The sequence below is a fragment of the Geodermatophilus sp. DSM 45219 genome, assembly GCF_900104025.1.
Taxonomy (GTDB): Bacteria; Actinomycetota; Actinomycetes; order Mycobacteriales; family Geodermatophilaceae; genus Geodermatophilus.
In genome coordinates this window covers 632631-690301 of record NZ_FNIQ01000003.1, presented here as the reverse complement: position 1 = coordinate 690301, position 57671 = coordinate 632631, and the positions used below count along the sequence as shown (strand labels likewise).

At 76.1% G+C, this 57671-nt stretch carries 52 protein-coding genes and 1 tRNA gene (1 of these 53 only partly in view); 20 read left to right on the top strand and 33 right to left on the bottom strand.

The features are described 5' to 3' along the window. On the top strand, window positions 1–64 hold the 3' portion of the coding sequence (locus BLR12_RS12315) for a nucleoside hydrolase (protein WP_091378117.1). Its footprint begins 884 nt before the window's first position; 64 of the gene's 948 nt are visible here — the last part of the coding sequence; its start codon lies beyond the left edge, outside the window; its stop codon occupies window positions 62–64. Here the strand turns inward: BLR12_RS12315 and BLR12_RS12310 are convergent. After that, window positions 61–750, bottom strand: coding sequence for a GAF and ANTAR domain-containing protein (locus BLR12_RS12310; RefSeq protein ID WP_255363454.1), 690 nt, complete (start codon window positions 748–750; stop codon window positions 61–63). The genes BLR12_RS12315 and BLR12_RS12310 overlap by 4 nt on opposite strands. Window positions 751–903: 153 nt before the next feature. Between BLR12_RS12310 and BLR12_RS12305 the strand changes: the two genes are divergently transcribed. Further along, window positions 904–1398 carry an ATP-binding protein gene (locus BLR12_RS12305; RefSeq protein ID WP_255363453.1) on the top strand — a complete coding sequence of 165 codons (495 nt, stop codon included), beginning with the start codon at window positions 904–906 and terminating at the stop codon, window positions 1396–1398. Window positions 1399–1543: 145 nt separating this feature from the next. Here BLR12_RS12305 and BLR12_RS12300 read toward each other — a convergent pair whose 3' ends face one another. The 11 genes from BLR12_RS12300 to BLR12_RS12250 form a co-directional block, all read right to left on the bottom strand. Then, window positions 1544–3121 (bottom strand): GTPase, encoded by a 1578-nt coding sequence (locus tag BLR12_RS12300; RefSeq protein WP_091378114.1) that lies wholly within the window; start codon window positions 3119–3121, stop codon window positions 1544–1546. Next, entirely contained in the window at window positions 3118–4809 is a 1692-nt protein-coding gene (locus tag BLR12_RS12295) for a GTPase family protein (RefSeq protein ID WP_091378111.1), read from the bottom strand. Before BLR12_RS12295 ends, BLR12_RS12300 begins: the two co-directional genes overlap by 4 nt. A gap of 43 nt (window positions 4810–4852) precedes the next feature. After that, window positions 4853–5500 carry a flagellar brake protein gene (locus BLR12_RS12290; protein WP_091378108.1) on the bottom strand — a complete coding sequence of 216 codons (648 nt, stop codon included), beginning with the start codon at window positions 5498–5500 and terminating at the stop codon, window positions 4853–4855. 125 nt (window positions 5501–5625) lie between these two features. Then, a complete protein-coding gene (locus BLR12_RS12285) occupies window positions 5626–7125 on the bottom strand; it encodes a phospholipase D-like domain-containing protein (protein WP_091378105.1) in 1500 nt (499 codons plus the stop codon). Window positions 7126–7130: 5 nt separating this feature from the next. Further along, window positions 7131–7817: an NYN domain-containing protein gene (locus BLR12_RS12280; RefSeq protein WP_255363452.1), complete on the bottom strand. Its 687-nt coding sequence runs from the start codon at window positions 7815–7817 to the stop codon at window positions 7131–7133. A gap of 125 nt (window positions 7818–7942) precedes the next feature. After that, complete coding sequence (locus BLR12_RS12275) at window positions 7943–10036, bottom strand: putative bifunctional diguanylate cyclase/phosphodiesterase (RefSeq protein ID WP_091378102.1); 2094 nt, start codon at window positions 10034–10036, stop codon at window positions 7943–7945. A gap of 209 nt (window positions 10037–10245) precedes the next feature. Then, complete coding sequence (locus BLR12_RS12270; protein ID WP_176832476.1) at window positions 10246–11493, bottom strand: MFS transporter; 1248 nt, start codon at window positions 11491–11493, stop codon at window positions 10246–10248. 116 nt (window positions 11494–11609) lie between these two features. After that, entirely contained in the window at window positions 11610–12863 is a 1254-nt protein-coding gene (locus BLR12_RS12265; protein WP_369803439.1) for an HNH endonuclease signature motif containing protein, read from the bottom strand. Window positions 12864–13286: 423 nt separating this feature from the next. Next, on the bottom strand, window positions 13287–13682 hold the full coding sequence (locus BLR12_RS12260; protein ID WP_091378096.1) for an SRPBCC family protein: 396 nt from the start codon (window positions 13680–13682) through the stop codon (window positions 13287–13289). After that, window positions 13679–14032 (bottom strand): hypothetical protein, encoded by a 354-nt coding sequence (locus tag BLR12_RS12255; RefSeq protein ID WP_091378094.1) that lies wholly within the window; start codon window positions 14030–14032, stop codon window positions 13679–13681. Before BLR12_RS12255 ends, BLR12_RS12260 begins: the two co-directional genes overlap by 4 nt. Then, window positions 14032–15306 (bottom strand): competence/damage-inducible protein A, encoded by a 1275-nt coding sequence (locus BLR12_RS12250; protein WP_091378091.1) that lies wholly within the window; start codon window positions 15304–15306, stop codon window positions 14032–14034. The genes BLR12_RS12255 and BLR12_RS12250 overlap by 1 nt, the downstream gene beginning before the upstream one ends. A gap of 122 nt (window positions 15307–15428) precedes the next feature. On the opposite strand from BLR12_RS12250, the gene BLR12_RS12245 reads away from it, so the two are divergent. Then, the gene (locus BLR12_RS12245; protein ID WP_091378088.1) at window positions 15429–16178 is read left to right on the top strand and encodes a hypothetical protein; all 750 of its coding nucleotides are present in this window, start codon (window positions 15429–15431) and stop codon (window positions 16176–16178) included. A gap of 7 nt (window positions 16179–16185) precedes the next feature. On the opposite strand, the gene BLR12_RS12240 is transcribed toward BLR12_RS12245, so the two are convergent. Then, a complete protein-coding gene (locus tag BLR12_RS12240; RefSeq protein WP_091378085.1) occupies window positions 16186–17652 on the bottom strand; it encodes a protein kinase domain-containing protein in 1467 nt (488 codons plus the stop codon). Between the two features lie 111 nt (window positions 17653–17763). Next, complete coding sequence (locus tag BLR12_RS12235) at window positions 17764–19425, bottom strand: serine/threonine-protein kinase (RefSeq protein WP_091378083.1); 1662 nt, start codon at window positions 19423–19425, stop codon at window positions 17764–17766. 380 nt (window positions 19426–19805) lie between these two features. Between BLR12_RS12235 and BLR12_RS12230 the strand changes: the two genes are divergently transcribed. The 3 genes from BLR12_RS12230 (at window position 19806) to BLR12_RS12220 (ending at window position 23426) form a co-directional block, all read left to right on the top strand. Next, window positions 19806–20780 carry a cyclase family protein gene (locus BLR12_RS12230; protein WP_091378080.1) on the top strand — a complete coding sequence of 325 codons (975 nt, stop codon included), beginning with the start codon at window positions 19806–19808 and terminating at the stop codon, window positions 20778–20780. Between the two features lie 2 nt (window positions 20781–20782). Next, window positions 20783–22441, top strand: coding sequence for an AMP-binding protein (locus BLR12_RS12225; RefSeq protein ID WP_091378077.1), 1659 nt, complete (start codon window positions 20783–20785; stop codon window positions 22439–22441). Between the two features lie 208 nt (window positions 22442–22649). Next, complete coding sequence (locus BLR12_RS12220; protein WP_091378075.1) at window positions 22650–23426, top strand: enoyl-CoA hydratase-related protein; 777 nt, start codon at window positions 22650–22652, stop codon at window positions 23424–23426. 536 nt (window positions 23427–23962) lie between these two features. Here BLR12_RS12220 and BLR12_RS12210 read toward each other — a convergent pair. From BLR12_RS12210 to BLR12_RS24520, 3 genes are all read right to left on the bottom strand, one after another. Then, complete coding sequence (locus BLR12_RS12210; RefSeq protein ID WP_091378070.1) at window positions 23963–25618, bottom strand: dynamin family protein; 1656 nt, start codon at window positions 25616–25618, stop codon at window positions 23963–23965. Between the two features lie 304 nt (window positions 25619–25922). Beyond that, window positions 25923–27728: a dynamin family protein gene (locus BLR12_RS12205; RefSeq protein ID WP_091378571.1), complete on the bottom strand. Its 1806-nt coding sequence runs from the start codon at window positions 27726–27728 to the stop codon at window positions 25923–25925. A gap of 113 nt (window positions 27729–27841) precedes the next feature. Next, complete coding sequence (locus BLR12_RS24520) at window positions 27842–29029, bottom strand: IniB N-terminal domain-containing protein (RefSeq protein ID WP_176832475.1); 1188 nt, start codon at window positions 29027–29029, stop codon at window positions 27842–27844. Window positions 29030–29314: 285 nt separating this feature from the next. Here BLR12_RS24520 and BLR12_RS12195 point away from each other — a divergent pair, with 285 nt between their 5' ends. Both BLR12_RS12195 and BLR12_RS12190 read left to right on the top strand, forming a co-directional pair. Then, a complete protein-coding gene (locus tag BLR12_RS12195) occupies window positions 29315–31285 on the top strand; it encodes an Hsp70 family protein (RefSeq protein WP_176832474.1) in 1971 nt (656 codons plus the stop codon). Then, window positions 31282–33822, top strand: coding sequence for a helix-turn-helix transcriptional regulator (locus BLR12_RS12190; protein ID WP_091378064.1), 2541 nt, complete (start codon window positions 31282–31284; stop codon window positions 33820–33822). The genes BLR12_RS12195 and BLR12_RS12190 overlap by 4 nt, the downstream gene beginning before the upstream one ends. Window positions 33823–33871: 49 nt before the next feature. On the opposite strand, the gene BLR12_RS12185 is transcribed toward BLR12_RS12190, so the two are convergent. Then, on the bottom strand, window positions 33872–34102 hold the full coding sequence (locus BLR12_RS12185; RefSeq protein ID WP_091378062.1) for a hypothetical protein: 231 nt from the start codon (window positions 34100–34102) through the stop codon (window positions 33872–33874). 128 nt (window positions 34103–34230) lie between these two features. Here BLR12_RS12185 and BLR12_RS12180 point away from each other — a divergent pair, with 128 nt between their 5' ends. Continuing rightward, a complete protein-coding gene (locus tag BLR12_RS12180; RefSeq protein ID WP_091378059.1) occupies window positions 34231–34869 on the top strand; it encodes an MBL fold metallo-hydrolase in 639 nt (212 codons plus the stop codon). 30 nt (window positions 34870–34899) lie between these two features. Here BLR12_RS12180 and BLR12_RS12175 read toward each other — a convergent pair whose 3' ends face one another. From BLR12_RS12175 to BLR12_RS12160, 4 genes are all read right to left on the bottom strand, one after another. Continuing rightward, a complete protein-coding gene (locus BLR12_RS12175; RefSeq protein ID WP_218120635.1) occupies window positions 34900–35172 on the bottom strand; it encodes a GlsB/YeaQ/YmgE family stress response membrane protein in 273 nt (90 codons plus the stop codon). A 92-nt stretch (window positions 35173–35264) separates the two neighbouring features. Continuing rightward, window positions 35265–35540 (bottom strand): GlsB/YeaQ/YmgE family stress response membrane protein, encoded by a 276-nt coding sequence (locus BLR12_RS12170; protein ID WP_255363451.1) that lies wholly within the window; start codon window positions 35538–35540, stop codon window positions 35265–35267. A gap of 106 nt (window positions 35541–35646) precedes the next feature. Then, entirely contained in the window at window positions 35647–36135 is a 489-nt protein-coding gene (locus BLR12_RS12165) for an SRPBCC family protein (RefSeq protein ID WP_091378055.1), read from the bottom strand. A gap of 99 nt (window positions 36136–36234) precedes the next feature. Further along, window positions 36235–36975, bottom strand: coding sequence for a GntR family transcriptional regulator (locus BLR12_RS12160; protein WP_255363450.1), 741 nt, complete (start codon window positions 36973–36975; stop codon window positions 36235–36237). Between the two features lie 205 nt (window positions 36976–37180). Here BLR12_RS12160 and BLR12_RS12155 point away from each other — a divergent pair, with 205 nt between their 5' ends. After that, a complete protein-coding gene (locus tag BLR12_RS12155; RefSeq protein WP_091378051.1) occupies window positions 37181–37750 on the top strand; it encodes a TetR/AcrR family transcriptional regulator in 570 nt (189 codons plus the stop codon). A 3-nt stretch (window positions 37751–37753) separates the two neighbouring features. Here the strand turns inward: BLR12_RS12155 and BLR12_RS12150 are convergent, their stop codons facing one another. Further along, the gene (locus tag BLR12_RS12150) at window positions 37754–39139 is read right to left on the bottom strand and encodes a metallophosphoesterase (protein WP_255363449.1); all 1386 of its coding nucleotides are present in this window, start codon (window positions 39137–39139) and stop codon (window positions 37754–37756) included. Between the two features lie 146 nt (window positions 39140–39285). Then, window positions 39286–40908, bottom strand: a complete 1623-nt coding sequence (locus BLR12_RS12140) for a CYTH and CHAD domain-containing protein (RefSeq protein ID WP_091378045.1) — start codon at window positions 40906–40908, stop codon at window positions 39286–39288. A gap of 108 nt (window positions 40909–41016) precedes the next feature. Between BLR12_RS12140 and BLR12_RS12135 the strand changes: the two genes are divergently transcribed. Next, window positions 41017–41877 carry a PRC and DUF2382 domain-containing protein gene (locus BLR12_RS12135; protein ID WP_255363448.1) on the top strand — a complete coding sequence of 287 codons (861 nt, stop codon included), beginning with the start codon at window positions 41017–41019 and terminating at the stop codon, window positions 41875–41877. Between the two features lie 26 nt (window positions 41878–41903). Here the strand turns inward: BLR12_RS12135 and BLR12_RS12130 are convergent, their stop codons facing one another. Genes BLR12_RS12130 through BLR12_RS12110 form a run of 5 tightly spaced genes read right to left on the bottom strand, consistent with a single transcriptional unit; the run spans window position 41904 to window position 45737 of the window. Next, window positions 41904–42662: a nitrilase-related carbon-nitrogen hydrolase gene (locus BLR12_RS12130; RefSeq protein WP_091378039.1), complete on the bottom strand. Its 759-nt coding sequence runs from the start codon at window positions 42660–42662 to the stop codon at window positions 41904–41906. Continuing rightward, window positions 42659–43849: a pyridoxal phosphate-dependent aminotransferase gene (locus tag BLR12_RS12125; RefSeq protein ID WP_091378036.1), complete on the bottom strand. Its 1191-nt coding sequence runs from the start codon at window positions 43847–43849 to the stop codon at window positions 42659–42661. The genes BLR12_RS12130 and BLR12_RS12125 overlap by 4 nt, the downstream gene beginning before the upstream one ends. A 34-nt stretch (window positions 43850–43883) precedes the next feature. Then, window positions 43884–44099, bottom strand: coding sequence for an RNA-binding S4 domain-containing protein (locus tag BLR12_RS12120; protein WP_176832473.1), 216 nt, complete (start codon window positions 44097–44099; stop codon window positions 43884–43886). 5 nt (window positions 44100–44104) lie between these two features. Continuing rightward, a complete protein-coding gene (locus BLR12_RS12115; RefSeq protein ID WP_091378032.1) occupies window positions 44105–44818 on the bottom strand; it encodes an MOSC domain-containing protein in 714 nt (237 codons plus the stop codon). A 1-nt stretch (window position 44819) separates the two neighbouring features. Then, a complete protein-coding gene (locus BLR12_RS12110) occupies window positions 44820–45737 on the bottom strand; it encodes an aldose 1-epimerase family protein (RefSeq protein ID WP_255363447.1) in 918 nt (305 codons plus the stop codon). Window positions 45738–45841: 104 nt separating this feature from the next. On the opposite strand from BLR12_RS12110, the gene BLR12_RS12105 reads away from it, so the two are divergent. Then, window positions 45842–46804 (top strand): HNH endonuclease signature motif containing protein, encoded by a 963-nt coding sequence (locus BLR12_RS12105; RefSeq protein ID WP_255363446.1) that lies wholly within the window; start codon window positions 45842–45844, stop codon window positions 46802–46804. Window positions 46805–46879: 75 nt separating this feature from the next. Here the strand turns inward: BLR12_RS12105 and BLR12_RS12100 are convergent, their stop codons facing one another. The 3 genes from BLR12_RS12100 to BLR12_RS24515 all read right to left on the bottom strand — a co-directional run bounded on the left by BLR12_RS12100 (window position 46880) and on the right by BLR12_RS24515 (window position 48924). Next, entirely contained in the window at window positions 46880–47908 is a 1029-nt protein-coding gene (locus BLR12_RS12100) for a hypothetical protein (protein WP_091378026.1), read from the bottom strand. Continuing rightward, window positions 47905–48540: an RNA polymerase sigma factor gene (locus tag BLR12_RS12095; protein ID WP_255363445.1), complete on the bottom strand. Its 636-nt coding sequence runs from the start codon at window positions 48538–48540 to the stop codon at window positions 47905–47907. Before BLR12_RS12095 ends, BLR12_RS12100 begins: the two co-directional genes overlap by 4 nt. 90 nt (window positions 48541–48630) lie before the next feature. Then, complete coding sequence (locus BLR12_RS24515) at window positions 48631–48924, bottom strand: GNAT family N-acetyltransferase (protein ID WP_369803438.1); 294 nt, start codon at window positions 48922–48924, stop codon at window positions 48631–48633. 80 nt (window positions 48925–49004) lie between these two features. Between BLR12_RS24515 and BLR12_RS12085 the strand changes: the two genes are divergently transcribed. Continuing rightward, window positions 49005–49457, top strand: a complete 453-nt coding sequence (locus BLR12_RS12085) for a DUF1707 SHOCT-like domain-containing protein (RefSeq protein WP_091378022.1) — start codon at window positions 49005–49007, stop codon at window positions 49455–49457. Window positions 49458–49526: 69 nt separating this feature from the next. Next, entirely contained in the window at window positions 49527–49913 is a 387-nt protein-coding gene (locus BLR12_RS12080; protein WP_091378019.1) for a nuclear transport factor 2 family protein, read from the top strand. Between the two features lie 74 nt (window positions 49914–49987). Here BLR12_RS12080 and BLR12_RS12075 read toward each other — a convergent pair. Then, window positions 49988–50070: transfer RNA gene (locus tag BLR12_RS12075), tRNA-Leu, on the bottom strand. A gap of 177 nt (window positions 50071–50247) precedes the next feature. Between BLR12_RS12075 and BLR12_RS12070 the strand changes: the two genes are divergently transcribed. From BLR12_RS12070 to BLR12_RS12045, 6 genes are read left to right on the top strand one after another with little or no spacing between them, the layout of a single operon-like run. Continuing rightward, the gene (locus BLR12_RS12070; protein ID WP_091378017.1) at window positions 50248–51045 is read left to right on the top strand and encodes an FhaA domain-containing protein; all 798 of its coding nucleotides are present in this window, start codon (window positions 50248–50250) and stop codon (window positions 51043–51045) included. 16 nt (window positions 51046–51061) lie between these two features. Next, a complete protein-coding gene (locus BLR12_RS12065; RefSeq protein WP_091378014.1) occupies window positions 51062–51520 on the top strand; it encodes an FHA domain-containing protein FhaB/FipA in 459 nt (152 codons plus the stop codon). Window positions 51521–51548: 28 nt separating this feature from the next. Continuing rightward, a complete protein-coding gene (locus tag BLR12_RS12060) occupies window positions 51549–52970 on the top strand; it encodes a PP2C family protein-serine/threonine phosphatase (protein ID WP_091378013.1) in 1422 nt (473 codons plus the stop codon). Then, a complete protein-coding gene (locus BLR12_RS12055) occupies window positions 52967–54388 on the top strand; it encodes an FtsW/RodA/SpoVE family cell cycle protein (RefSeq protein ID WP_218120634.1) in 1422 nt (473 codons plus the stop codon). Before BLR12_RS12060 ends, BLR12_RS12055 begins: the two co-directional genes overlap by 4 nt. Then, complete coding sequence (locus BLR12_RS12050; RefSeq protein ID WP_091378010.1) at window positions 54385–55827, top strand: peptidoglycan D,D-transpeptidase FtsI family protein; 1443 nt, start codon at window positions 54385–54387, stop codon at window positions 55825–55827. The genes BLR12_RS12055 and BLR12_RS12050 overlap by 4 nt, the downstream gene beginning before the upstream one ends. Further along, a complete protein-coding gene (locus tag BLR12_RS12045) occupies window positions 55827–57644 on the top strand; it encodes a protein kinase domain-containing protein (RefSeq protein WP_091378009.1) in 1818 nt (605 codons plus the stop codon). Before BLR12_RS12050 ends, BLR12_RS12045 begins: the two co-directional genes overlap by 1 nt. Window positions 57645–57671: the final 27 nt, after the last annotated feature.

Sequence of the window (57671 nt, the reverse complement as noted above, 5' to 3'; positions counted from 1 at the left end):
CAGCGCGGCCGCGGTGGAGTTCCTGGTGGCCCGGCTGGAGGCGCTGGCCCGCTCGCGGCTCTAGCGCTGGCCCGCGACGGACGCCACGACGCCGGCGGCGATGTCCCGCAGCTTGCGGTTGTAGCGCTGCGAGGCCTCGCGCAGGACCTCGAACGCCTGCTCCGGGCTCAGCTTCTGCTGGGCCATGAGCACGCCCTTGGCCTGCTCGATGACCGCGCGGGACTCCATCGCCAGCCGCAGGTTGCGGGCGTGCTCCACGACCCGGTCGTGCGCGTCGGCGTTCAGGACGGCGATCGCGACCGCCTCCGCCACGGCGGTCGCCACCTCCTCCGACTCCGCGGATGCGAACGCCGCCGGCCTGGTGGAGTAGACGTTGAGCGCACCGAGCGTGCTGCCCTGGTAGGGCAGGGGCACCGACAGCGAGCTGCGCACGCCGACCCCCTGCACCCGGGCGGTGTAGTCCGGCCAGCGCTCCTCGGTGCGCATGTCGTCGACCCGGAGGACCACGCCGGCCCGCCCGGCGTCCATGCAGGGCCCGTAGCCGCGCTCGTACTGCAACTCGTCGGCGGCCAGCGCCATCTCCCCCGTGTGCGCGGCCGTGAAGGCCCGGTCGCCGCGGACGAGGGTGATCGAGGTGGACTCCGCGCCGGGGATGCTGCGGGCCGCGATGTCGGTGACCTCGCCGAGGACGTCGTCGAGGCCCCGCTCGGCCAGCACCACCCGGCTCAGGTCACGCCACAGCTCCTGCACGCGGCCAGTGTGCCCGGTGACCACGAACTCCCGGCAGGTCGACGCCGTCCGGGGGCCGCCGCTGCGGGAAACGGCCCTTTCGGTCAGGATGGGGGCGGGCCGGCCGTGGATCCACGCCGGTCCCGACGCCCAGCGACGGCGGAGGAGGTTGCCTTGGGCCAGGAGCCGTGGCCGCACGTGCCCGTCCCCTCCATAGCCGGCGACGTGTGGCACTGGCAGCTCGAGGTCATGCACGTCGTCTCCCGGGTGCGGGCCGATCTCCGTGCCCGGATCGCGCACCCCTCGGTCTGCTCCACGTCGACCGACGACGCGCGCGACGGGCTGCTGCTGGTCTTCGAGGAACTGGCCTCCAACGCGCTGCGGCACGGCGGCGGCGCGGTGCGCGCGCTCGTCGTCGCGGGCACCGACGGCTGGCTGCTCGACCTCAGCGACGAGGCGCCCGACCGGCCCCCGGTGCCCGCCGTCGACCGCGACCCGGCCCTCGGCGGCATGGGGCTGCACCTGGTCGCCCAGCTGTCCGAGCGCTACGGCTGGGAGCAGCGTCCCGGCCGCAAGCACGTCTGGGCCCTGCTGCCCAACGGGCTCGCTCCCCTGGAGACGGGCCAGGTGCCGGAGCCGCGCGCCGGGGAGTGCCACCGGCACGACTGAGCGGTGACATCGCATCGGTGGTGAGCACTCTGGCGCTGTTGCGCCCTCTGTCGCGCCGCTGCACGAGCGCGAGGGCGCGGGGAACAGCGCGAGAGTGCTCGGCCGGTCTGCTGCGTCCCGGGGCCCACTCCTCGGCGGCAGAGCCCTACTTCCCCGCTCTGGTGACCGCGGCGCAGTAGCGGTCGTGGTCCTCGCGGACCTCGGCCATGGGACCGAGCACCTCCTCCTGGGCGACCACGTCCACCGCCGCGCGCAGCCGCTGCTCCGCCCGCCGCGCCCGCCGCCGGGCCCGCAGCCCGACCAGCGGCCGGGCCACCAGGGCGAGCAGCGCCCCGGCCAGCAACCCGCCGACCAGCAGCAGCGTGGGCAGCGGGATCCCCTCCACCCGGGGCAGCGGGACGACGTCGTCGAGCTGGACGAAACCGAGGACGACCAGCGCCAGCAGCCACAGCGCCCCGGCCAGCGCGACGAGGGTGAGCAGCCACTGCAACCCGCCCACCCCGCGCTGCCACAGCGGGGTGCGCTCGGTGCCGAGGTCGGTGCCGGCGACCGCCTGGTCGAGCCGGTCGGCCAGCCGCTCCTCCGAGACCTCCGCGGTGCGCCGCAGCTCGTCGCGCCAGGCCTGCGGCAGCCCGTCACCGGCGGCCTCGCGGGCCGAGCGCACCGCCCGGGTCACCCCGGCCCGCTGCACCGCCCCCGCCGACGGCAGCGACGTCCGCCCGCCCTCGTTCCCCAGGTGCAGCCGCTCCAGCGGGTCCGCGCGGAGCTTCCGCGTCCAGCGCACCACCGGCCAGCCGGTGGCCGCCGTCCCGCTGCGGCGCACCGACCGCTCGACGGCGGTGGTCACCGCGGGCACCCCGGCGGCGTCGGCCAGCGCCGCGGTCAGCTGCTCGCGCTCGGCACGGCCCACGCCGCCCCCACCGCCCGGGCTGCAGTGGGCGGCGAGCGCGGTGGCCGCACCCCGGACGTCGGCGGTCAGCCGGTCGGTCGCCGCGCGCCGCGCCGACACCCGCCGGGCCAGGTCGGCGCGGAGCTCGCCCAGGCCGTGCCCGGTGCGCGCCGAGACCGCCAGCAGCGGCGTGCCGGACAGCCCCTCCCGGTCCAGCAGGCCGCGCAGGTCGGCCAGGCAGGCGCGGACCGCCGCGGGGTCGAGCCGGTCGACCTGGTTGAGGACGACGAGCAGCACGCCCGCGTGCCCGGCCAGCGGCACCAGGTAGCGCTCGTGGACGGCGGCGTCGGCGTACTTCTCCGGGTCGAGCACCCACACCAGGACGTCGACCAGCTGCACCAGCCGGTCGACCTCCAGCCGGTGCTCGAGCCGGACGCTGTCGTGGTCGGGCAGGTCCAGCAGCACCAGCCCGTCCAGCGCCGGCTCGGGGGCGTGCCGGTGCCGGCGGGGCACCTGCAGCCAGTCGAGCAGCCGGTCGCTGGTCTCGTCGGCGCCCCACACGGTGGCGTGCGCGACGCCGGTCGTGGGCCGGCGGACGCCGGGACTGCTCACCTCGCTGCCCGACAGCGCGTTGAACAGCGTGGACTTGCCGCTTCCGGTGGCGCCGGCCAGGGCGACCACGGTCGCGTCGCCGAGCGCCTCGCGGGCACCGGCCTTGGCCAGCAGCGCCCGGGCCGTGCCCAGCTCGGGCAGCTCAAGGCGGCCGTCGGCGACCTCGACCGCCTCCCGGAGAGCCGCCAGCCGGTCGGCCAGCGGCGCGGTGCGTCCCCTCATGCCCGGGCCGCGGTCAGCCCGGCGGCGGCGGCCCGCAGCGCGGCGGCGTCCCCGGGGCCGGGCCCGGCCTCGTCGACGAGGTCGTCGAAGCGGCCCTGCTCGTACCGCAGCAGGGCGTCGGCCCGGGCCTGCAGGTCCTCCCGGGCGCGGGCGGCCAGCGAGCGGACGGCGGCGTCGCCGAACACCGCCTCCAGCAACCGCTGCCCCAGCGCCGTCGTCCCGCCGGCGACCGCCACCTCCCCGCCGGTGAGCCCGCCGGTGTGCGCGAAGACGGCGACCATCACGGCGGCGCCGGCACCGTTGACCCCCCAGGAGAGGACCCGGGCCTGGTTGCGCTTGCCCGCGCCCTCCTCCCGGACCAGGTCGAGCACGTACCCCTGCCAGTCCCGGACCTGCGCGGCGGCGGCCTCGGGGAAGTCGGGGGACACCCGGTCGAGGTCGGTGTCCGCCGCCGCCAGCAGCGGCTGCCCGCCCGGCAGCGCCCGCCAGGTGGTGACCGTCCGCTCGGCGGCACGGTCGGCCTCGGCCCGCAGCAGTGTCTCGACGCTGGTCTCCAGCGCGCCCTGCAGCTCGTCGGCGGGCGAGGTCCGGCCGGTGAGCGCGGCGGTGACCCGGTCGCGGACCCGGCCGATCGAGCTCTGCAGCGAGCGCATCCACTCGCCGGTGCCGACGAACTCCTGCCAACGGGCCAGCACCTCGCCGCGCAGCAGGCTGCCGCTGCGCACGCCCTCGTCGATGCCCTCGTAGGCGGCGGTGTAGGCCGCCGCGGCCGCCTGCCGCAGCGCGGTCGCGGCCTGCACCTGCTCCTCGACGGCGTCGGCGATGCCGGCCACCCGGTCGCCCAGGCTGGCCAGTGCGCCGGTGAGGGTCTGCCGGACGACGGCGGCGCGCTGCTCCTGGTCGGCGGCGAGCGCGTGCAGCCAGGCCCGCAGCGGGCCGACCTGGTCCTCGGGGAGGAACCCGTCGACCAGCGGCCGCTCCTCGACGACGAACAGCCGCACCCCCGACAGGCCGGCGCGCTCCAGCATCCCGGCCAGGTCGGGGGCGATCTCGGCGGCGGCCCCGGGCGGCACCCGGTCCAGGACGACGGCCAGCGCGGTGCCCCGTTCCTGCGCCGTCCGCAGCACGTCCCAGGGGACGGCGTCGGCGTAGCGGGCCGCGGTGGTGACGAAGACCCACAGGTCGGCGGCGGCCAGCAGCTGGGCGGCGAGCTCGCGGTTGGACTCGACGACCGAGTCGACGTCCGGCGCGTCGAGCAGCGCCAGGCCGGGCGGGACGTCGTCCCGCGGCACCAGCTGCAGCGTGCCGGGACCCCCGGCGCCGCCGGTGACCCGGGCCAGGCCGGGCAGCACGCGGTTCCCCTCGAAGGCGGCCACGTCGCTGCGGGCGCAGACCAGCACCGGCGCCCGGGTGGTCGGCCGGAGCACGCCGGCGGTGGTGACCGGTGCGCCGATCAGGCTGTTGACCAGCGTGGACTTGCCCGCGCCGGTCGAGCCGCCGACGACGGTGAGCAGTGGGGCGTCGAGGTCCCGCAGCCGGGGCAGCAGGTAGTCGTCGACCTGCTCGACCACTCCGCGGGCCGCGCGGCGGGCGGCCTCGCTGCCCGGGGTGGCCAGGCCCAGCGGGGCGGCGGCGACCGCGTCCCGGAGGGCGACCAGGGCCTCGGGCAGGGGAGCGGGCAGCGTCACCCCACGGGACTATCCCGCCGAGGACGTTCCTAGTCGGACCGCCCTACTCCGAGTGGCGGGCGCGCTCCTCGCGGATGGCCCGGAAGACCCGGCGCCGCAGCCGGTCCTGCTCCTTCTCGGGCAGGTCGGTGAAGCGCAGGGACAGCGCCCAGCGGGCGTCGACGGTCTGCTGGCGCACGACCTCGGCGGGGGCCGTGATCGGCCCCTCCTCGAGCTGCACGGTCAGCGACAGCGTGCTCCCCGCGATCGGGGTGACGCCGTAGGGCTCCACGACGGCGCGGACGCCGCCCTCGCTGATGTCGACGATGTCCCCCTCCAGGTCGATGCCGTTCACCACTGCGACCACCGGCAGGGCGACACGGGCGCGGACGGCCTGCCGGCGCTGGATGGCCTCGGCCGGGCCGACGACCTTCAGGTGCCAGCGGGGCACGGCCCCGCGCTCGACCGTCGCGACGTCGGCGGGGAGCGCCCGCGCGCCCTCGCTGCTGAGCCACAGCACGCTCACCCGCTCGCCGACGGCGACCACCGCCTCGTCGACGAAGCCGCTGACCCCCGGGCGCACGACCACGTCCGCGGGCCCGGCGTCCTCGACCCGGGCACTGACCGACAGGGTGCGACCCACCGGGGTGATCTCCACCTCGACGTCGATCTCCGGGCGCAGGTCGGCCACGCTCAGGTCGGCCACGCTCATGACCCTCCTCCGATCGCCGTCAGCCGTGGTTGGGTCCTCGAGTTCTCTTCGGCACCTGCGACGAGGACTTGAGCGGTACGGCTCCGGCAGCTACCCCGGTCGGGGCGGGACCCCGGTCCGAGCCGTCAGCGGCGGCTCAGGCGCGGCCGGAAGCTGCGCCGCACCCGCCGCCACCGGTTGGGCGTCCGCTCGGCGTCGAGCAGCTCGGTGTCGGCCAGCGTCTGCTCCACCGGCCCCAGGTCCGGCGGGGTGAAGGGCTCCAGCGAGCGCCCGACCGGCCGGCGCAGGGCCTCCACGGCCTGCAGCAGCGACCCGCCGGAGGCCTCGACCGCGTCGGCGACCGCGCCCGGCGGCACGCCGAGGTGCTCGCCCAGCAGCCGGTCGCGCAGCCCGGTCACGGTCGCGGCCAGCTCGTCGCGGCGTGGGTCGCCGGGGCGCACCTCGATGGAGACGTCGCACTCGGTGTCCAGCCCCATCGACCGGTTGTTGAGGTTCGACGAGCCGATCCGCAGCAGCCGGTCGTCCACCACCATGACCTTGGCGTGGACGTAGATCGGCCGCCGTCCCTCGGTGACCGGCACGTACAGCCGGAAGCGGCCGTGCACGTCGGCCTCCCCCAGGAGCGCCAGCAGCTTGGCCCGGGCGGTGCCCATCGCCTTCTCCTGCAGCCACCCCTCGGCGGTCTCGGGGTTGACGACGACGAACTCCGGGCCGTCGGGCTCCCGCAGCCGCTCGGCCATGGCCTCGGCGATCCGGCGGTTGGCGAAGTACTGGCTCTCGATGTAGACGGTGCGCCGGGCCCCGGCGATCGCGGCCAGCCAGAGCAGCTCGATCTCGTGCACCAGGCTGGTCCCGCCGTGCTCGGGGCGGGTCCGCGAGATCGCCACGTCCACGTCGGTGAGCAGCGGCTCGACGCCGTCGGGCCAGCAGGCCTCGACGTCGGCGACCGGCTCCAGGCGCCGTCCGGTGCCGCTCTCCCACCGTTCCCTCGCCAGGTCGCCGAGCGCCCGGGCGGCCGGCCCGGACACCAGGCTGGTGACGTCGTGCCAGGGGCCGGTGAGCCGGTGCGAGGAGGGCCGGCGGCGCAGCGGGTGCCGGTCGAGGTGCTCGGGGGTGTCCCAGCGGTCGGCGGTGACGTCGATGCCGCCGGCGAAGGCCAGGCAGTCGTCGATCACCACGATCTTCTGGTGGTGCGCGCCGCCGATCGGGTGGTGGGTGTCCACCGTCATCGTCAGCCGCTCCGGGGTGCGCCGGTCGAGCAGCACCACCGGCACCACGCCGCGGGCCAGGGCGCCGATGACGCCGTAGTCCCACACCAGGACGCCGATCTCCAGTTCCGGGTTGGTGCGGACCGCCTCCTCCAGCACCCGGCCCAGCTTGTCCGGCCGCCGTCGCCTGGTGCGGCGCCGGGTCCCGCGCGGGTCCATCCGGATCCGCGGGTCGAAGTCCCACCCGATGAACAGCACCCGGCGCTTCGCCTGCAGCACCGCCGTCCGCAGGGTGGCGAAGTAGTCGGCGGCGTCGACGAAGACGGCGTGCGCGTCCGCCCGCTCGATCCGCCAGCACGTCTCCCCCGGGACCAGCAGGTCCTCGGTGGCGACCGGCCCGGTTCCTCCGTCGGCCACCCCGGTCAGCCGTTGCGCCGGACGTAGGAGGCGACGAAGTCCCGCAGGCTGCGGGTGGGCCGCAGCCACGCGCCGTCCGGCGGCAGGGCGTCGAGGCGCACCCGGTCCAGCGGGACGGCGAAGGCGCCGGGCACGTCCTCGATGTCGATGAACTCCAGCAGGTCCGAGCTGATCGCGTAGCCGGCGACCTCGCTGAAGGCGACGACGGTGACCTGCGTGCCGGTGCGGGCCAGCTCCTCCAGCGGCTCGGCGAAGTTGCGGCCGTCGCCGGAGAAGACGACCAGGCGGCGCAGCCGGTGGCTGTGCTGGCGGACCTCGATGTGGTCGAGCATCGCCTGGTCGATGTCGTCGTCGGGCTGCTGCTTGGGCCGCGCGAAGACCGCGAAGCCGAAGCTGCGCAGCGCCTCCACCCAGCGCTGCAGGCTGCCGACCACCGGCGGGATGTTGGCGAAGACGCAGGCCTCGACCTCGGGGGCGTCCGGGGCGCCGGGGTCGCCCGCGCCCTGGACGAACCAGGAGGCGATCGCGTCGAACCGGGGTCGCGTCTCCGCGGTGGGGCGGGCGCCGATGACCGTCGACAGGGTCATGTCGATGTTGGGCGCGTCCCAGATCAGCAGGTCCAGGGCCGGGCGGCCCCGCCCGTCGAACGCGTCGGCGGGTGCCGTCTCGGCTGCGGCGTCCAGGTCGGTCACGGGGGCAGTCTGCCCCGCCGGTCGGTCGTCGGGGGACGGCGCACCGGCCGAGCGCGGCGGACCGGCGGGTGCCGTCGCGCGCCGCGGCGTCCGCCGGCGCAGCCCGGAGGCCCGCGCGAGACCGCTCAGCGGCCCTGCGCCTGCAGCGCCAGCGCGCACGAGTCACCACCGGCGTCCCGGATCCGGGTCGCCCACCGCAGGACGTCGGAGGCCGGCATCGGGCGGGCCAGCAGGTAGCCCTGGGCGAGGTCGCAGCCGGCCTCGCGGACCATCTGCAGGTGCTCGGCGGTCTCCACCCCCTCGGCGACCGAGCGGATGCCGAGGGTGCGGGCCAGCGAGACGATCGCGGCGAGGACCGGCCCGGTGCCGCCTGCGGCGAGCCGGGCGGCGGCGCTCAGCAGCGAGCGGTCGATCTTCAGCGTGCCGATGGGGAGGGCCAGCAGCTGCGCGAGGGAGGACCAGCCCGTGCCGAAGTCGTCGATGGCCACGATGACGCCGGAGTTCTGCAGGATCGCCAGCTGGTCCTCCGCGCGGGTGGGGTCCTCGGCGACGCTGGTCTCGGTCAGCTCCAGCACCAGGTTCTCCGGGGCCAGCCCGGAGTCGTGCAGCGCCACCCGCACGTCGCGGACCAGCGTCTCGGCGGAGAAGTGCCGGGCGCTGATGTTGACCGACATGCGCAGCGGCAGCCCCTGGTCGGCCCACTCGGCGGCCTGCCGGGTGGTCTCGCCCAGCAGCCAGCGGGTGATCGGGATGAGCTGGCCGGTCTCCTCGGCCACGGACAGGAAGGCGTCCGGCGTCAGCAGCCCGCGCTCGGGGTGCTGCCACCGCAGCAGCGCCTCCACGCCCTCGATCTCGCCGGTGTCGACGCGGACCAGGGGCTGGTAGTGGACGACGAACTCGTCGACGGCGCCGTCCCGCAGCCGGTTGGCCACCTCCAGCCGCCAGCGCGCGGCATCCCGCAGCCCCGGGGAGAAGACGTGCACCCGGTCGCGCCCGGCGCCCTTGGCGGCGAAGGCGGCGGCGTCGGCGTCGCTGAGCAGCTGGTGCGCGCGGTCGGCGCCGGGCCCGGCGGCCGCCACGCCGATGCTGGCCGAGAGCGGCACCGAGATGCCCTCGGCCAGGAACGGGCGGGAGAAGGAGTTCTGCAGCCGGAAGGCCAGGGCCGCGGCCTCGGCGGCCTCGCAGTCCCGGGCCAGGACGAGGAACTGGTCGGCGCCCAGCCGTCCGACGGCGTCCCCCGGGCGCACCTGCTCGGTGAGCCGGCCACCCACCTGCCGCAGCAGCTCGTCGCCGACCTCGTGACCGAGGGAGTCGTTGACCGTCTTGAAGCCGTCGATGTCGAGGAACAGCAGCGCCGCGCGGCCCCGGCTGCCCACCAGCGCCTCGCCGATGAGCTCCAGCATCCGGGCGCGGTTGGGCAGCCCGGTGAGGTCGTCGTGGCTGGCCTGCCAGGCCAGGGCCTGCTGGTCGCGCACCCGCTCGGTGATGTCGGTGTGCGTGACGATGATCCGGTCGGAGGCGTCCACCCGCGCCGCCTGCAGGCGGAACCAGGACTCGGTGGGGCCGATCTGCTGGGAGTAGTCGAGGCTGAACGTGGCGGCGGTCGTGACCTCGGCGCCGGCGAGCTCGCGCAGGCCCGCGGCGATGCACTCGTGGTGCTCGCGGTCGACGTACCGGGCCATCGCGTCCAGGTAGCGCTCCCCGGCACGGGCCGGCCGGTCGCCCTCACGTTGCAGCTCCTCGCCGTTGGCCGTCCAGGCCCGGTTGACCATCTCGATCCGGCCTGCGCCGTCCAGCACCACCGTGGCCGGCGGCAGCGCCTCCAGGACCGCGCCCAGCTGGGCCAGCGCCGCGGCGCGCTGCTGCGCGGTGTGGCGCTGGACGTCGACGTCGCGGAGGAAGGCGGTGAGGCCGCCGGGGTCGGCGAAGGCCCGGATCTCGTACCAGCGGCCCAGCGGCGCGTGGTAGTACTCGAAGTCGCGGGCCCGGCCGTCGCCGAGCACGGCCCGGTACTCGTCCTCGATGACCGTGCCGGCGATCTCCGGGAAGCAGGCGAAGGCCTCCTGGCCGACCAGGTCCTCGGCGCGGCGGTCCAGCAGGCGGGCCGCGGCGGCGTTCACGTAGGTGAAGCGCCAGCGGCGGTCGATGCGGTAGACGGCGTCGGCGACCGCGGAGAAGGGGTCGACGGAAGCGGCGCGCCCGCTCTGGTCTCGGTGCACCCTGCCCGCTCTCTCTCCCCCTGCGGCACACGTCGGTCCCGCCCTGCAGAGACCGCGCCACACCCGCCGTCCCCCACGGACTGCGCCGGGCGCGCAACGCAGCACCGAGGGTAACCACACGCGCGCAATTCGGGGAGCCGGAACCCGGGCCCGGTGCGCTCGCGAGCACCGGCGTGCCCAGGAGTGCGCGGCAGCGGGCGTTGCGCCGATCACACCCGGGCGGACTCCACCAGGTCGTCACCGGCGTGGGCGATGTGGCCGAGCTGCGACCAGATGAAGGCGAGGATGACCGCGGAGCCGACGAAGCCGAACCAGAACGGCCCGGACACACCCCACACGCGGGCGATGAGCCCGCCGATCAGCTGACCGAGCAGGATGCCGCCGAAGACGCCCATCGCGTAGAGGCTGCCGACGCGGCCCTGCAGGTCCATCGGGACCGCGCGCATCCGCACGGTGCGGGACGTCGTGCTCCAGACGAAGGCGTGCGCCCCGAACACCACCATGGTCACCATGGCCACCCACGCGGCGGTGGCGAGGGCGAACGCCAGGTGGGTGAGGGTCTCGATCACCAGGCCGACGCGCATGAGGTTGGCCAGGCTGGCGTGCCGTTCGAGCCAGTCGTACGACGCCGTCCCCGCGATGCCGCCCACGGCGACGGCCGAGGTGAGCAGCCCGAAGCCGACCGGGCCGAGGCCCAGCTGCTGGTCGGCGTAGAGCACCAGGACCGACCACGCCGCGCCGTAGGTGACGTTGAAGCTGACGATGGTGAGGGTCAGCGTGCGGACGGCGGCGTTGCCCCAGGTCCAGCGCAGCCCCTCGGCGATGTCGCGGCCGACGTGCGAGCGCTCCGCCGGCCGCTCGCGCACCGGGAGCCGCATCCGGGACACGAGCAGCGCGCCGAGCGCGAGCAGCACCGCCTGGGTGACGAAGGGCCAGGCGGTGCCGGCGGCGAAGAGGACGGCGCCGAGGGCAGGGCCGGCCAGCTCGTTCATGGTGAGCACGCCGGCCATCAGCCGGGCGTTGCCGACGCCCAGGTCGGCGCGGGGGACCACCATCGGCAGCAACGTGCCGTGGGCGGTGTCGGCGAACACCTCGGCGGCGCCGAGGACGAACAGCGCGGCCAGGACGACGACGATGCCGACGTCCCCGGCGAACAGCGCGGTGCCGAGGACGACGAGGACGCCGACCCGGGCGATGTCGACGGCGATGACCAGCCGGCGGCGGTCGACCCGGTCGGCGAGGACGCCGGCGTGCAGGCCGAACAGCAGCCACGGCAGCCGTTGCAGGAGGGCGCCGAGCGCGACGAGCAGCGGGTCCTGGGTCTGGCCGGCGACCAGGAGCGGGCCGGCCGCCAGCGCGATGCCGTCGCCGAGGTTGCTGACCCACGAGGAGCCGACCAGCCAGCGGAACGGCGTCCCCATCCGCGCGGGCAGCACCGCCTCGACCACCCGCTGCACGGCTGCCGACTGTAGGCACCGCCTCCGACGCCGTCCGCCGCATTTCGGAACGCACGCCTGCCGCGCGTTCCACGTGGAACGCGCGGCACGGGTGGGTCGTGCAGGTGAGCGTGCGGTCAGGCCGCGGCGGCGAGTGATGGGCCGGTGCGTCCTGGTCCGGTGCGGATCTGGGTGCCGTCGGGTCGCCAGGTGCGCCATCGGCCGTCGGGTTGCCGTTCCACCCGGAAGCCGTGGTGGACCTTGGTGTGGTGCCGCTCGCACAGCAGCGCGGAGTTCTCCAGCGACGTCTCGCCGCCGTTGACCCACTCGAGCAGGTGGTGCACGTCGCACCAGGAGGTCGGCGCCCCGCAGCCGCTGAACACGCACCCGCCGTCGCGGTGCTCGACCGCCTTGCGCAGGTGCGCGTTGACCACTCGGTGCTCCCGGCCCAGGTCCAGCGGGACGCCGTCGGGACCCAACACGATGCGGGTGATTCCGGCGTCGCAGGCGACCCAGCGGGCGCGCGCGGCGGAGATCGTCGCCCCGAACCCGAGGTCGGCGACACCTGGGCCGGCGTGCGGGTCGGCCAGGTCGTCGAGGTCGATGCGCAGCACCACGTGCGGCTTCACGGTGCGCAGGATCGGCAGCCGGCCGGCGGCCAGGGCGGTGTCGCACAGCTGCACCAGCGCATCGGCGAGCTGCTGGGACCGGGTCCGCTCATCCCCGGCGCCCCGGCCGGCCTGCACCACCGCCTCCAGCGCGGTCTGCAGCCGCTCCCCGCCCACGGCGTCCAGGTCGAACCGGCCGGTGATGCTGCCGTCGGCGTGCTTCACGATCACCAGCCGGCGGCCCTCGGTGGGGTCGGGCTCGAGGCCGTCGGCGTCCAGCCGGTCCAGGTAGTGCCGCACCGCCTTGGCCACATCGGCGCACGGCCGGGTCACCGCCACCTCGGTGAGCACCGCGTCCACCGCGGCCAGGTCCACGCCCTGCTCGGCGGCCAGCGCGAGGTGCTCGGGCTCGGCCACCCGGCCCAGCACCGCGGCCTGCTCGGCGGTGACCTGCCCGGCGGCGAACGCCTGCGCCATCGCAGGCAGGTGCGCCAGCGCCCGCCCGGCGCGCACCACCCGCGCGGCCTGGGCATCGGACAGGTGCCCGTGCCCGCGCAGCCAGGAGCCCATGGTCTTGAGCCCGTCGTGCTCGGCGGCGCCGGACACCTCGCACTCCCGCACCGTGCGCGCCACCTCCGCCGCGATCCGGTTCTGCGCCACCAGCAGCGGACCCAGCCGCTCCAGCAGCGCCGGGCCGAACAACGGCGCCAGGTCCTCGCCGGCGAGGGTGTCCAGCGCCGAGGTCAATGCCTCCACGCCCCCGACCTCATCGATCGAACACATGTACGAATAATAGCGGTCCAGAGCGCGCCATGCCACATGAATCCCCAGCTCAGCGCCATGTCCACAGATGAGCGCCCGGCCTTGACACGACGTCTGCCACGATCCCGGTCAGCGTGCCGCTCCGTGCACCTGGAGGCCGAGCACCTGCTCGTGCCACCGCCCTCGGCGGAGCCACTGCAGCGCTCATCGAGGTCTACGCCGACCCGAACGTGGCCCGGTACATCGGCAGGATCGCGCTCGACGCCGCGGGCACCGCCGTCCAGGTGGCGAGGTTCGAGACCGCCTGGCGGCAACAGCTACGGCCAGAGCGCGCTCGTCGACCGGGCGACCGGCGCCCTCCTCGGCCGGGCCGGGCTGCACTCGTGGCCGCCGTGGGGCGAGACCGAGCTGGGGCGGGAGATCACCGCGCGTGTCGGCTGCCGATCAGCTCAGCGGGCGGACCAGCCGGCCGATCGCGAGGTGCGCCAGCGGGGCGTAGCCGACCACCACCGGCGCCGGGCCGGTCACCCGCAGACCGGTGGTGCTGCCGCCGTCCGGCCCCTCGGCGACCCAGTGCACCAGGTGCAGCCGCACGGGCCCGGCCGACACCGTCCACGCCCACTGCCGCGCCGCCTCGTCGACCGCGTCGACGACGAAGGGCAGCGTCACCCCCAGCGGCCCGCGCACGCGCCCGCGCACCCCGGCGACCAGCCGGGCGACCGGCAGCTCGACGCCGGTGATCTGCGGCGCCCAGTCCGCCCAGCGCGCCGGGACGGCGTAGCGCTCCCAGGCCTCGTCCGGTCCGACCGGTCCGGTCGCGTGCAGCGTCAGGGTCGTCATGGCACCTCCACGTCGGACAGGGACCGGGCACGGCACTGCACCACGACGGCGGTCAGGCCCTCGTCGGTTTCGGACGCGTGGTCCTCCCCCGGCGCCCACGGCGCCGCCTCCCCGGCCCGCAGCGGGCGCCGGTCACCGGACGGGCCCGACACCCAGCTTCGGCCGGAGACGATAAGGAACGGCTGCCACGGCGGCGTCGGGTGCCGCCCGATCGACCCCCTCGCCGCCAGCCGGACGACGTCCACCGCGAAGCCGTCCTGCGGCTCCTGCACGAGCGCCGCCCGCAGCAGCTCCGCGCCCGAACTGCCGTACGCCGAGAGCTGCCGGGCGGAGGGCGTCAGCAGCTCCATCAGGCGGGCGGCCCGCCGACCAGCAGCTGGCGGAGCATGTGCATCGCCAGGGCCACCGACCGCTGCCGCACCGCCGAGCGCGAGCCGGGCAGCACGACCGAGCGCGGCAGCCCCTCGGAGGACGGCCCCACGGCGCACAGGTGCACGGTGCCGACCGGCTTGTCCGGCGTCCCGCCGCCGGGTCCGGCGATGCCGGTGATGCCCACGCCGACGTCCGCCCCGAACCGGGCGCGCGCCCCCTCGGCCAGCGCCGCGGCCACCTGCGTGCTCACGGCGCCGTACGAGGCCAGCACGTCCGGGGGGACGCCGACCAGCGCCTCCTTCGCCGAGTTCGCGTAGGACGCCACCCCGCCCAGCACCCACGCCGAGGACCCGGCCCGCTCGGTCAGCCGGGCCACCAGCAGCCCGCTCGTGCACGACTCCGCCGTCGCCACGGTCAGCCCGGAGGAGGAGAAGGCCGACGCCACGAGCTCGTCGAGGGTCGGGCCGGTGGAGAACAGCGTCCCGCCGTGCGCCGCCCGCACCGCCTCGACCAGCCGGTCGTACTCCGGCTGCGCGTCGGGCCCGTAGCGCGTGACGATCTCCAGCTCGCCCTCGCGCAGGCACGTGGTGATCTCCAGGCCCGCCCAGTCCGACTGCCGCAGCGTCGCCGCCAGCTGCGACTCGAGCGTGCCCCACAGCCGCAGGGTCTCCTGGCGCAGCTCGCTGCGGCCGGCCAGCGCCCGCCGCACCGGCTCGGCCGCCAGGGCGGCCGGCCACATGCCCTGCAGCTCCGACGGCGGCCCGGGCAGGACGACGACCACCGGCCCGGCCCGCCCGTCCGCCGGGGGGACGACGAGCCCCGGCGCCGTCCCGACCGGCGGCAGCACGGTCGCCCCCTCGGGCACCATCGCCTGCTTGCGGACGCCGGCCGCCGTCGCCTCCGGGTCCGCCCGCCACCCGCGGCCCTCCATCAGCCCCTCGACGATGCCGGCGATCTGCCGCTCCAGCGCCGGGTCGAGCGCCGGCGGCCGGCCCTGCACGCCGGCCACGATCTCGGCGGTCAGGTCGTCGGCGGTGGGCCCCAGGCCGCCGGTGGTGAGGACGACGTCCTCGCCGGCGAGGAAGCGCAGCGCGTCGCGCAGGTCCTCGGGCCGGTCGCCGACGACGACCACCGTGCCGACGTCCACGCCGAGCCGGCGCAGCTCCTCGGCCAGCCAGGGGCCGTTGCGGTCGCTCACGCGGCCGGTGAGGACCTCGGTCCCGGTGACGACGATCCCTGCGCGCACGGCCACCCGGCCGACCCTAACGAGCCGTCGGCACGCCCGCGTTTCGTGCCGGGTGGTGGGACTCCCCGGCGATAGCGTGCGCGGACGAACCGGTCCGGCGCGTGCAGGCGCGCGAGCGAGGAGGCACCGTGACGGAGCCGATCACCACCCCCGAGACGCCCGCGCCCCGGGACCCTGCCGGCCCCGGCACCCAGGAGATCGGGGTCGGCACCACGGCCACCGTCACCGGCACGCACCACCTCCCCCGCGTGGACGCCGAGCCGCCGGCCGGGGGCGTCCGGCCCACGGGTCCGATCGAGGGCGTCCAGCCGCCCGGCCAGACCGGGCACGTCCACCCCACCGGCCCCGTCGGACCGCCGCCCGGCCCACCCGGTGCCGCGACCCCGCCGCCCGCGGACACCTCCCGGCACCCTCTCGGCGCGCCGCACACCCCGGAGGCGGCTCGCCCGGCCCGCAGCGCCCGGACCCCGCGCCGGCCGAGGACCCCGCGCGCACCGCGCAGCCCGCGCCCGGCGGAGGAGCGGGCCGTCCGTGTGGGCACCGGCCTGACCGCGCTGTCCCTCCTGCTGCTGCAGGTCGGCCTGGCGGTCGGCTTCGGCGAGGTGTCCCTGTGGTCCGCGGTGACCCTGTGGTCGGTCTTCGCGACCCTGGCCGCCCTGCTCGGCGCGCTGCCCTACGCCGGCCGGTTCGTCCCGGCGGCCCGGCTGCGGCCCGACGCGGCGTGGAAGGTCGCCGCCGGCGGGCTGACCGGCGTGGCCGTGTTCTGGGTGCTCGTCGTGCTCCCCCGGGTCGACAGCGACCGCGGCTTCGTCCTCACCGCCGCGCTGGCCGCCCTGGGGGCAGCGCTGTGGGTCGCCCCCCGCCGCGGCCGGGACTGACCCGCACTCAGTCGTCGCGGTCGTTGCCCCGGCCGGACGAGTCCCTGTCCTTGCCCTTGGCCTTGCCCGGGCCGGACTCCTCGTCGTCCTCGTCCTGGTCGGGCGCGGGAGCCGGCTCCGGAGCCGGCGGGGCGACGGGCGCGGGCGCCGGCTCGACGACGACCACGGGCGCGGGGGCCGGGGCGGGATCGGGGGCCGGGGCGGGCGCGGGAGCCGGCGCGGGCGGCGGCGGAGGCGGGGACGCCGCGACGGTCAGCGTGACCAGGTCGCCGGGGGACAGCGCGCCGACCGGCCCCAGCTCCACGACCTGACCGGCCGGGACGTCGGAGCGCTCCACGGTCACCCGTCCCACCCGCAGGCCGAGCGCGGCGAGCGCCGCCTCGACCTCGTCGGCCGGGCGCCCGAGGTGGTCGGCCGCCGTGACCACCAGCGCCGCGACCGGCTCCACCTGCGCGGGGGACGGGGCCTCGGTGTCGGCCACGGCCACCGGCGTCCCGGGGTCCTCCCCACCGGCGACCTGCAGCGCGCCCACGCCGAGCGCCGCGCCGAGCAGCAGCGCGGCCGCCGGGACCAGCACCCGCGAGCGGCGGGGGCCCGCGGCCGGCAGCGGCGTGGTGGGGGGCGGCAGTGGCGCCAGCGCGCGGCCGGCGCGCACGGCGTCGACGGCTGCGCGGAAGGCGGCGCCGTCGGGGAAGCGCAGCGCCGGGTCCTTGACCAGGGCGCGGGCGACGAGCGTGCGCACCGGCGCGGGGACGTCGTCCGGCAGCGGCTCGGGTTCGTCGCGGATCTGCGCGAGCGCGATCTGCACCGGGCTCTCACCGTCGAAGGCCCGCCGTCCGGCGAGGCACTCGTAGGTGATCGCACCCAGTGCGTAGACGTCGCTGGCCGGGCCGGCCTTGCCGCCCTCGGCCTGCTCCGGGGAGAGGTAGTGCGCGGTGCCGACCACCTGGCCGGTGCCGGTCAGCGGCACGCTGGACGCCGACCAGGCGATGCCGAAGTCGGTGATCTTGACGACGCCGTCCCAGCCGACCAGCACGTTCCCGGGCTTGACGTCGCGGTGCACCACCCCGGCGGCGTGCGCGACGGCCAGTGCCGCGGCGGTCTGCCGGACGACGTCGAGGGTGCGCTGCGGGTCCAGCCGGCCGCGGCGCGCGAGCAGCGCGGACAGCGGCTCGCCCTCCACCAGCTCCATCACGAGGTAGGCGAGCGTCTCCCCGTGCGCCGTGACGACCTCGCCGTAGTCGTGCAGCGCGGCGATGTTGGGGTGCACCAGCCGCGCGGTGTGCTGGGCCTCGGCCCGGAACCGCGCGAGGAACGTCGGGTCGCCGGTGAACTCGCTGCGCAGGACCTTCACCGCGACCTGCCGGTCCAGCAGGGCGTCGTGACCCCGCCACACCTGGCCCATGCCGCCGGTGGCGAGCAGCGAGAGCAGTTCGTACCGGCCGTCGAGCGTGCGCACCCCCGGCTCGGCCACCCGTTCCTCCTGCCCGTCCCCCGGTCGCGGCGGTCCGCCGCGGCCCTCCAGGGTGCCACCTGGACCCCGCTGTGAAACCCCGGGCCGCCGGGCTCACCCGTCCGGGCGCCCTCAGCGCTCGGTGCGGCCCCGGTCCTCCGCGTCGCCGCCGGCCGGAGCCGGGTTCCCGGATGCCGGGCCGGACGGCCGGGCCGGGTCGCTCGGAGCCGGTGCCGTTGACGACGGCGCGGCGGTCGCCGGCGCCGAGGAGGACGACGTCGGCGGGGTGCCGGCCTCCCGCCCGTCCTGCACCGGCGCCGGCGGCGCGCTGCTCTCCGCCGGGTCGGGCGCGGCTTCCGGCTCCGGCTCGGGAGCGGGCTCAGGCTCCGGCTCGGGCTCCGGCTCCGCCGCCCGGACCGGCTCCTCCTCGTCGTCGTCCCACCGGTCGGACGCCCAGGTCTCCGGTGCGCGGTCGCGCTGCGGCCGCGGGGCGGGCTCCGGCGCGACGGCGAAGAGCACCCGCACGGTGTCGCCCGGGCGCAGCTGCGCGCCGGCCGGGTCGACGGCGGTGACCGCGCCGGGCTCGGCGGCGTCGGTCACCTCCTCCACGCGCTGCACGAGCAGCCCCAGCGCGGACAGCGCCAGCGCCGCCTCGTCGACCTGCCGGCCGACGTAGTCATCGGGGGCCAGCACGATCCGCGCGTCCTCGGTCTGCGCGGCGACCACCGTCGGGCCGGCGTCCCCCTCGTCGCTGGAGACGGCCACGAAGACACCGGCGGCGGCGCCGGCGCCCAGCAGCAGCGTCACCACGGGCACCAGGACGGCGGCCGCGCCGCGCCGGCGGGGCGACGGCGGGCGGACCGTCCGCGTGGCCGGGCCCTCCGCCGGGCCCGCGACCGGGGGCGGGCCGGGGTGCAGGGCGACGCTGCGGGTCGGCGCGGGCTCGGGCTGGGGACGGCCGGCGCGGACGTCCTCGACCGCGGCGAGGAAGGCGGCGGCGTCGGGGATCCGCGACGCCGGGTCCTTGGCCAGCGCGCGGCGGATCAGCGTGCGGACGCCGCCGGGCAGGTCGTCGGGCAGCGGCTCGGGGTCGTCGCGCACCTGCTTGAGCGCGATCGTCACCGCGTTGTCCCCGTCGAAGGCGGGGTGGCCGGTGAGGCACTCGTAGCCGACCAGGCCCAGGGCGTAGACGTCGCTGGCCGGCACGGCGTGCTGGCCCTCGGCGACCTCCGGCGCGAGGTACTGCGGGGTGCCGATCACCTGGCCGGTCCGGGTGAGCGGCACGCTCCCGGCCGACCAGGCGATGCCGAAGTCGGTGATCTTCACGCTGCCGTCGGCGCGGACCAGGATGTTGCCCGGCTTGACGTCGCGGTGCACCAGCCCGACCCGGTGGGCCTCGGCGAGCGCGGCGGCGGTCTGCTCCAGCAGCACCAGCGTGGCGGCCGGGGTCAGCCGGCCCTCGCGCTGCAGCAGCGCCGACAGCGGCTCACCCTCGACCAGCTCCATGACCAGGTAGGCCAGCGTCTCGCCGCTGCCGTCGGTCGCCTCGGTCTCGCCGTAGTCGAAGACGGCGGCGATGTGGGGGTGGCTCAGCCCGGCGGCGTGCTGGGCCTCGGCGCGGAAGCGCGCGCGGAAGGTCGGGTCGCCGGTGTACTCGCTGCGCAGCACCTTGACCGCGACCGGACGGCCCAGGAGGACGTCGGTGCCGCGCCAGACCTGCCCCATGCCGCCGGCGGCGATCAGCTCGGCGAGCTCGTACCGGCCACCCAGGTTGTGTCGACCCGGCTCCACCACGGTGGCTCACTCCTCGCCTGTGACCCCGGCTGTCCACTGCACCCCGGGGACGCCGGTGCCCCTGGCTGTGGATGTCCCGCAGCCCGCCCCGCTACACATGCCGTGCAGGAACGGCGCCGACTGCGAGGTGCCGCCGTCCCCGGAGGACGGCGCCGCCCGTCGTCCGCCGTCCATGCTGCCAGGCCCGGGGGCCTCCGGAGGGACCGTCCCGTCACGATCCGGCCACGGTCGGGGAGGCCGCTCGCGGGACGTTGCACGACGTTGCACGCCGCCCCGGAGCCCCGTGTCCCGCCTTGCCAGCCGCTCGACCGGACTGTGACGGTGGGCACCCCGGCGGCGGGCGCGCCGCGGACACGACTCGACGGAGAGGACGTCCCCCCATGACCAACACCGAGCAGCAGGCCCCGGCGGTCCCCGACATGACCGAGGTGCTCGCCGACGCACCCACCAACTGGGGCAAGTGGGGCCCGGAGGACGAGGTCGGCGCGCTCAACTACCTCACCGCCGAGGAGGTGCTGCGCGGCGTCCAGCACGTCCGGCAGGGGAAGGTGTTCACCCTGCAGCGGCTGATCGGCGACCCGAAGGGCGACCCGGTGTGGCCGGGCCGCAAGCCCGCCGAGCGCACCATGATCCTCGACGAGTCCACCTGGGACTCCCCCGACGCCCCGCAGTTCCCCGGCGGCCTGCACTACGCCGACGACAAGATCAACGCCTTCCTGCAGGGCTCCACGCAGTACGACGCCCTCGGCCACGTCTGGTACGACGGGCAGATCTGGAACGGCTACGACGCCCGGACGACGGTCGGCGGCATGGACCGCGCCAGCGTCGAGCCGATCGCCCGCAAGGGCGTCGTCGGCCGCGGCATCCTGCTCGACATGGCCCGCTTCCGCGGCAAGGAGAACCTCGACAAGGGCGAGACCTTCACCCACGAGGACCTGATGGCCTGCGCCGAGGCCCAGGGCACCCGGATCGAGCCGCGCGACGTCCTGCTCATCCGGACCAACTTCCTGAAGCTGTTCCACGAGCAGGGCGAGGCGTTCTACGAGGGCTTCAACGAGCCGGGCCTGGTCTACAGCCCCGAGCTGGTGCGCTGGTTCCAGGACATGGAGATCCCCAACCTGACCACCGACACCATCGCCAACGAGGTCACCTTCGACCCGAACAACGGCACCGCGCTGCCGCTGCACTGCGCGCTCATGCGCAACCTCGGGGTGACCCTGAGCGAGATCGCCGACCTCGAGGAGCTGGCCGCCGACTGCGCCGAGGACCGGCAGTACGCGTTCCTCTACGCCGCCGCGCCGCTGAAGATCCACCAGGCCACCGGCGCCCCGGTCAACCCGATCGCGATCAAGTAGCCGTGGGCGTCTACACCGACCGGCCGTGGCTGGCCCTCTACCCGGAGGACCGGCCGGCCGGCACCACGCCGGAGCACGAGACCGTGCTCGAGGTCTTCCAGGCCTCGCTGGCGGCGGCGCCGGACGCCGTCGCGATCCGCTACTTCGACGGCGTCCTCACCTTCGCCGACCTCGACGCCGCCTCCGACGCCCTGGCCGTGGGCCTGACCGGGGCCGGCTTCGCCCCCGGCGACCGGATGGGCCTCTACGTGCAGAACGACCCGGCGTTCGTCATCGGGCTGCTCGGCGTCTGGAAGGCCGGCGGAGCCGCGGTGGCGATCAACCCGATGAACAAGGCGCGCGAGCTCACGTACCTGCTCACCGACTCCGGCGCCACGGCTCTGCTGTGCCTGGAGGAGCTGTACACGTCGGTGGCCCGCGACGTCCTGCCGGAGACGCAGGTGCGCACCGTCGTCACCTGCTCGCCGCTGGACCGGCAGTCGCGCGACGACCCCCGCGTCCTCGGGGACGTGAAGCGGGACCGGCCCGACGGCACGCTCGACCTGGAGGAGCTGGTCGCCACCCACGCCGGCCGCGCGCCGGAACCGGCGTCCCTGTCCCGGGACGACGTGGCGGTGCTGACCTACACCTCGGGGACGACGGGCGTGCCCAAGGGGGCGATGAACACCCACGCCAACATGGTGTTCAACGCCGCCACCTACCGGGACTGGATGCGGCTGACGCCCGAGGACAGCGTGCTCGGGGTCGCACCGCTGTTCCACATCACCGGGCTGATCGGGCACATCGCCGTCGCGCTGCTGGTGCCGTGCCCGCTGGTGCTGGCCCACCGGTTCCACCCCGAGGTGGTGCTGGACGCGATCCGCGAGCACCGGCCGACGTTCACGGTGGGGTCGATCACCGTGTTCATCGCGCTGTCGGGGGTGCCCGGCGTCGGGCGGGAGGACTTCGCCTCGCTGCGCACCATCTACTCCGGCGGCGCGCCGATCGCCCCGGCGGTCACGGACGCGTTCGAGGAGAGGACCGGCCGGTACATCCACAACATCTACGGCCTCACCGAGACCAACTCGCCCTCGCACGCGGTGCCGCTGGGGCGGCGGGCGCCGGTGGACCCCCACTCCGGGGCGTTGTCGGTGGGGGTGCCGGTCTACGACACCGTCGTCCGGATCCTCGGGGAGGACGGTGCGGAGCTGCCGCCCGGCGAGGTCGGGGAGATCGTGACGTCCGGGCCGCAGGTGGTGCCGGGGTACTGGCGCAAGCCCGAGGCGACCGCGGAGTCCCTGCCCGGTGGTGAGCTGCGCACCGGGGACGTCGGGTTCATGGACGAGCAGGGCTGGTTCTACCTGGTCGACCGCAAGAAGGACATGATCAACGCGGCCGGGTACAAGGTCTGGCCGCGGGAGGTCGAGGACGTCCTCTACGGGCACCCGGCGGTCCGCGAGGCGGCGGTGGTCGGCGTCCCGGACGAGTACCGCGGGGAGTCGGTCAAGGCGTTCGTCTCGCTCAAGCCGGGGGCCACGGTGACGGCGGAGGAGGTCATCGCCTTCGCCAAGGAGCGGATGGCCGCCTACAAGTACCCGCGCACGGTGGAGATCGTCGACGAGCTGCCCAAGACGACGACCGGCAAGATCCTCCGCCGGGAGCTCCGCGACCGTGACGCCTGAGTGAGCATCGCAGGGAGCGCCAGCGACCGAGGAGCGGAGCGAGGGCGGAACGGTCGCCGTCAGCACCGCGACAACGCTCCGCGATGATCAGGTGAGCTGATCGTGCAGGGTCCTGGCTCACCGTCGACCGTGAGCCAGGACCCTGCAGCGTGAGCCGGGACGCTGCGACGTGCGCCAGGACGACGACGAAGGACGAGGTGGGGCGACGATGCCCGAGACCGTGACCCGCGAGGACGCCGGCGGCGTCGCCACGATCACCATGCTGCGCCCGGGGCTGACCCACCGGTCGCGGCGCGAGCTGCTCGACGTCGTCCGCGAGGTGGCCGCCGACGACTCGGTGCGGGCCGTGGTGCTCACCGGGTCGGGCCGGGCCTTCTGCGTCGGCCAGGACCTCGGCCAGCACGTCGAGGCCCTGCGGGGGGACGCCGCGACGTCGCTGTCGGTCGTCGAGGACGAGTACAACCCGCTGGTGCTGGCGCTGGCCGCGCTGCGGGTGCCCGTCGTCGTGGCGGTCAACGGTGCGGCCGCCGGCGCGGGGCTCGGCATCGCGCTCGCCGGCGACCTGCGGGTGGCCGCCGCGGGCGCCAAGTTCACCACCGCCTTCGCCGGCATCGGGCTGTCCAGTGACTCCGCGCTGGCCTCCCGGCTGGTGCACTGCGTCGGCGGCTCGCGGGCCACCGAGCTGCTGCTGCTGCCCGAGCCGTTCCTGGCCGAGACCGCCGCCCAGTGGGGCCTGGTGCACCGGGTCGTCGAGCCCGGGCGCGTGCTCGCCGAGGCGCAGGCGCTGGCCGCGCGGCTGGCCGCCGGCCCGACCGCCGCCTACCGCGCGATCAAGACCGTCCTGGCCACGGCCGCCACCGACTCCCTCGAGGACACCCTGGCGCTGGAGGCCCGGCTGCAGACCGGCCTGGGCCGCACCGACGACCACCGCGAGGCCGTCGAGGCCTTCCTGGAGAAGCGCGCCCCGCAGTTCACCGGTCACTGAGCGCGCACCCCGCGCTCCTCCCGGTACCGACACGAGCGGGTCCGGTCGGCCGGCCCCCCGGGCAGCCGACCGGCTGCCGATCCGGTGACAGGCTGCGGCGGTCCGGCGGCGTACGGGAGGGGCGGCACGTGACGGGGTCCACCAGGTCCGACGAGGTCCGGCAGCCGGCGGCGCACCACCCCCTGCCCCGGCGGGTCGTGCTCACCGGCAACGTCGCCCAGGAGCTGCCCCCGCCCCGACCGGCCCTGACCAGCGACCTCGCCCCGCCGGTCGCCCGCACCCCCACGCCCCGACCGGCGTCCGTGCGGCTGACCGCGGCGCTGTGGTGGGCCGGCTGCCTGGCCGCGGTCACCGGCCTCACCAGCGCGCTGCTGGACCTCGGTCCGCTGCGCGACCGGCTGGCCGCGCTCGCGACCGCCGAGGACCCCGCCGCCCCGGCCGACCTGGTCGCCGACGGCGTGGCGGCCACCGTCGCGCTGGTCCTCGGCGGGGTCGCCGCCCTGGTGGCGGTCTCCCTGGTGTGGACGGCGCTGGTGCTACGCGGGCGCGGCTGGGCGCGCTGGGCGCTGCTGCTCACCGCGGTGCCGGCCGTGCTCGCGCTCGACGTCGCCCAGACCGTCGTCGCCGGGGGCGCCGACCTCGACCGGTGGGCGTTCGTAGCCGCCGCCGGGCTGTTCGTGGTCGCCCCCGTCCCGCTGCTGAGCCGCTCGGCCCGGGCCTTCCGCGGCTGACCGGTCCAGCCCGGCGAGCAGGCGCTCGCAGGCCCGGACGACGACCTCCGCGGCGTCCGCCGTCGCCCGCCAGGCCAGCGGGTCGTCGGCGGCGTCGCGCCAGCGGGCCAGCGCGTCCAGGGCGGCCCGCCGCAGCTGCCCGTCCGGGGTGCCCTCCGGCAGGCCCAGCCGGGCGGCCGGGCCGGTGCCCGCGGCGCCGAGCAGGCCCTCCGCCTCGGCCCGCAGGTGCTCCGGCAGCGGGCCGGCCGCCGCGCGGGAGCGGGCCAGCAGGTCGAGCTCCGCCAGGTCGGGGGTGGCCAGGCGCAGCCGCTCCAGGTCCGCCCGCAGGTCGTCGTCCGCGGGGAGCGGGTGCTCGTCGAGGACGTCGGCCAGCAGCCGCAGCGCCGTCCCGGCCCGCAGCTGCGTGCCCCGCTCGGTGAACTGCACCCGCAGCAGCCGCTGCAGCTCGGCCAGCCCGCTGCGGGCCAGCAGCTCGTCGGCCAGCGCCGAGGCGTCGGGGACGCCGGTCCGCACCAGGGCGACCGACAGCCGGATGCCGAACAGGCCCAGCCGGTCCAGCAACGCGGCCCGCACCTCCACCGACAGCGGCACCGGCGCGTCGGCCCGGGTGAACCGGTCCGCGGTCAGCAGCATCCGGGACACCTGCTGCTGGTCGGCCGAGGCCAGCGTGCGCAGCGCGACGAAGTCGCCGTGCCGCAGGGTCCGGCCGGCCAGCGCCAGCAGCCCGGCCACCGGCAGCACCGCCGAGCTCACCGCGCGCACCTGCGGGTCGGCCGACATCCGCCGGGCCACCGACTCCGCGGCGGCCAGCGCGTCGAGCCGCCCGGCCCCGACCTCGTCGGCGCGGGAGAGCACGGTGATCGTCGTCGTCAGCGCGCCCGCTCCGCCGGTGCCGGCCTGGAAGGCGGCCAGGACGGCGACGTCCTCGGGCTGCGGCTGGCGGGTGAGGAAGACGACGGCGTCGGCGCCGGCCGGCCCCTGGTCGGTGCCGAGGAACTCGCGGGTGCGCGTGCTGGTGCCGGTCGACAGCGACGCGATCCCCGGGGTGTCGACGACGGTCGCCGGCCGCAGGTCGTCGGCCGGCCAGTCCACGACCAGCTGCGCGACCTCCTCCGGCGGGGTGCCGCCGAGCTCCAGCCGCAGGCCGCCGTCCGCGCGGCGCACCGGCAGGGTCCGCCGGCCGCCGTCGGTGCCGTGCAGCTCCACCCGCGGGGTGGCGCCGTGCCGGTAGTGGGTGACCACCCGGGTGCACTCGCCGGCGTCGGTGGGCGCCACCCGCGCGCCGACCAGGGCGTTGAGCAGCGTCGACTTGCCCGACTTCACCCGCCCGACCAGCGCCAGGCGCAGCGGCTCGTCCAGCCGCCGCCGCTGCGCCGCGAGCCGGTCGGCGACCGCGGGTACGTCCTGGTAGCGGGCCAGCGCCTCGTCGAGCAGCGCCCGGACGTCGTCCAGCTCGGTCACGTGGCCTCCTCGCCGGCGCTCGTCGTCCCCGTGCCCGGCGGTGCTGTACCCCTGCGTGACCTCGCGGGCTCGGTCACGTGCCCTCCTCGCCGGCGCTCGTCGTCCCCATGCCCGGCGGTGCTGTACCCCTGCGTGACCTCGCGGGCTCGGTCACGTGCCCTCCTCGCCGGCGCTCGTCGTCCCCATGCCCGGCGGTGCTGTACCCCTGCGTGACCTCGCGGGCTCGGTCACGTGCCCTCCTCGCCGGCGCTCGTCGTCCCCGTGCCCGGCGGTGCTGTACCCCTGCGTGACCTCGCGGGCTCGGTCACGTGGCGGGCACCGCCGCCCTGCCCAGCGCGCGGACGTCGGCGGCCAGCCGGTCGAGCTGCTCGCGCCGCTGCCGCAGGGCGCGGATGCGGGCGTCCCGCTCGGCGGTGGCCTCGCGGGTCGAACGCTGGGCGGCGGCCACGGCGTCGGCCAGCGACCGGGCCATCTCGTCGGCGGTGTCGCTGATCAGGTCGCGCAGCGTGCGGGAGACGGTGCGCAGCCGGTCCTTGAGGTGCTTGCCCACCTGGAACACCACCTCGTCCAGGTGCCGGCGCACCACGGCCTTCGCGTCCGACCGACGCCGCTGCAGGCGCTGCTGCTTGTCGTCGTTGTAGGCCTTACGCCCCAGCAGCACGCCGGCGGCGACCGAGACCGGGTTGATGATCGCCATCCCCGCCAGGCTGGTGACCAGTCCGGTCATCAGGACGCCGGTGTAGGAACCGCGCAGCCCGATGAGAGTCCGCTCGCGCAGCGTCATCGAGCCGTCGTCCAGCTCCGGCAGGTCCACCAGGCCCTCCAGCGCGTCGCCGGCCGCGCCGACCGACAGCGCGGGCACCGCACCGCCGCCGTCCTTGGCGAACTGCTCGATCACCCGCGCCGCCAGCCACTCGGAGCGCTGCTCGGCCCACACGTAGCTGTCGGCGACGGCCGCGGCGATCCGCCGGTCCAGCCACTCGGCGAGCTCGGGCCACATGGGGCCGGGGTCCTGGGCGTCGATGGCCTCCTCGGCCTCGCGGATCACCGTGCGCGAGCGGTCGCGCAGGTCGAAGTCGATGTCGGCCACCAGGTCGGCCACGCCGTCGGCGAGCACCTGCTGCCAGCGCGACGAGCGGCGGCGCAGGTCGTCCGCGGCGGCGCGGGCGTCCTCCAGACCGCGCAGCAGCTCGTCGCGGTGCGCCGGGTCCTCCAGGCCGGCCAGCTCCGAGCGCACCGCCAGGGACAGGTGGTCGGTGACCGCGGTGAGGTCGTGCACCAGCGCCCGGCGCGCCAGCACCTCGGCGCGGTCGGCCACCTCGCGGCGCAGGTGGGTGACCAGGGCGCCGATCCCCGACTCCTCGTGCAGCTCGCGGTCGCGGTGCTGCACGGCGAGCTGGGCCAGCGCGGAGGAGACCGCGAACACCGGCGCCTCGACCCCGCGGCCCGCCAGGTGGCCGCGGTCGAGCTCGGCCACCTCCCGCCAGTGCGGGCAGGCGTCGGTCTTGGTCAGCACGCAGACCACGGTCGGGCACAGCGCCGCGGCCTGTTCCAGGAAGGCCATCTCCGGGGCGGTGAACTCCTGGCTGGCGTCGGACACCAGCAGGACGGCGTCGGCGGTGGGCAGCAGGTCGACGGTGCGCAGCGCCCGGTGCGAGCCCACGCCGCCCACCCCGGCGGTGTCGACGATCTCCAGACCGTCGAGCAGCCGGCGGGGCAGCTCCACCTCGGCCTGCACCAGCCGCTCGGTCCCCTCGCCGGTCACCCGGGAGGCCACCTGGTCGATGGGCACCGGCACCCGCTCGGTGGGCCCGTCGTCGTCGGCCCGCGACCCCGTGGCGAGCACCAGGCTGGCCCGCGGGGCCTCGCCGGCCCGCACCACCGTGGGGACGACGGTGGCCACGTCGTCGGCCACCGGGCAGACCGGCGCGCCGACCAGGGCGTTGACCAGCGAGCTCTTGCCCTGCTTGGGCTCACCGACGACGAGCACCCGGACCCGCGGGTCCTCGCTGCGGGCGCGGGCCTGCAGCAGCCGCCGGTGCAGGTCTGGCCGCTCGCACGCCTCGGCCAGCGCCAGCGCGCGGTCGAGCACCTGGACCGTCGTGACCACGGACACCTCCTGGGCACCGGTTCCTACCACCGGCGGGCCGTCGGGGACAGAGCGCGGCCGGGTCCCGGTCGCTCCCCCGTGGAGCGACCGGGACCCGGCGTGCGCGGTGACGGTCAGTCGATCTCGGAGTCGACCACGGAGTCGTTCACCGAGTTGTCGTTGCCGCTGTCGTCGACGTCGATGTCCGTCGAGTTGTCCGACTCGTCGTCGAAGGAGTCGTTGATCGAGTTGTCGGAGTTGTCGGTCCGCTCGGAGTTGTCGTTGAACGAGTCCTCCACCTCGACCTCGACGTCGTCGTCCGACGAGTTGTCGACGTCGTCGTCCGACGAGTTGTCGTTGAACGAGTCCTGGACGTCGACGTCCGTGGAGTTGTCGTTGAACGAGTCCTGGTTGTCCGTGGAGTTGTCGTTGAACGAGTCCTCCACCTCGACCTCGACCGAGTTGTCGGACTCGTCGTTGAAGCTGTCGGTCACCGTGGTGGTGTTGCCGACGTTCTCCGAGTCGCTGACCACGGTGACGTCGTCCACCCGCACGGAGGTGTTGTCGCCGACCTGACCGCCGTCGTCGGCGGTCACGTCGTTGTCCTCGTTGCCGTTGAAGCTGTCCACGGCCTGCGAGCCACCGACGTTGATCGGGCTGTCCTCGATGTCGACCTCGACGTCGGTGTTGTAGGAGTCGCTCACCGAGTTGTCGCTGTTGTCGATCGAGACGTCCTCGACGTCGTCGCCGGCGACGATGCCGCCGTCGTTGTCGATCTTGGTGACGTCGCCCTCCACCTCGCCGAAGATCGCCTGCGCGTCGCCGCTCACCCAGATGCTGTGCGAGGCGTCGATCTCCACCGTGGTCTCGGTGTGCGCGTAGTGCACCTCCTGCAGGTGGGTGATGACCACCGTCTCGGTGCCGCCGACCGGCGCGGGGGAGTGACCGTGGCCGTGGTCGTGCTCGTCGTGGTCGGGCCGCCGGGCCGGCTCGACGTCGCCGTGGTGGTGGTCGTCGTCGTCGGCCGCGCTCGGGGACGAACCGCTCCGGTCGTCGGCGTCGCAGTCGCGGCCGCGGCCGCCCTCGTCGTCGTCGTCGTCCTGGCCGCGGCCGCCCGCGTCGTCGTAGCCGCCGTTCCAGCCGCCGTAGGTGGAGAAGTCCTGCACCATCGGCACGAGGTCGGCGACCTCCTCCGGCGTGGTACCCCCGAGGCCCGCGGCCTCCAGGGCGCCGTGCGGGTCCGCCTCGTAGGCGGCGGCCTTCTCCGGGTCGCGGAACAGGTCGAGGATGAAGTCGAGCAGCGTGCTCGCGATGGTGGACATGCGCACTCCTGGGTCCCGAGCCGTCCGCCGTCGGTCGGCTGCTGCGGCGCAGTCCACTCCCACCGGCCCCGCCCCGGCATCGGGGAGAGCGCCCCCGTCGTCCGGCGTCGTTGGGGGATGCCCGCTGACTGTGCGTTAGGGGCTGCGGGGTGTCGCCCCCTCCTCACGGTCCGCCGTCGGTCCGTCCCGTCGACAGGCGAGACAGGGCGGACGGGTGGGACCTACGTTGCGAGGGACCCGCCGGTCCGGACCTGGACCCGGGACAGCAGTCAGGCAGGGGGACCTGTGCGCAACGGCGAGTACGGGTTGGGGATCGACGTCGGGGACGGTGCCGTCTCCGCCGCGGTCTGCACGGTGGACGGGCAGGTGTGCGCGCTGCCCCTCGCGGAGGGGCGGGTCACCGCGGCGGTCGGGGACGACGGCGCGCTCGCCCTGGTCCCCGCCGACGGGACGGCGCGACTCCGGCCGCTGCTGGCGCGGGTCGGCGACGGGGTACCGGTGTACGCCGGCGGTCGGGCGGTCCCGGCCGCCGACCTGGTCGCCGCCGCCGTCGTGCGGGTCCGGGAGCTGGCCGCGGAGCAGGCGGGCCGCCCCGACGCGTGGACGGTGGTCACCGTGCCGCCGTCCTGGGCCGGGCACCGCTGCGCCGTCCTGGCCGCAGCGCTCGCCGAGGCCGGCGTCCCGCGGTTCTCCCTCGTGTCGAGCGCGGTGGCCGCGGTGGCCGCGCACGTGGCCGCCGGGGACCTGCCGGCCGAGCCGACGGTCGCCGTCTACGACCTGGGGGCCGGCGCGCTGGACACCGCCGTCGTCGGTCCCACGCCGGACCAGCCGCTGGCGCACCTCGCCGGCCCGCCCGCACCGCTGCCCTGGGGCGGCCGGGACGTCGACGACGCGGTCGTGGCGCACGTCGCCGGCTGCCTCGACACGCCGGCCGCGGACCCCGCGGGGCTGCGGGCGGCGTGCGTGGCGGCCAAGGAGGCGCTGTCGACCGCGACCGTCGTGCAGGTCCGCACGCCGGGCGGACCGGTGCGGCTCACCCGCGAGGAGCTCGACGAGGTGCTGGCGGAGCCCGCGCAGCGCTCCGCCGCGGTGCTGGCCGCCACGGTGGCGGCCGCCGGGCTGCGGGCGGCGGACCTCGACGCGGTGGTGCTGGCCGGTGGCGGGGTGCGCGTGCCACTGGTCGCCGAGGTGCTCTCCGGCGAGCTGGGGCGGCCGCTGGTCGTGGGCGCCGACCCCGCCCTGACCGCGGCCCTCGGGGCGGCCACGCTGGCCGCCGGAGCGCTGGCGGCCGAGGAGTCGGGCGTGCCGGAGCCGGCCGTCGTCGCACCCGCCGTGGCGGAGCCCGCCGGAGTGGTCCCGATCGCCGCCGTGCCGGTGGGTACGGACCCCGCCGCGGACGACGACCGCCCGGCACCCGCCCTCCCGCGCCCCCGCAGCGCCCGGGCGGGGCAGGACCGGACCCGGCCGGGATCACCGCCCCGGCCGGCGGGCCCGGCCGTGCGGCGCGGCGCCCGGCTGGGCCGCGGCGCGGTCGTGACCGGGCTGGCACTCGGGTTGCTGACCCTGGGACCCGCCGCGGCGGGTCTGTACGACGCCGTCCTCGCGCCGCCTCCCGCGGGACAGGAGGCGGCCGCCGCCGACGACGGCGACGTCGTGGCCCGGGGCTCGGCCGCCGTGGGCGACACCTCGTCCGCTCGGGCCGCGGGGGCTCCCGCAGCGGCCGCCGCCCCCGCCGCGGGGTCACCTGCGCGGACCAGCCTGGCCGCCGCCATCGCCACCGCCGCCCGCACCGGCGGAGCACCGGCTCCCGGTCGGGGCACGTCGTCGCCGAGGAGCACCGCCCCCGGGTCGTCGAGCGCGGCGGCCGGCCCGTCCCGCGCGGCCGGCACCCCGAGCGCCGTCACCCCGGGTGCCGGGACCTCGACCGCCACCGCCCCCGCACCGGCGACCGGTGGTCCGACCGCGCCGCAGACGTCGGCCGGACCGCCGCCCGTGGTGGCGGAGCCGTCCACCCCAGAGCAGCCGCCCACCACGCCCGGGACCAGCGAGCCGCCGGCCGGGGAGACCCCGGTCGAGCAGCCGGCGCCCCCGCCCGCGACACCCGAGACCGTGGAGCCCGCGCCCGTGGACCCCGTCCCTGCACCGCCCCCGGCCGAGGAGCCGCCCGCCGCGGAGCCGACGGCCGAGCCGGCTCCCGCGATAGCGGCCGACGCCGCTCCCGGCACGGCCGCGGCGACGACGGCGGGCACCCCGTGACCACCGCGACCGCATGGACCCCGGAGCTGGTCCGCGAGCTGACCGCCCCCGCGGGCCGGGCGCCGGCCGTGGTGACGGTGCAGGGGCCGGGGGGCACCGGGAAGTCGCTGCTGCTGGCCGAGCTGGCCACCGCGCACGAGCGCGCCGGGCTGGCGGTGCTCGACGCCGTCCCGGAGGACCCGGCCGCGCTGCCCGGCCCGGTCGCGGTCGTCGTCGACGACGCCCACCGGCTGACCGGGGACGACGTGGTCCGCCTGGGCGGCCTGCTGCGGTCGCCCGCCGCCCGCGTCGTGCTCGCCCTGCGCCCGTGGCCGCGCCCCGCGCCGCTGCACGCGCTGCTCGCCGAACTGGGCCCCGCCCGCCGCACCGTCGTCCTCGGGCACGCCGACCGGGGGCAGCTGCGCGGCTGGGCGCGCGAGCTGCTGGGCGAGGGGCTGGCCCCCGCGCTCGCCGACGCCGTCCTGGTCCAGAGCGGCGGCCTGCCCGCGTACGCGCTCCCGCTGCTGCGGGCGCTGGGCCGGCGCGACCGCAGCGGGGTGCCCGCGCAGCCGGGCCGCCTGGTGGTGCCCGACGAGGTCACCGACCGGGTCCGCGCGGACCTGGCCGGCGTGGACGAGCAGACCCGCGCGCTGCTGCACGCCCTCGCCGCGGGGGCGCCGCTGGACGAGGACGTGCTGGGTGAGGTCCTCGGCCTGCCGGCGGACCGGGCGGTCGACCTGCTCGAGGCGGGCCGGGCGACCGGCCTGCTGCTGGACGCCGGCGAGGTCGTGCCGCTCGCCGCCCGGGGACTGCTGGCGGCCACCCCGCCCGACGTCACCCGGCGGGTCCGCCGCCAGCTGCTGGCGCTGCTGGTCGAGCGCGGCGACGAGCCCCTGGAGCTGGCCCGGCGGCTGGCCGCGGAACGGGTCCGCGACCGGCACGCGGCGCTGCTGCTGGAGCGGCACGGCGAGGCCGCGCTGACCGACGACCCGGCGCTGGCCGCCCAGCTGCTCGGGGAGGCCGCGCGCAGCGGTGCGCCGGTGGCGTCGCTGGCTGGCCGGCGCGCGCAGGCCGCAGCCCTGGCCGGCGACCTGGACGGCGCGCTGCAGTGGGCCGACACCGCGCTGGCCGACGAGACCGCCCCCGACCGGGCCCGCGCGGCCGGGGTGGCCGCGGCCGTGCTGGCCCAGCGGGGGCTGCTGACCCGCGCCGCGGGCCTGTGCCGGCTGGCCGGCCCCGAACGCGCGGGCTCCGCGGCGCTGGCCCTCCTGGCGACCGGTGAGCCCGACGCGGCGACCGCCGCCCTGGAGGACGCGCGCACCGCGCCGGGGCTGCCCACGGTGCTGTCCGTCAGCGAGGAGCTCACCGCGCAGGGGGTGCTGCAGTCGCTGCGCACCGGGGACGACGCCGCCGCCGACATCGCCGCCGCGCTCTCCACGCTGACCCGCGCGGCCGCGCTGCTGGAGCCCGTGGGGCGCACCGCGCTCCTGGTGGACTCCCCCGCGGCCCTGGCCGCGCTGGTGGCACTGCACTGCGGGGAGCTGGGGGTGGCGGAGTCGGTGCTGCAGCGTGCGGTGGACGCCGACCTCGGCGGCCCACCCTGCCGGCGGCGGCACCGGCTGCTGCTCGCGTGGATCGCGATGCTGGCCGGCCGGGTGTCGCGGGCGCGCGAGCAGGTCGCGCAGGTGCAGGGGGACGGCGGGCCGCTCGAACCGCGCGACGACGTCGTCCTGCAGGCCCTCGAGGTGGGCCTGGCGCGGCGCAGCAGCGACCTGCCGGCCCTCGTGCAGGCGTGGGTGCGCGCGCGCGAGGCCGTGGTGCGGTACCCGGTGGACCTGGTCACCCTGCTGCCGCTCGGCGAGCTGGTGGTGGCCGGGGCGCGGCTGCGGGACGGCGAGCGGCTGCGCCCGCACCTGGCCGAGGCGCAGGCCCTGCTGGGGCGGCTGGGCGACCCGCCGCTGTGGGCCAGCCCGCTGCACTGGAGCGGCGCGCAGGCGGCGATCCTGGCCGACGACCCGGACGGGCTGCGGCCGCACGCGGCGGCCCTGGTGGCGGCCTCGCGGACCAGCCCCTACGCGGCCGTCCTGGCGAGGGCCGGGCGTACCTGGCTGCGCGTGCTGTCGGGGGACGTCGACACCGACGGCGTGGTGGCCGCGGCCGAGCAGCTGACCGCGGTGGGGCTGGGCTGGGACGGGTCGCGGCTGGCCGGGCAGGCGGCGGCACGGGCGACCGACCAGCGGTCCCGCTCGGTGCTGCTGGGCTGCGCGCGGTCACTGGCCGACAGCGCCGGCTGCGAGACCGCCGCGGCGGTGCCGGCGCCGCGGCCGGCCGGTGAGCCGACGCCGGCCGTGGGCACGGGCGCGCTCAGCGACCGGGAGCGGGAGGTGGCCCGGCTGGTGGTGGCCGGGCAGACCTACCGCGAGATCGGCGGGCGGCTCTACATCTCGGCGAAGACGGTGGAGCACCACGTGTCGCGGATGCGCCAGCGGCTGGGCGCGGGCACCCGCTCGGACCTGCTGGCGCGGCTGCGTGCCGAGCTCGCCGAGGAACCCGCCTGAGCGGCCCCCTCACGGGGCCGCGGCGGGACGTTGCAGGGGGGCCACCCCGTCAGCGGGTGAGGACGAGGCAGGAGGGGCAGACGTCGCGGGCCGGGGTCGGCCAGGCCTGCTCGACCTCGACGCGGGCCAGCGAGCCGCAGACGGTGAGCTCGCAGGCGCCGTCGACCTCGGCGGCCGGGCGGTGCAGCTCGACGGCGTGCCACAGGGCGGCGGTCGGGCCGTGCGCGCGGCTGCGGGCGGCGACGAGGACGGGGGCGGCGACCAGGGCGGGAGCGCTCATGCCCCCAGTGGTCGGCAGCACGGGCTCCGGTGGTGACGGCCGGACCGGGTGGTGTCACCCCTCCGGGTGAGGACGTCCACCCGGAGGCGGCACGGGCGGGTCCGCCGGGCCGGAGGCAGGATGCGGTCATGGAGCTGACCAAGCACGGCCATGCCTGCGTCGTCCTCGGCGAGGACGACCGGCGGCTCGTGATCGACCCCGGCGCCTTCACCGACCCGGCGGCGCTCGACGGCGCGAGCGCGGTCCTGGTGACCCACGAGCACGCCGACCACTTCGCGCCCGACGTGCTCCGCGCGGCGATGGCGGCCGACCCGGAGCTGCAGGTCTGGACCAACGGCTCGGTGGCCGCGCAGCTGGACGGCCCGGCCGGCCGCGTGCACGTGGTGGGGGACGGCGACGCGGTCGAGGTCGCCGGGTTCGACGTGACCGTGCACGGGGAGCTGCACGCGGTGATCCACCCGGAGGTGCCGCGCATCGGGAACGTCGGGTTCCTGGTCGGCGGCGTGGTCTTCCACCCCGGCGACGCGTTCACCGTGCCCGGGGAGCCGGTGGCCACGCTGCTGGTGCCGGTGCACGCCCCGTGGTCGAAGACCGCGGAGGTGATCGACTACGTGCGGGCCGTGGACGCCGACCAGGCGTACGCCATCCACGACGGGCTGCTCAACGAGACCGGGCTGGGCCTCGTCGGCGCCCTGCTGGGCGAGCGGGGCCCGGGGACGCCGACCCCGTTCAGCCGGCTGGCCCCGGGGGACTCCGTCGACCTCTGAGGTCGGGCCGGGAGCCGCTGGGGACCGGGATCAGCGGACGGCGCGGTCGCGGCCGCCGGCCACGCCCTCGGCGACGCCGATGAGCAGGAGGGCGGCGAGGACGGCGAAGACGAACCCCCAGACGTTCAGCTCGGTGATCGAGCCGACGTCCAGCCAGTCGGCGATGAGACCGCCGATGACGGCGCCGGCGACGCCGAGCAGCATGGTCGCGAGGATGCTCATCCGCTGCCTGCCCGGCTTGATCAGGCGGGCCAGCGCCCCGATGATCGAGCCGACCACGATGAGTCCGAGGATCTGGAGCACGTGCCCTCCTGGGGCCTGGGAGCGGGACGCCGGCCTGACTCGGCCGACCGGCGCGGGGACTCCGCCGAGTTGCGGAGCCCCCGGCACCGGGGTCAGCGGACGGCGCGGTTGCGGCCGCCCGAGGTACCCGCGTAGATGCCGACGAGGATCACCGCGGCGACGACCGCGAGGATGAACCCGAGGACGTTGAGCTCGAAGATGCCGCCCGTGCCGAGCAGACCGGCGATCAGCCCGCCGATCAGCGCGCCCGCGACGCCGAGCAGCATGGTCGCGAGGATGCTCATCGACTGCTTGCCCGGCTTCAACAGTCGGGCGAGCGCCCCGATGATCAGGCCGACGACGATGAGCCCGAGGATGTCCATCACCATGGCGTTCTCCTTGCAGCCGGGGGCGCGCCTGGAGGTGGCACGCCCGAACAGCGGGTTCCGTACCCCCAAGATCACCCCGGCACACGCGCCGCACCAGGGGCACAGGTCACGTCGCGGGCAGTTGCTCCACGTGCGCCGGCAGCCGGTCCAGCTCACCGGCCACCGTCCGCTGCACCATCTCCCGCACGCCGCCGCGCATCAGCCGCTGGGTCAGCCGCTGGGCGAGCCGGCCCGAGGAGTGCGGCTCGTGGCTGACGGTGATGGTCACCCGGGTGGCGCCGGGCCCGGCGTCGGCCAGCTCGATGGTCGTCGTCCAGGTCTCGGGGGTCAGCCGCAGCCGGGTGGTGACCCGCTCCTGCGGCACCCACTCGACGATCTCGCCCTGCGGGGCGCCGGGCGGGGGCTGCACGCCCTCGTCGAGGCGGCCCGGCACGCAGACGAAGCGCGTGCCACGGCCCGGGGCGCCTGCGCCGTCGACGACGTAGGAGACGTCGCAGACGGCGCAGTAGGGGGCGAGGACGGCGAGCGCCCCCCACACCCGGTGCCGCGCGTGGGGCACCTCTCGGGTGCCGCTGGCGGTGACCGGCTGGGGCATGGGACCTCCGGGACGACGAGGGCGGCCCGGCCGACGGTAGTCCGCGCCGGCCGCCCTCCAGGGGTCCGCGCGGGGTGTGGGGGGAACGGTGGGCCGCTGTCAGCGGCCGCTGACGGAGACCTCGAACTCCACCTGGCTCACGTCGGGCCGCAGCCGGGAGAAGCTGTGCACGAGGGGCTGGCCGCTGCTGTCGCGGACCGTCGTCCGCACCACCAGCAGCGGCGAGCCGGCGACCACCTGCAGCAGGTCGGCCTCCTCCGGCGCCGCGGTGCCGACGTCGACGACGATCCGCGCGGTGGCCAGGTCGGCCGAGTACTCCCGCCGCAGGAACTCGTACAGCGAGCCCTGGCTCAGGTCGGCCTCGGCCGCCCGCGGGTAGGTGGCCGCCGGCAGGAAGCTGTGCGCCACGTGGTTGGGGGCGCCGTCGACGCTGCGCAGCCGGACCAGCTCGACGACGTCGGTCGCCGGCTCCAGGCCCAGCTCGGTGGCGACCGGCGGCTGCACCGGGGTGACCCGCTGGGTGAGCACCGTGGTGCCGACCTGGGCGCCCTGCTCGGTCATCACCGAGCTCCAGCCGGCGATGCGGTGCACGAAGCTCTCGCGGTACTCGTGCCGGATGGCCGGGCGGGTCACGTAGGTGCCGCGGCCCTGCTCGCGCACCAGGTGGCCGTCGGCCACCAGACCGTCGACGGCGCGGCGCAGCGTGATCCGGCTGACCCCGTACTCCTCGCAGAGCACCGGCTCGGGCGGGAGCAGGGTGTGCTCGGGCAGTGCGGACACCCGCCGGCGCAGGTTCTCCCGCACCGAGAGGTACTTGGGTCCCGTCACGGCGCTGGTCACCCGACCAAAGGTACTGGGGGTGTAGACGTCTTGTCGTCTACAGACGTCTTCCTGCTCGCCCGTGTCACCTGGGGGGTGCGATCCCCCACGTGAGAGCGGCGTGCACGCGCAGCGCGCGCCACACATGATGTGGTGACATCTCGGCGTCCTCGCCCGGGCACTGGCAGAAGTGGCCGAGATCCGGGGATGGGAGAGGGGATCGACCGTGGCCCAGGACCACCGCGCCCGCCAGTACGCCGCCACGCACCGGCGGATCCACGACGCGGCGATGCGGCTGTTCGGCGAGCAGGGCTACGAGGAGGTGACGGTCGGGCAGATCGCCGCCGCGGCAGGGGTGTCGGTGCCGACCTTCTACGCCCACTTCACCGGCAAGGACGTGCTCATCATGGCGCTGCCGGCGCGCGAGGAGGTGGCCGCCCTGCTGGCCTCGGTGCCGGCCGACCTCCCGATCCGCCAGCGGATGGACGGCGTGGTGACCGGCTTCCTCCGGGGTCTGCAGGGGGATCGCCTCGCCGAGGCCCTGGTGCGCTGGAAGCTGATCGCCCGGACCCCGGGGCTGCGCTACCGGGCAGCGGAGTACGAGCGGGAGACGGCGCAGATGTTCCTCGACGCGCTGGGCGTGGCGGACACCGACGCCGACACCGTCGCCCGCGTCGTCGTCACCGCGCACATGTCCGCGTACACGCAGGCGGTGCTGCGGTGGGCGGAGGCCGACGGCTCGCGGCCGTTGGAGGAGTTCGTCGGGGAGGCCCTGGCGGCGCTGCGCGAGGTGTGAGGCTCAGGGGGCGCGCAGCTCGACGACGGCGACCTCCGGCCGGGCACCGATCCGCATCGGCGGCCCCCAGGAGCCCGCGCCGGTCGTGACGTAGAGCTGGGTGTCCCCCACCCGGGACAGTCCCTGGACGACCGGCTGGTCCAGCAGGACGGCGTAGTCGAAGGGCCACAGCTGGCCGCCGTGGGTGTGCCCGGACAGCTGCAGGCCCACCCCCGCGGCCGCCGCCTGCTCCACCTGCACCGGCTGGTGGGCCAGGAGCACCACGGGGACGGCGTCGTCGCGGCCGTCGAGCGCGGTGTCCAGGTCCGCGCCGTGGCCGGGGACCCCCGAGCCGATCGCCGTCCGGTCGTCGATGCCGGCCAGGTCGACGTACGCGCCGCCGCGCCGGATCGGCACCCGCTCGTTGCGCAGCACCTCGACGCCGAGGGTGGGCAGGTGGCGCAGCCAGGCGGTGGTGTCGACGAAGTACTCGTGGTTGCCGGTGACGAAGTAGACGCCCTGCCGGCTGACCAGGTCCGCCAGCGGGGCGACCTCCTCGCGCAGCTCGCTCAGCTCGCCGTCGACGAGGTCGCCGACGATCGCCACGACGTCGGGCTGCTGCTCGTTCACCAGCTCGACCAGCCGCTCGAAGCGCCGCGTGCTGGACATCGCCGAGAGGTGGCCGTCGGAGAAGGTGACGATCCGCAGCCCGTCCAGGGCCGGGGCCAACCCGGGGAGGGTGACCGGCACCCGGCGGACGACGGGGGCGCTGTTGGCGAACCAGGCGCCGGTGCCCGCGGTGCCCAGTGCGACGGCCCCGGCCGTGGCGGCCAGCCCCCGGGCGAGGAACAGCCGGCGGGAGGCATCGGGGACGGCGCCGTGCCCATCGCCGTCCTGTCGGACGGCACCGCGGCCAGGTGCCGTCGCGTCCGCCGTGGAGCCGCTGCCCGTGTCCCGGCCGGGGGCCGTCCCGCCGTCGCGTCGAGCCGCTGCGTCGTCCCCGCGCGGAGGTCTCCGGCCCCCACTGGGAACGACCTCCTCGACGCCGGTCTCCGTGGTCGGGCTCGCGGCACCGGGCAGCAGGCGACCCGCCACCCAGCGCACCGGCTCGAGCGCCAGCAGGGTCAGGAAGAGGTAGAAGACGACGCCCAGCCAGCTGAAGCCCACCCACTGCACCACCGTGCCGAGCGCGGAGTCCTGCCGGCGCAGCAGCACCGCGCCCACCGGCAGCAGCGCCAGCAGCACCAGGACCACGGTCAGCAGCCGCCGGGTGCGGCCCGGCCGGGTGGTGCTGCGGACCAGCCGCCACCACGCGTAGCCGTTGAGCAGGACCACGGCCAGCAGGACGACGGTGCCGAAACCGAGCACACCGATGATCGACAGCGGAATGACCTCCTCGCCCCCCACCATGGGAGGACCCCGTCCCACCCGTGGAGGACCCCCGTGCTCCCCGCCGCTGGCGTGCTCGCGGCGGGACCCTGCACAGGGGCCGTCAGGGCTCAGGGCGGTGCCCTGGACGGGACCGGCGGCGGGCCCGGCGGGAGTGGGGACCTCGCTCAGGCTAGCCGGACGACCGTCCTGATCGCGCGGCGCAGACCCGGCTCCAGTGTCCAGAACCCGTCCTCGGCCGCCGCCGCGCGGGCCTCCTCGAGGGCGTGCAGCCGCCCGTACGTCCAGGCGTTCTCCCCCGCGGCGTACGCGGCCCGGCCCAGCCGGACGGCGACGTCCCGGGTGACCACGGTGTCCTGCGCGGTGCCCAGCCGGTCCTGCACCTCCTTGGTGCAGGCGACCAGCGCCGCGGCCGGCTCCCCGAACCCGGTCGCCGCCACCTCGGCGGTGTAGCGCACCCGCTTGGTGGCCTTGCGCACCTCGTGCAACAGGTGGTGCCGCTCGGCGCCCTCGGCCTCGCGCGCGGCCTCGACGAGCCGGCGCAGCCGCTTCCCGCTGCGCCGGACGGCGTCGGCCAGCGGCGCGGACGCGGGCTCGGCGGCCAGCTCGGTGACCGGCGGCTGCGCCAGCAGCGCGTCCAGGGCGTCGAGCAGCTGCAGGTAGCGGCGGTCGGTGAGGGTGCGGGTGACCCGGCGGGCGCCGGCCTCGTGGTCCTTGATCTCGGTCTGCTGCAGCCGGGCGGCGACCGGGCCGAGCACGAGCTCCACCGGCTGGGCGGCGACCAGCTCCCGCAGGTGGGACAGCGCCACCTCGGTGTCCCGCGCGCCGGAGAGCTGCGCGCCGACCCACTGCAGCTCGGTGCGCAGCGGGTCGGTGTGCTCCCGGTCGAGCACCGGGCGGAACGCGGCGAGGATGCTGCGCAGCCGCCGGCAGGCCACCCGCAGGTCGTGCACGCCCTCGGGCTGCTCGGTGCGCACCGCGAGGTCGGCGTCCCGCAGCGCCTTCAGCTGGCCGGCGACCGCGCCGAGCACGACCTCCCCCGCCGTCCGGGCCGGGAGCCGCTCCCCCTTCGCCGCCTTCTTCCGCTTCTTGCCCTTCGTGCCCTTCGTGCCCTTCGTGCCGCTACCGCCGTCCTCCGCCGCCTCGGGCTCGGCGGCGGGGGGAGCCGGCACGGGCAGCCGGCCGTCCAGCACCCGGCCGAGCTTGGACGGCAGCGCGGAGGGGCGCGCGCCGGCCGCGACGAGCCGCTCGGCCACCGCCTCGAGCAGCGCCTCGTCGCCGTCCACCAGCTCGACCTCGAGCTCGCGCCAGCTGGTGACGGTGGCCGGCTCGCCGGGGTCGGTCGCCAGCGCCGTGCCGACGACGGAGTCGTCGGCGAGCTCGGCCAGCACCCGGCCCTGCTCGTCGAGCAGCCGGTGCACCACCCGGCGGGTGGCGATGGTGGCGACCGGCTCGGCCGCCGCGGTGCCCAGCAGCCCGAGGACCGGGCCGGTGACCGACCGCGGGGCGGTGCGGGCCGCGCGACCCGGCGGCTGGTGCAGCTCCCGCCGGGAGCCGTTCGCCCCGGGCAGCTTCACGTGCCACCCGGCGTCGGCACCGCCGGTGCGCCGCCGCAGCGTCACGCGGGAGCGCAGCAGCCGCAGGTCGGGGGTGTCGTAGTAGGTCGCCTCCAGCGCCTGCTCCTCCGGCCCGTCGACGGCGGCGACCGCACCCGTACCGGTGAGGTCGGGCAGGGCGAGGGACTCGTCGGCCTCGAACTTCCGCTCGACCTCGATGTGCTCGGTGGTCACGGTTGCCACGGTAGGCAGGTCTGCACAGGTGGGCACGCCGGCGGAGCGCGATGTTCGGGCGGAGTCCTGGGTGGGCACGGTCGACCTCGCGGGTCCGAGGGGACCCGGATGACGAGGGGAGCCGACCCGGTGTTGAGCGAACGAGAACTGTCGGCGGCGATCGGCAGCCCGGCCTACGGTCCCGACGGCGAGAAGATCGGCACGGTCGAGCACTTCTTCACCGACGACCGCACCGGCGCCCCCACCTGGGTGGCGGTGTCCACCGGGCTGTTCGGCACCCGGCACTCCGTCGTCCCGGCGGGGGAGGCGACCTTCGCCGAGGGCAGCGTGCGGCTGCCGGTCACGAAGGACGCCGTCCGCAGTGCGCCGTCGGTGTCCGACCAGCACCTGGCCCCCGAGGACGAGGCGCTGCTGCGGCAGCACTACGGCCTGGACGCCGGGGGCGTGCCCGCGGGCCCGGACGACGTCACGACCCACGACCTGTCGCACGTGCCGTCCGGGTCGGGGTCGGGCGGTCTGCGGCAGGACACGCTGTCGGTCTCGCGGGGTGCCTCCCACGGCGAGACGGTGCCGGTCGCCGCCGTCCCCCCGCCCCCGGCGGACGGCGCGATGACCCGCAGCGAGGAGCGGCTGCGGGTGTCCACCGAGCGCTATGCCGCCAAGCGCGTGCGCGTCGTCAAGTACGTGGTCACCGAGGAGGTGACCGTCACCGTCCCGGTGCGTCGCGAGGAGATCCGCATCGAGGAGGTGCCGCTGGACGCCGACGGCCCCGCGGTGGCGGCCGGCGCGGTCGCCGGGACGGGCCTGCCGGAGGTGATCGTGCTGCACGCCGAGCGACCGGTCGTCGGCACCGAGGTGGTGCCCGTCGAGCGGGTGCGGCTGCACACCGACGTCGTCACCGAGCACGTGCAGGTCCGCGACCAGGTGCGCCGCGAGCGGATCGACGTCGACGAGGACCGGGCGCGCTAGGCGCGGCGGTCGGCGAGGCTCTGCCGTCAGCGCCTGTCGGCGAGGAACTGGAGCCGCTCTCGGGTGGCCGTGACCTCGGCGGGGTCGACGTCGGCCACCAGGACCGTCTCCACGCCGGCGGCGGTCGCCAGCAGCTCGCCCATCGGGCTGACGATGCGGCTGTCGCCGGCGTGCCCGGTGCCGTCGCCGGCCGTGCCGACCCGGTTGCAGCCGACGACGTAGGCCTGGTTCTCGATCGCCCGGGCCTGCAGCAGCGTCTGCCAGTGCAGCCGCCGGGCCGCCGGCCAGTTCGCCGTCACCAGGTAGACGTCGGTGTCCAGGGCCGCGTGCCAGAAGACGTCGGCGAAGCGCAGGTCGTAGCAGACGAACGGGGTGACCCGCAGGCCGCCGACCTCCACCGTCACCGGCTTCTCCCCGGCCCGGAAGCGCTCGTGCTCGCCGCCGTGGGTGAACGGGTGCAGCTTGCGGTAGCGGTGCACCGTGCCGTCGGGGCCGGCCAGGACGAAGGAGTTGTAGGGCAGGTCCCCGCCGGGGGCCACCTCCGGGCAGCTGCCGGCCACCCAGACGCCGTGCGTCGCGGCCTGCTCGACCAGGAACTGCGCCGACGGGCCACCCTCGGGCTCCCCGATGCCCGGCGTCATCGAGAAGCCGGTGGAGAACGTCTCGCTGAGCAGCACGAACTCCGCCCCGGCGCCGGCCGCGCGGGCGACCAGCGGCGCCAGCCGGGCGAAGTTCGCCGCCCGGTCCTCCCAGACGATGTCGTGCTGGACCACTCCGAACCTCATCGCTGCATCCTCCCCAGTCGCTCGACGCCCTCGCCCAGCACCGCGTCGCTCTTGCAGAACGCGAAGCGCACCAGGTGCCGGCCCAGGTGGGCGTGCTGTGCCGAGTAGAAGACCACCGTCGGGACGGCGACCACCCCGGCGCGCGCGGGGAGCGACCGGCAGAACGCCAGGCCGTCCCCGTCGGGCTGCACCGGCCGGACGTCGACCGTGGCGAAGTACGTCGCCTCCGGGCACACCACCGGTAGCCCCGCGGCGGTCAGCCCCGCGACCAGCAGGTCGCGGCGGTACTCCAGGTCGCGCGCGATGCCCGCGAAGTAGTCGTCGGGCAGCCGCAGCCCGGCCGCGACCGCGGGCTGGAACGGCCCGCCGTTGACGTAGGTGAGGAACTGCTTGGCCGTGCGGACGGCGGACACCAGCGGTGCCGGCCCGCAGATCCAGCCGACCTTCCACCCGGTGACGTTGAAGGTCTTCCCGGCGCTGCCGACGACGAGGGTGCGTTCGCGCATGCCCGGCACGGTGGCCAGCGAGGTGTGCCCGGCGCCGCTGAAGACCAGGTGCTCGTAGACCTCGTCGGCGAGCACCAGCAGCTCGTGCTCCATGGCCAGCGCGGCGAGCACCCCGAGCTCGGCGCGGCTGAACACCTTGCCGGTGGGGTTGTGCGGCGTGTTGAGCAGCAGCAGCCGCGCCCGCGGGGTGACCGCGGCGCGCAGCTCGGCGGCGTCGAAGGTCCACGGCCCGCGACCGTCCTCGGGTGGGCTCAACGGCACCGGCCGGGCGACGCCGCCGGCCATCGCGATCCCCGCGGCGTAGCTGTCGTACATGGGCTCGAACAGCACGACCTCGTCGCCCGGCTCGAGCAGCGCCAGCAGCGCGGCGGTCAGCGCCTCGGTGGCGCCGGCGGTGACCAGGACCTCGGTGTCGGGGTCGTAGCCGTGGCCGCCGAAGCGGTGCACGTGCTCGGCGACCGCGGCGCGCAGCTCGGGGATCCCGGGCCCCGGCGGGTACTGGTCGTACGCGGTGCCGATCGCCGCGCGGGCGACGTCGAGCACCTCCGGCGGTCCGGGGTAGTCGGGGAAGCCCTGCCCGAGGTTGATCGACCCGGTGGCGACGGCGAGCGCGCTCATCTCGGCGAAGACCGTCGTCCCGAAGCCCTGCAGGCGGGCCGACAGGTACGGCGCACGCGTCATGGCCCCACCCTCGCAGTTCCACGTGGAACCCCGCTCACGAGACCCGCACGTCCTCCATGCCCGCCACGCTGACCACGTCACCCTTCCGCAGCTGGCGGCCGCGGCGCTCCTCGGGCTCGCCGTTGACCCGCACCGTGCCGGTGAGCAGCACGTCCTTGACCTGGGCGCCGGTCGGGACGGCGTCCACCAGCTTGAGCAGCTGCCCCAGCCGGATGGACTCCTCCCCCGGCCGCAGTGCCACGGTCCGCACGCGGCTCACGGTGCCAGCCCGTCGCCCACGGCCACGGGCCCCGGACGGGTCACCAGCGCGCCGACCGCCAGGCAGCCGTCCCGCTGCCGGTGGATCGTCTTGAGGACGCCGTTGTCGCGACCGATCCCGCCGGGCTGCGGGCGGGTCACCATGACGCAGCGGTCGACCTGCTTCACGACGTCCAGCTCGGCGCCGCCCAGCCGCACCCGCCGGCCCACCAGCGCGTCCTCGCCCTCCCCCGCCAGGACGACGTTCGCGCGGAACCGCCGCCGGTCCCAGGTGCCCAGCGTCGCGGTGGAGACGAGCGAGACACGGGTGCGGGAGCTGTCGTGGAAGGCGCCCTGGGCACCGGGGAAGGCGTCCCAGTCGTACTCGCCCGCCTCGCCCACTTCGTTGGGGTTCTCGTAGAACCGCTCACCGGGTGCCTCGGCCGCGGACCGCAGCGCCACCGGCCGGCCCAGCCACTCCGACAGGACGCCGTCGCCCGATGTGACGGAGCCGTCCGGCAGCACGACCTCGGCGGTGCCGTCGGCGCGCAGCCGGCCGGTCAGGAACAGCAGGTCGGGCACCCGCCGGGCGGTCAGCCCGAAGCCGGTCGCGGTGTCGAACAGCGCCCACTGCCGGTCGCCGGCCAGCCCGTCGGCCCCGACCTCGGCGCCGACCAGCCGCTCGCCCTGCAGCGACTTGACCGGGTAGCGCCACAGCTCCGCGACCTGCACGTCACACCTCCCAGCCGAGGGTCCAGGTGCCGGCCCAGTCCGCGCCCGGCTCGAGGACGACGAGGTCGACGGAGTCGGCGAGCGCGTTGGGCGGGCAGGTCATCGGCTCGACGGCCACGCTGCGCCGGCGCTGCCCCGGCTGGAGCGTGTCGCCGGTGAAGACCTGCAGCCACGGCCACGCCCGGTCGACGGCCAGCTCCAGGGTGCCGAGCGCTGCGCTGCGCAGCCGCACCCGGGCCCAGCCGTCGGCGTCGCGCTCGAGGTCGGTGACGGGGGTGTCGAGGGCGCGGTCGCCGATCCGGCCGACGGCGCCGTCGAAGGGGCGCCGCTCCCCCGTCGGCAGCCCGCCGTCGTCCACCACCAGCTCGGTGCGGGCGGGCAGGGCGAGCTCGGCGTCGGCGATGGCGTCGTCCTGCTCCGCGCCGACGGCCAGGTAGGGGTGGAAGCCGGCGCCGAAGGGCGCCGGCTCGGCGCCCTCGTTGCGGACACGCATGGTCACGGTGAGCCGGCCGGGCCCGAGGCCGTGGTCGACCGCCGCGGCGAGCCGGAACGGATAGCCGGAACGGGGCTCGACGACGGTGCCGACGGTGACGGCGTCGCCGGACTGCTCCAGGACCGTCCACGGCTGCCAGCCGACCAGCCCGTGCATGGCGACCGGCTTGCCCGGGCCGGTGAGCTCGAGCTGCAGGTCGCGGCCGTCCCAGCTCCACCGGCCGTCGCGGATGCGGTTGGGCCAGGGCAGCAGCACCCGGCCGCGGCTGCCGCCGGGCACCGTGCCCGCGGCGTACCCGTCGAGCAGCTCCCGGTCGCCGACGGTCAGCGCGCGCATCGCCCCACCGCGCAGGTCGACGACCAGCCGCGCGTCGCCACTGCTGATCTCGACCTCGGTGGGGTCGGTCGCGGGCCAGGCAGCACTCATGGGTCTCACCCCACCACACGACGATCGGGCCCAACGCGCATCCGGACCGCGGCGGCTCCGGTCAAGGCATGCGGCGGATCTGTGGACAGCGTTCTGAGCCGGGGATGGCGGCGGCGTTCGCCGCCGGTGCGGTGACCGGCGAGCAGGCCGCGGTGCTGGGCCGGGTGGTCGAGCCGGCGGCCCTGGCGCTGGCCGCCGAGCAGGGCGTGGACCTGGCCGCGGTGGACGCGGTGCTCACCGGGGTGGCGCAGAGCCGCCCGCACGCCGACACCGCGCGGGCGGTGCGGCACTACCTGGACCGGCTGGACGCCGACGGCCCCGAGCCCGACCCCACCGAGGGACGCCGGCTGGCCATCACCCGGCACGCCGACGGCAGCATCAGCGGGCGGTTCGACCTGGACGCGGTGGGCGGGGAGAAGCTGCAGACCGCGCTGGAGGCCGTGGTGCAGGCCGGCCGGGCCGCCGGGGACGAGCGCACCCGGTCCCAGCAGCTCGCCGATGCGCTGGTGCAGCTGTGCGACACCCAGCTAGCCGCCGGCCGGCTGCCGGTGCTGCGCGGGCACAAGCCGCAGGTCATCGTGAAGATCGACGCCGAGGACCTGTTCGGGCCCGGCACCCACCCCGGCGCAGGGGAGATGGGGTTCGGGGCGGCCATCTCCGCCGCCCGGGCCCGCTGGATCGCCTGCGACGGGGCCGTCACCCGGATCGTCATGGGGCCGGATGGGAGGCCGCTGGACTACGGCCGCAACCTGCGCCTGGTGCCCCCGCACGTGCGCCGGGCCGCCGAGGTGCGCGACGGCGGGTGCGTGTTCACCGGCTGCGGCGCCCCCACCTCCTGGTGCGACGTGCACCACCTGCTGGAGTGGATCAACGGCGGGGACACGTCGCTGGAGAACTCGGCGCTGCTGTGCGAGCGGCACCACACCAAGGTGCACCACGGGTTCCGGGTCGAGCGGCAACCCGACGGCCGATGGCGCACCTGGCGACCCGACGGCAGCGAGATCGGCATCGGACCCGGCCGCACCGGACCGGGGAGCACCGGCCCTCCACTCGTCGCCGCAGCCTGACCCGAGCCCCGAACACCCGCACACCGAGCCGCACGACCGCTGAGGTCGTGCGGCTCGGCGTGCCTGCGTACCGGCTCAGGGCGTGTAGGTCACCTGCTCGGCGATCTGCACCACCTGCTCCCTCGTGAGGTCGCCCGGCGCCTGCACGACGAAACCCGTCCCGTCGGGGAACCGCGCCTGCAGGTACCAGCCCTCCTGCCCGCCGCCGTGGTCGGTCCGCGCCACGTGGGCGGGCTGGCCCAGCACGGCCAGCTCCTCGACCGGCGCCGCGACCCCCTCCACCATGCCGGGCCACTGGTCGACGGGGACGACCTCGTCGGAGGACGGCACGTGCACGGTCAGGCCCACCTCGGGGTCGGTGTCGTCGGCCAGGCGGACGATCCGGCCGTTCTCCTTGAAGAAGTCCAGGCGCCAGCCCGCCGGTGCCAGCCGCAACTGCAGAGGCACGGTCTGCGGGCCGTCGACGAGGTCCTCGCCGAGGGCCGTCACGGTCTCGCGCTCGGCGAACCGGCCCCGGCCCATGACGGTGACCCACTGCCCGGGCACCCGCTCCCAGTCGAGGTAGGCGACCTCGGCCTCCGCCGACCCGCGGTTCATGACGGTCAGCCGGCCAGGCCGGCCGTCGACGGTCACGGCGTCCTGCACGACCTGACCGGGCGAGCCGTCCGACCCCAGGGGCGGGGCCTCCGTCCCCACGTGCACGGTGACGCCGTGGACCGGGTCCTCGGTACCGACGTAGGACATCGACGTCCCACCACCACCGTCGCCGCCGAAGACGGGGCCGTCCGTGCCCAGTGGCGCCGTGGGCAGGGACAGCGGGAACGCGGGCATCGCGAAGTCGACCAGCGTGACGCCACCCGGCGCACCGGCGGTGGGTGAGGCCCCGGGGCCCGTGACGACGACCGCGGCCGTCCAGGCGGCGGCGACCGCGACCACCGCCGCACCGAGGCGCAGGGGTAGCCGCCGGCTGGGCACGCGGCGCCGGCGGACCGCCGGCCGGCCCTCGATCCCGGCCAGCAGGGCGGCGCGGGCCGCCTGCCGGGTGGCGGTGGTCAGCTCCGGCCCCTCGGGGCCCGCATCGCGGAGCAGGGTGATCTCGTTCATCGGGGCTCCTCCAGCGGAGAGGCGGGGCCGAGCGCCGCGCGCGTCTGGCGGCGGGCCCGGTGGAGGCGGGAGCGGACGGTGCCGACGGGGACGTCCAGCGCGGCCGCGATCTCGTCGTAGCCGAGCTGTCCCCAGGCGAAGAGCAGCAGGACGTCGCGGTCGCGGACGTGCAGCGTGGCCAGGGCGGCGGCCAGCGGGCCCCGCAGCGCCTGGGCGGTCCACCGGTCGGCGGACGCGGCCGGGTCGTCGTCCCGAGTCGGCGGCTCCGCGGCCGCGCGGGCCAGGGCCTTGTACCGGCGTCGCTCGGTCCGCGCGTGCCCGTGCACGAGGTTCGTGGCGATGCCGATCAGCCACGGCCGCACGTCGAGGCGCTCGGGCCGGTAGTCCGCTCGCCGCCGGAAGGCGATCAGGAAGGTCTCGCTGAGCAGGTCGTCGGCCAGGTCCCCGACCCGGCGGCCCAGGTAGCGGTGCACCTCGCCGGCGTGCCGGTCGAAGAGCGCGGCGAAGAGCTCGGGCTCGTCGACCGACCGCGCGACGAGGTCGGCGTCCGGCGGCCGGGCCGACGGCAGGGCGCGCAGGGACGGCGGCTCCGGTGGGGGCCCGGCATCCGTCCACACCGGCGCAGAAGCCACGGACCGTGATGGTCCAGCAGCGAGGGGTGAAGTCGTCACACCCCTCCATGTCCGGAGCGGCGGATCGGGTTCACGGCCTGCGTCAGCCGGTCAGGCGGGCGGCAGCACCCGCTCGTGGAACAGCGGGTCGTCGGCGCCGTCCGCGTAGGCGCCGAAGGCCGGGATCGGCCGGTACGCGGTGCCCTCGCACAGCGCCACGGCCTCGGGCTGCCGAGGACCGGTCTCCAGCCGCAGCGTCGTCCAGCCGCGGTCCCGCGCGGCCGCCGCCAACCCGGCGAGCACGAGCGGCGACAGCCCCCGCCCGCGGGCCGCGGGGACGACGTACATGCGCTTCACCTCCGCGTACGGCGTCGAGCACCCGCCGACCGTACTGACGCGTTCCACGTGGAACGCGTGACGTCCGTCAGTACCGCGGCGACGTGCTCCCGCCCCAGACTGGAGCCCCCACCGAGGAGGAGCCCGAGATGCCCGAGCCGCACCTGCGCGCCGCCGACGCCGACCGCGCGGCCGTCGCCACCCGGCTCGGCGACCAGATGAGCGCCGGTCGGCTCACGGTCGCCGAGTACGACGAGCGGCTGGCCCGCGCCTACGCCGCCCGCACCTACGGGGAGCTCGAGGCGCTCACCGCCGACCTGCCGCAGCCGGCCCCGCAGCCGGTGGCGGTCCGGACCGCGCACGTGCCCGGTCAGGGCGCGTCCGCGTGCGGTTGGAGCGGCGGTCCGTCGCGCGAGGCGGCCTGGCGGAACTGGGCCGTCGTCGCGGTCGTCGTGCTCACCGTCTGGACCGCCACCGCCATCGGCTCCACCGACCTGCCCTACTTCTGGCCGATCTGGGTCATCGGCCCGTGGGGCGCGGTGCTGCTCGCCCAGACCCTGAGCCGTGGGCGCCGCGACGACGCGCGGCGCCGGCTGACCTGACGGTGCGGGTGAGGGTCCGTGGAGTGGGTACAGCGACGCGGACCGCCCACTCCGAGGACCGGGGGACCGATGCACACGATGGCCGAACGCTTCACCGATGCACTGCACCGGATCGACAGCGACCGCGACGTCCAGCCCATGCTGGACCTGACCGGTGACGACGCCGAGCTGGCCAAGCTGGACGAGCACCACCAGACCCGCGGCAAGGACGGCGCGAAGACGTTCTGGGAGGAGTACCGCAACGTCTTCGGCGACCTCGAGACCACCTTCACGCACAGCGTCGTCGGGGAGGACAGCGCCGCCCTGGAGTGGACCTCCACCGGGACGCTGCGCAGCGGCAAGCCCTTCCGGTACCGCGGCGTGACGGTGATCGAGGGCGACGAGGAACGGCTCACCGGCGTCCGCACCTACTACGACTCCGCGGCCTTCCTGCAGGAGCGGGCCGGCACGGCCTGAACGAGGGGCCCGGAACGGGGCCCGATGCGACGAGAGGGCCCCGGGGAGATCTCCCCGGGGCCCTCGTCGCACTGTGGGCAAGGGGGGAGTTGAACCCCCACGTCCTCTCGGACACACGGACCTGAACCGTGCGCGTCTGCCATTCCGCCACTTGCCCTGGCGAGGGAGAACCCTAGCAGGACCGCCCGTGGAACCCCGGCAGGGGGTCGGGCGTCGTCCCTGCAGGCCCGGGGCGCGCTCCCCGGGACGTGAGTCGGTCCCCGGCTGGTCGACCCGTGGACGGCTACGATCATCGATGGCAACCGGACGTACGCGCTAGCGCAAGGGAGCGACTGTGGGTGTGCTGCAGCGCTTCGAGCGGCGGCTGGAGGGCATGGTCGGCCTCGCCTTCGCCCGGATCTTCAAGGGCAAGGTGCACCCGGCCGAGATCGCCAAGGCCCTGACCCGCGAGGCCGACGAGCAGCGCGCCGTCATGGGCGAGGGCCGTGTCCTGGCGCCCAACGTCTACGACGTCCGGCTGGGCGCCACCGACTACGACCACCTCGCCGAGTGGTCCGAGCAGCTGGCCGCCCAGCTCGCCGACATGGTGACCGAGCACATCGAGGGCGAGGGCTACCAGGTCTTCGACGCCGTCCAGGTCCGCCTGGAGCGGGACGACGAGCTGCCCACCGGCGTCTTCGAGGTCAGCTCGCACGTCGCCGACCCGGCCCGACCCGGTGTCCCGCTCGACGGCCCGCGCAGCGGCGCGGTCCCACCGCTGCCCCCGATCCAGGGCCGGATGCCCACCGACACCGGCCGGCAGTCCCCCTCGACCGTCGTCGGCCGCGCCGGCAGCCGGCCCGGGGTCACCCACGTCCTGCTCGTCGACGGCCCGGGCACGCGGCACGAGCTGACCACCGGGCGCAACGTCATCGGCCGGGGCACCGACGCCGACATCCGGCTGCCCGACACCGGCGTGAGCCGCAAGCACGTCGACGTCGTCCTGGACAGCGGGACGGCGATCGCCGAGGACCTCGGCTCCACCAACGGCACCCTCGTCAACGGCCGGCGGATCACCCGCCAGCCGCTGGCCGACGGGGACGTCATCCGCATCGGCCACTCGGTGCTGGTCTACCGGCAGGACAGCGCGTGAGGCAGGTCGTGGTCCCGTGACGGCCGAGATCGTGCTGCAGATCTTCCGCTTCGGCTTCCTGCTGCTGCTGTGGCTGTTCATCTTCGCCGCGTTCCGCGTGGTGCGGGCCGACCTGTTCGGCGGCCGCGCCGGGCGGGTGGCCTCGGTGCCGCCGCGCGCCGCCGCCGCCAAGAAGACCCGCGGTGGCCCGAAGACCCTCGTCGTCACCGCCGGCCCGCTCACCGGCACCAAGATCACCCTGGGCGACCAGCCGATCCTCATCGGCCGCGCCGACGACTCCACCCTCGTGCTGACCGACGACTTCGCCAGCTCCCGGCACGCGCGGCTGACCAACCGCGGCGGCCAGTGGTACGTCGAGGACCTCGGCTCCACCAACGGGACCTACCTGGACCAGCAGCGCGTCCAGGGCCCGCTGCTCGTGGCGCCGGGGCAGCCGATCCGGATCGGTCAGACCGCCCTGGAGCTGCGCTCGTGACCGGCCGCACTCCGTGGAGCCCCGCCCGATGAGCCTCGCGCTGCGCTACGCGGCCCGGTCCGACCGCGGCCTGGTCCGCGGCAACAACCAGGACTCGGTGTACGCCGGCCCCCGGCTGCTCGCGGTCGCCGACGGCATGGGCGGGCACGCGGCCGGCGACGTCGCGAGCAAGGTCGTCATCGCCGCGCTGGAGCACCTGGACGACGACGCGCCCTCGGGCGACATGCTCCAGGCGCTGCGCGAGGCGGTCTTCGACGGCAGCGAGCACCTGCGCGAGGTGATCCGCGAGTCCCCGCAGCTCGAGGGCATGGGGACGACGCTCACCGCCGTCCTGTTCGCCGGCGGCCGGCTGGCGCTGTGCCACGTCGGCGACTCCCGCGCCTACCTGGTGCGCGACGGCGTCCTGCAGCAGATCACCCACGACGACACCTTCGTGCAGACGCTGATCGACGACGGGCGGATCACGCCCGAGGAGGCCAACCACCACCCGCAGCGCTCGCTGCTGCTGCGCGCCCTCAACGGGCAGGACGTCGACCCCGACCTGTCCATGCGCGAGGCCCGGGCCGGTGACCGCTACCTGCTCTGCTCCGACGGGCTGTCCGGCGTGGTGAGCGAGGAGACCCTCGCCGAGGCCCTGCAGGACCCCGACCCGCAGGCGACCGCCGACCGGCTCATCGAGCTGGCGCTGCGCAGCGGTGGGCCGGACAACATCACGGTGATCGTGGCCGACGTCGTCGAGGACGGCGGCGGGGGCACCTACCCGGTCGACCCGGTGGTCGACGGCGCCGCGGGCGACAACGTCGGGCAGCGCGCGGTCGACCCGCGCTCGGCCGCCGGGCGGGCCGCGCTGGCCGACCCGCGGCCGGCTCCCCCGGCCGCGACGGGATCGGGGGCCGTGGCCGCGGCGCCACCCCCGGGCCGCAGGCGCCGCCGCGTGCTGGGGGCGCTGGCCGCCGTCCTGCTGCTCGGTGCCGCCGCCGTGGGCGCCTACCTCTGGGTGCTGTCCAACTGGTTCGTGGGCGTGCAGGACACCGACGCCGGCGAGCGCGTGACCGTCTACCGCGGCCTGGACACCTCGCTGCTCGGCATGGACCTCAACCGGGTCGCCGACGTCACCGACCTCCCCGTCGCCGACCTCACCCCGGCCGGCGCCAGCAAGGTGCAGCGCGGCATCGAGGCCACCGACGCCGAGCACGCCGAGCGGATCGTCTCCATGCTCCGCGAGCAGCGGCTGCCGCTGTGCCCCGTCGAGGAGGACGTCGCGCCGTCCCCTGCCGTGCCGACCCCGGCGCCGCCCTCCCCCGCGCCGCTGCCCGACGCCGGTGCGGCCCCCACGTCCGCGGCGCCGTCCGCGGTCCCCACCCCCGCCGCCCCGACGACGGCCGAGCCGACGCCCACGCGCGCCACACCGACGCTCGAGCCGGGCGTGGACTGCCGGGAGGCCCGGTGACCAGCGGACCCGTGACCGATCCCCGCGCCGCGGCGCCGGGGACGCCGCCCCCGCCCAAGCGCCGCAACACCGAGCTGGCGCTGCTGGGCTTCGCCGTCCTCATCACGCTGGTCGCCCAGGCGATCGTCGACCTCACCGTCACCGGCTCGCTGACCACGGAGCTGGCCACCTTCGGCGTGTGGTTCACCGCGCTGTGGGCCGTCGCGCACCTCGTCGTCCGCCGGTGGGCGCCCTACGCCGACCCGCTGCTGCTGCCGGCCGTCGCGCTGCTCGTGGGCCTCGGGCTGTCGTTCATCCACCGGCTGGACCTCGCCGCCCAGCAGGCCGGCAGCACGGTCAGCCGCGAGGACGCCCCGGTCCAGCTGGTGTGGGCCACGCTGGGCCTGGTGCTGTTCATCGGCGTGCTCCTGGTGCTGCGCGACCACCGGCTGCTGGCCCGCTTCGCCTACACCCTGGCACTGATCGGGCTGGTGCTGCTGGCCATCCCCGCGGTGCTGCCGGCCTCGTTGTCGGAGGTCAACGGCGCCAAGATCTGGATCCGGGTGGCCGGCTTCAGCATCCAGCCCGGCGAGTTCGCCAAGATCTGCCTGACCGTCTTCTTCGCCGCCTACCTGGTCGACAAGCGCGACGTCCTGGCGCTGGCCAGCCGCCGCGTCATGGGTCTGGAGCTGCCGCGCGGCCGCGACCTCGGCCCGGTCCTGGTCGCCTGGATGCTGTCGATCCTCGTGCTGGTCTTCGAGCGCGACCTGGGCAGCTCGCTGCTGCTGTTCGGCATCTTCGTGGTGATGCTCTACGTGGCCACCGAGCGGGCCAGCTGGCTGGTCATCGGCCTGGGCCTGTTCGCCGGCGGTGCGCTCATCGCCTACCAGCTGTTCGGCCACGTGCAGCAGCGCGTGGACTCCTGGCTGGACCCGTTCGAGTACTACGACGGCTCGGGCTTCCAGGTCGCCCAGGCGCTGTTCGGGCTGGGCACCGGCGGGCTGTTCGGCGCCGGGCTCGGCGGTGGGCGCCCCGACCAGGTGCCGGTGGCCAAGAGCGACTTCATCGCCGCCGCGGTCGGCGAGGAGCTGGGCCTGTTCGGCCTGGTCGCGGTGATCATCGTCTACCTGGTGCTGGTGGAGCGCGGGCTGCGCACCTCGCTGATCTGCCGCGACGCGTTCGGCAAGCTGCTGGCCGCGGGTCTGTCCTTCGCGATCGCCTGGCAGGTGTTCGTCGTCCTCGGCGGCGTCACCGGGCTGCTGCCGCTGACCGGTCTGACCACGCCGTTCCTCGCCTACGGCGGCTCCTCGCTGGTGGCCAACTTCGTGCTGGTCGCCGTCCTGGTCCGGATCAGCGACGCCGCCCGCCGCCCGGCCGCCCCCGTCGGGCAGCCCAAGCCCGCCCTGGGTGACGCCCCGACCGAGGTGGTGCAGACGTGAACGCCCCGCTGCGCCGCGTGGCGATCAGCGTGCTCGTCCTGTTCACGCTGCTGATCGTCAACGTCAACGTCATCCAGGTGGTCCGCTCCGACGAGCTGCGCTCCGACGGCCGCAACACCCGCGTGCTGGCCGAGGAGTACGACCGCGAACGCGGCTCGATCGTCGTCAGCGGCACCGAGATCGCCACCTCGGTCGCGACCGAGGACCGGCTCACCTACCTGCGCCAGTACCCGCAGGGTCCGCTGTACGCCCCGGTGACCGGCTACTACTCGCTGGTCTACGGCAACGTGCAGATGGAGCGGGCCGCGAACGAGGTGCTCGCCGGCACCGACGACCGGCTGTTCGTCCGGCGCCTGGCCGACCTGTTCACCGGCCGGGACCCCTCCGGCGGGGACGTCGTCCTGACCATGGACCCCGCCGTCCAGGAGACCGCGATGGCCGGCCTGGAGGGCGTGACCGGGGCCGTCGTCGCCCTGGACCCCGCCACCGGCGCGGTGCTCGGCATGGCCAGCACGCCGACGTACGACCCGAACCTGCTGTCCAGCCACCAGCCCGCGGAGATCCGCGACTACGCCGCGCAGCTCGACGCCCTGGAGATCGACCCCCGGCTGAACCGGGCCATCGACGCCCGCTACTCGCCCGGCTCGATCTTCAAGGTCGTCGTCTCCGCGGCGGCCCTGGCCAGCGGCGAGTACACCCCCGACACCGTCGTCCCGGCGCCCGACGAGCTGACGCTGCCCCAGTCGACGTCCACCCTGGAGAACTTCGGCGGCTCGGCCTGCGACCCCAGCGGCCAGCAGAGCCTGATCGACGCGCTGACGATCTCCTGCAACACCGCGTTCGCCCAGCTCGGCATCGACCTCGGCGAGGAGCGGGTGCGGGAGATGGCCGAGGCGTTCGGCATCACCGGCGAGGGCTTCGACATCCCGCTCACCGTCGAGGGCAGCACGCTCGGCGAGATCGAGAACGACGCGCAGCTCGGGGTCAGCTCGATCGGGCAGCAGGACGTGCAGCTCACCCCGCTCCAGGCGGCGATGATCGCCTCGGCGGTGGCCAACGACGGCACGCTCATGAGCCCCTACCTCGTCGACCAGGTGCGGGCGCCGGACCTGTCGGTCATCGACCAGACCGACCCCGACGAGCTCAGCGAGCCGGTCTCCGCGGAGGTCGCCGACCAGCTGACCGACATGATGGTCGGCGTCGTCGAGGACGGCAGCGGCCGGCGCGCGCAGATCTCCGGTGTCCAGGTCGCGGGCAAGACGGGGACGGCGGAGAACGCCGGTCCCGACCACAACTGGTTCATCGGGTTCGCCCCGGCCGACGACCCGCAGATCGCCGTGGCGGTCTTCGTGGCCAACGGCGGGGGCACCGGCGGCGACGTCTCGGCGCCCATCGCCGGTGACGTCATGCAGGCGTACCTCGAGGGGCAGGGCGGCTGATGACACTGTCCACCGGCACGATGCTCGCCGGGCGGTACGAGATCACCGCACCGATCGCCACCGGCGGGATGGGCGAGGTCTGGCGCGCGCGGGACCGCGTCCTCGACCGCGAGGTCGCCGCGAAGGTGCTGCGCAGCGAGTTCACCGGCGACCCCAGCTTCGTGGCCCGCTTCCGCAACGAGGCGCGGCACACCGCGGCGCTGTCGCACCCCAACATCGCCTCGGTCTACGACTACGGCGAGACCGAGGACGAGCGCGGGTCCCAGCTGGCGTTCCTCGTCATGGAGCTGGTCGAGGGCAAGCCGCTGGTCACGATCCTGCACGAGGAGGGGACGCTCCCGGTCGACTGGACGCTGCACGTCCTGGGCCAGTCCGCCGACGGGCTCTCGGCGGCCCACCACGCCGGCGTCGTCCACCGCGACATCAAGCCCGGCAACCTCATCGTGCGCCCCGACGGCGTGGTCAAGCTGACCGACTTCGGCATCGCCCGGGCCCGCGACGCCACACCGCTGACCCGCACCGGCATGGTCGTCGGCACCGCCCAGTACCTCTCCCCCGAGCAGGCGCAGGGCTTCGAGGTCACCGCCGCCTCTGACGTGTACTCCCTCGGCGTCGTCGGCTACGAGTGCCTGACCGGCGGCCGGCCCTTCGACGGGACGTCCCAGGTCGCGGTCGCCCTGGCGCACATCAACCGCCCGCCCCCGCCGTTGCCGGCGAGCATCCCGCCAGCGGTGCGGCTGCTGATCGAGCGCGCCCTGGCCAAGGACCCGGCCGACCGCTTCCCCGACGGCGCCGCCTTCGCCGCCGCCATCCGCTCGGTGGCCTCCGGGCAGGGCCTCGCCCCGTCGTCCGTGCCCGGCCCGGGCACGTCACCGCCGGTCGGCCTCGGCGCTGCCGGCCTGGGTACCGCGCAGACCGAGGTCGTCGGCGACCTCGCCGACTCCCGCACCCAGGTGCTGGGCGCCGCGTCGACCGCCGGTCCTGCCACCGGAGCACGCACCTCGGTGGGCGCCCTGCCGCCGCTGCGCCGCACGGACGACGACGACGACCGCTACGCCGCCGCAGCCGCGACCGACGACGCCCCCCGGCGCAACCGCTGGGTCTGGCTGGTCGCCGGCCTGGTGCTGCTGACCCTGCTCGGCACCGGCCTGTGGTTCGCGTTCTCCGGCGACGGCGAGGACCCCGCCGGCACCGACGCCGACGCCGGCGCGACCACCTCGGCGGCACCCAGCGCGAGCGCCAGCGCCGCGGGCGTCCTGGTCGACACCAGCGCCTACGTCGGTCGCCCCGCCGACGAGGTGGAGGCCGAGCTGGAGGCCGCCGGGCTGGAGGTGGAGGTCGAGGACGCCGACGAGGCAGACGTCGCCGCGCTCGGCATCGAGCTCAGCGAGGACGACGTCGTCACCACCGACCCCAGCGAGGTCTCGGTCGCGCCGGGGACGACGGTGACCCTCTTCGTGGCCCCCGACGACTTCGTGCCCGACACCGGCGAGGAGGCCCCCGCCGAGGAGACGCAGGAGGCCCCGACCGCGCCGACCACGCAGGCCCCGGCGCCGCCCACCCCCTCCGCTCCCGCGCCGGGCGGCGGCGGCGGCGGTGGCGGCGGCGGCGGCACCGGAAACGAGGGGGACGGTGACACGGGCACCGGCCAGGACCCCGGGACAGACACGGGGCAGGACGCGGAACGCAGCCCCGGGCCGGATCCCGACCAGGCCCCCGACGAGCTCGAGGGCAGCACGGCGCCGTCGGCCTCGACCAGCCCCACGGCGACAGCGACGGCGACACCCAGCGCGGGAGCGGCGGGCCAGGCCCCGTGATCCCCGCTCCTCGCGCCGTCCCGATCC

Bases quoted from the DNA above. Each gene is read 5' to 3' on its own strand.
- BLR12_RS12180 (WP_091378059.1), top strand. From the start codon at position 34,231: ATGGAGCTGACCAAGCACGGCCATGCCTGCGTCGTCCTCGGCGAGGAC.
- BLR12_RS24520 (WP_176832475.1), bottom strand. From the start codon at position 29,029: ATGTCCACCATCGCGAGCACGCTGCTCGACTTCATCCTCGACCTGTTC.
- BLR12_RS12300 (WP_091378114.1), bottom strand. From the start codon at position 3,121: ATGAGGGGACGCACCGCGCCGCTGGCCGACCGGCTGGCGGCTCTCCGG.
- BLR12_RS12110 (WP_255363447.1), bottom strand. From the start codon at position 45,737: ATGAGTGCTGCCTGGCCCGCGACCGACCCCACCGAGGTCGAGATCAGC.
- BLR12_RS12105 (WP_255363446.1), top strand. From the start codon at position 45,842: ATGGCGGCGGCGTTCGCCGCCGGTGCGGTGACCGGCGAGCAGGCCGCG.
- BLR12_RS12045 (WP_091378009.1), top strand. From the start codon at position 55,827: ATGACACTGTCCACCGGCACGATGCTCGCCGGGCGGTACGAGATCACC.
- BLR12_RS12060 (WP_091378013.1), top strand. From the start codon at position 51,549: ATGAGCCTCGCGCTGCGCTACGCGGCCCGGTCCGACCGCGGCCTGGTC.
- BLR12_RS12150 (WP_255363449.1), bottom strand. From the start codon at position 39,139: ATGGTGGGGGGCGAGGAGGTCATTCCGCTGTCGATCATCGGTGTGCTC.
- BLR12_RS12260 (WP_091378096.1), bottom strand. From the start codon at position 13,682: ATGACGACCCTGACGCTGCACGCGACCGGACCGGTCGGACCGGACGAG.
- BLR12_RS12220 (WP_091378075.1), top strand. From the start codon at position 22,650: ATGCCCGAGACCGTGACCCGCGAGGACGCCGGCGGCGTCGCCACGATC.
- BLR12_RS12125 (WP_091378036.1), bottom strand. From the start codon at position 43,849: ATGACGCGTGCGCCGTACCTGTCGGCCCGCCTGCAGGGCTTCGGGACG.
- BLR12_RS12080 (WP_091378019.1), top strand. From the start codon at position 49,527: ATGCACACGATGGCCGAACGCTTCACCGATGCACTGCACCGGATCGAC.
- BLR12_RS12165 (WP_091378055.1), bottom strand. From the start codon at position 36,135: ATGCCCCAGCCGGTCACCGCCAGCGGCACCCGAGAGGTGCCCCACGCG.
- BLR12_RS12085 (WP_091378022.1), top strand. From the start codon at position 49,005: ATGCCCGAGCCGCACCTGCGCGCCGCCGACGCCGACCGCGCGGCCGTC.
- BLR12_RS12185 (WP_091378062.1), bottom strand. From the start codon at position 34,102: ATGAGCGCTCCCGCCCTGGTCGCCGCCCCCGTCCTCGTCGCCGCCCGC.
- BLR12_RS12170 (WP_255363451.1), bottom strand. From the start codon at position 35,540: ATGGTGATGGACATCCTCGGGCTCATCGTCGTCGGCCTGATCATCGGG.
- BLR12_RS12290 (WP_091378108.1), bottom strand. From the start codon at position 5,500: ATGAGCGTGGCCGACCTGAGCGTGGCCGACCTGCGCCCGGAGATCGAC.
- BLR12_RS12100 (WP_091378026.1), bottom strand. From the start codon at position 47,908: ATGAACGAGATCACCCTGCTCCGCGATGCGGGCCCCGAGGGGCCGGAG.
- BLR12_RS12130 (WP_091378039.1), bottom strand. From the start codon at position 42,662: ATGAGGTTCGGAGTGGTCCAGCACGACATCGTCTGGGAGGACCGGGCG.
- BLR12_RS12255 (WP_091378094.1), bottom strand. From the start codon at position 14,032: ATGGAGCTGCTGACGCCCTCCGCCCGGCAGCTCTCGGCGTACGGCAGT.
- BLR12_RS12135 (WP_255363448.1), top strand. From the start codon at position 41,017: ATGACGAGGGGAGCCGACCCGGTGTTGAGCGAACGAGAACTGTCGGCG.
- BLR12_RS12265 (WP_369803439.1), bottom strand. From the start codon at position 12,863: ATGTGTTCGATCGATGAGGTCGGGGGCGTGGAGGCATTGACCTCGGCG.
- BLR12_RS12230 (WP_091378080.1), top strand. From the start codon at position 19,806: ATGACCAACACCGAGCAGCAGGCCCCGGCGGTCCCCGACATGACCGAG.